Source organism: Streptomyces sp. NPDC036822 (assembly GCF_055609145.1).
This window is the reverse complement of the sequence record NZ_JBVJPY010000004.1, coordinates 224,838-280,886: the sequence shown is the minus strand read 5'-3', so window position 1 is coordinate 280,886 and position 56,049 is coordinate 224,838. Positions and strand designations below refer to the sequence as shown.

Here is a 56,049-nt window from a genome sequence, read left to right as displayed (position 1 = left end):
ATCGGCTGGTGGGGTGAACGGGGGCGTGGAAGCGGCGGCGGTAGTCGGCCGGGGCCGTACCGAGCGCCTTGACGAAGGCGCGGCGCATGGCCTCGGAGGTGCCGTAGCCGGCTGCCCGGGCCACCTCCTGGACGCCGTGGGTGGACTCCTCCAGGAGCCTGCGCGCGTGCTCGAGCCGTACCCGGTCGACGTACCGGCCGGGAGTCGTGCCGGTCTCCGCCTGGAAGGCGCGGGCGAAGTGGCGGGGGGACAGCCGCGCGCGGGCCGCGAGCGCCTCCACCGAGAGGTCCGCGCCGGGGTGCTCGGTGATCCAGTGCTGGAGGTCGCGCAGCGGTTCGCGGCGGGCGGTCTGGGCCGCGAGCTGGGCGCTGAACTGGGCCTGGTTGCCCGGCCTGCGCAGGAAGACGACCAGGTGGCGGGCGACGGTGAGCGCCGCGTCGCGGCCGAGGTCCTCCTCCACCAGGGCCAGCGCGAGATCGATGCCCGCGGTGACTCCGGCCGAGGTGGAGAGCCGGCCGTCCCGGACGAAGATGGGGTCCGGGTCCACGTCGACCTCGGGGTAGCGGCGGGCGAGGTGGTCGCAGGCCACCCAGTGGGTGGTGGCCCGGTGCCCGTCGAGCTGGCCGGCGGCGGCGAGCAGCAGCGCGCCCGTGCAGACGGAGACGAGACGTTCGGCGTGCGGGGCGTTCGCCCGCAGCCAGTCGACCAGCCGCGGGTCGGGCGTCCGCGTGCCCTCGCCGCCGGGGACGAGCAGGGTGTGCGGCGGTCCCGCCTCGACGGCTTCGGCGAGCGTGGAGTCCGGAAGCATCCGCAGCCCGCTCTGGGTGCGGACGGGGCCGCCGTCGAGCGAGGCCGTCCGGATCGGGTAGGAACCGTCGGCCCCGCCGACGCGGCCGGCGCCGGCGAACACCTCCACCGGTCCGGTGACATCCAGGCTCTGCACGTCGTCGAAGAGGACGACGAGCACGGATCGCTTCGTCATGCCTCCATCCTTCGGCGGCCGCCCGATGGCCGCAATGACGAAGAACCCACCTTTCCTGCCATGGCGGCGGTCTTCCGGGCCCGACGGTTCCCGTCGTACCGACCAGTCGGTAACGTTCGGGCCATGACGACCTCACTGCCGCCCCGCGCGGGCCGCCGCTGCCACAACGCGCTCAACCCGCTGCACTCCACGCTGTACTTCTCGCCGGACCTCGACGTCGAGTTCACGGCCCTCGGCTTCGACGACCCGAGCGCCATGCGACTCGCCGCGCGCAGCGCCGCCCTGGGGGCCGTGGGCCCGGGAACGGTCGCCGCGACCTTCTACAACTACAACCACGCGCTGCTCGCCCGGCACCTGCCCGCCGTCTGGGATATCGCCGCCCCCGCCGCCGTCCTCGACGCGCGGCTGCGCGCGGCCGACGCCACCCTGCGCCGGCTGCTCGGGGAGGAGACGGTCGCCTCGCCCGAGATGGCGGAGGCGGCCGAGCTCGCGCTGCGCGCCACCGAGGCCTGCACCCGGCACGCCCGGCCGCTGTACGCGGCCAACGCCGACCTGCCCGTCCCCGAGGAGCCGCACCTGCGCTACTGGCACGCCGCCACGCTGCTGCGCGAGCACCGGGGCGACGGCCACCTGGCGGCGCTGCTCTCCCTCGGGCTCGACCCGCTGGAGGCGCTGGTCAGCCACACCGCGACCGGCAGGGGCATGGCACCGCGCTGGGTCCTCGGCTCGCGCGGCTGGCGGCGCGCCGACTGGGACGCGGCGGTGGAGCGGCTGCGGGACCGGGGCCTGATCGACGCCGAGGGCGAGCTCACCGACGCCGGCACGGCCCTGCGCGCCGAGCTGGAGGAGCACACCGACCGCCTGGACACCGCCCCGTACGAGCACCTGGGGGCCGCCGGCGTGGAGCGGCTGACGGAGCTCGGCCGAGGCTTCCTCTTCGCCGCGGCCGCGGCGGGCGCGTTCCCGGACGACCTGACCGGCAAGGCCTGACGCGACCAGGGAAGCCGGCCGGCCGACCCGGCGAGGCCGCGGCACCCGGCGACGGACGCGGTCACCGGGGTCGGCCTGCCGTGACCCGTCCGGCCCGACGGCCGGGTGGAGAGGTGCGGACCCCGGGGAGCAACGCGGTCGCAGAGGCGTGACCCGTGGCCCCTGGCGGCCGGGCGGAAAGGTGCGGACACCGGAGACGGACACGGTCGCAGAGGCCATCCGGGGGGAGGGGAACGCGGTCGCCGGGGTCGACGGGGCAGAGAGGAACGCGGTCGCCGGGGTCGGCCGGGCGGGAGCCGAAGGGCGCGGGCGGGCGGGGCTGCCGCCGCGCGCGGGCGGGGCGCGTGCGGCGTCGAGGCGGCCGACCCGGCACAATGCACTCGCAAGCTTGAGGCACGAGAAGGCGAGTCGGGACACTGTGACGACGTCCATCGAAGGCAGGATCGCCGAGGAACTCGGCGTACGCGAGCGACAGGTGAGGGCGGCCGTCGAGCTGCTCGACGGCGGCTCGACCGTGCCGTTCATCGCGCGCTACCGCAAGGAAGCGACCGAGATGCTCGACGACGCGCAGCTGCGCACGCTCGAGGAGCGGCTGCGCTATCTGCGGGAGCTGGAGGACCGGCGGGCCGCCGTCCTCGACTCCGTACGCGAGCAGGGCAAGCTGACGCCGGAGGTGGAGGCGCAGCTCAGGGCGGCCGAGACCAAGGCCCGCCTGGAGGACATCTACCTGCCCTTCAAGCCGAAGCGCCGCACCAAGGCGCAGATCGCCCGCGAGGCCGGCCTCGAGCCGCTGGCCGAGGGGCTGCTCGCTGACCCGTCGGTGGAGCCGGCGGCCGCCGCGGCCGCCTTCGTCGACGCGGACAAGGGCGTCGCCGACACGGCCGCCGCCCTGGAGGGCGCGCGGGCCATCCTGACCGAGAAGTTCTCGGAGGACGCCGACCTGATCGGCGAGCTGCGCGAGCGGATGTGGGGCCGGGGCCGGCTGGTCGCGAAGGTCCGGGAGGGCCAGGGGGACGGCAAGGAGGGGCCGGGCGCGAAGTTCGCCGACTACTTCGACTTCGCCGAACCGTTCACGGCGCTGCCCTCGCACCGGATCCTCGCCATGCTGCGCGGCGAGAAGGAGGACGTCCTCACCCTGGAGCTGGAGCCCGAGGAGCCGTCGCAGACCCCCGGCCCCTCCTCGTACGAGGCGACGGTCGCCTCGCGCTTCGGCGTGGCCGACCGGGGACGCCCCGGGGACAAGTGGCTGCTGGACACGGTCCGTTGGGCGTGGCGGACCCGGATCCTGGTGCACCTGGGCATCGACCTGCGGCTGCGGCTGCGGACGGCGGCGGAGGACGAGGCGGTACGGGTCTTCGCCGCGAACCTGCGCGATCTGCTGCTCGCGGCGCCGGCCGGGACCCGGGCGACGCTGGGCCTCGACCCCGGCTTCCGCACGGGGGTCAAGGTCGCCGTCGTCGACGCCACCGGCAAGGTCGTGGCCACCGACACGATCTATCCGCACGTGCCCGCCAACAAGTGGGACGAGTCGCTGGCGAAGCTGGCCCGGCTGGCCAAGGAGCACGCGGTCGAGCTGGTCGCCATCGGCAACGGCACGGCCTCGCGTGAGACGGACAAGCTCGCGGCCGAACTCATCCTCAAGCACCCGGAGTTGAACCTCACCAAGGTGATGGTGTCGGAGGCGGGCGCTTCGGTGTACTCCGCGTCCGCCTTCGCCTCGCAGGAGCTTCCGGGCCTGGACGTATCCCTGCGCGGCGCGGTCTCGATCGCGCGGCGGCTGCAGGACCCGCTGGCCGAGCTGGTGAAGATCGACCCGAAGTCGATCGGCGTCGGGCAGTACCAGCACGACCTGTCCGAGGTGAAGCTCTCGCGCTCGCTGGACGCGGTGGTCGAGGACTGTGTGAACGGCGTCGGGGTCGACGTCAACACGGCGTCCGCGCCGCTGCTTTCGCGGGTCTCCGGCATCGGGGCCGGCCTCGCCGAGAACATCGTGTCGCACCGGGACGCCAACGGACCCTTCCGGTCGCGCCGGGCGCTGAAGGACGTGGCGCGCCTCGGCCCGAAGGCGTACGAGCAGTGCGCGGGCTTCCTGCGCATCCGGGGCGGGGACGACCCGCTGGACGCGTCGTCGGTCCACCCGGAGGCGTACCCGGTGGTACGGCGGATGGTGAAGACCACGGGCGGCGAGGTGGCCTCGCTGATCGGCAACACCGGGGCACTGCGCTCGCTGCGCGCGGACGACTTCGTGGACGACACCTTCGGTCTGCCGACCGTGACCGACATCCTGCGCGAGCTGGAGAAGCCGGGCCGGGACCCACGGCCGGCGTTCAAGACGGCCACCTTCAAGGAGGGCGTCGAGAAGATCGGCGACCTGGTGGCGGGGATGGTCCTGGAGGGTGTGGTCACGAACGTGGCGGCGTTCGGGGCGTTCGTGGACATCGGTGTCCACCAAGACGGTCTGGTGCACGTGTCGGCGATGTCGAAGACCTTCGTGAAGGACCCGCGGGACGTCGTGAAGCCGGGTGACGTCGTCCGGGTGAAGGTCATGGAGGTGGACATCCCGCGCAAGCGGATCTCGCTGACGCTGCGCCTGGACGACGAGGTGACGGCGGACACGGCGGGCGACGGCGCCGCGCCGAAGAAGGAGCGCGGCGGCCGGCCGCCCCAGCAGCGCCGCGGTGGCGCCGGAGGCTCCGGCGGAGGTGGCGGCGGCGGTGGCGACCGGGGCCGCTCCAAGGCCGCCGCCCCGGCCCCGTCGAACAGCGCGATGGCGGACGCTCTGCGCAAGGCGGGCCTGCTGAACGAGGGCGGCGGCGGCAAGCGGCGCGGCCGCTGACGCGCGACGTCGCCGGACGCGACGGGCCCGGCCTCGCGGCCGGGCCCGTCGTCGCGCGGAGGGGCGGACGGTTCCTCGGCCGCCTCAGGCGTTCGGGAGGAAGCGGATGGCCCACTCCGCGCGGTGGGCGACCGTCAGGTCGTCGTCCTGGGTGAGGGGCTCGAGGAGCGCGCGGGAACGGGTCGGGTCGGCCTGCACCAGGTCGACGATCTCCGCCGCCAGGGAGTCCTGGTCGTCGCCCAGATCCACGGCGGAGGCCCGCAGGAGCGCCGGCAGGGCGTCGGGGCCGCCGATGGCGGCGAGGACACCGCCGAGGAGCTCGCGGGCGTAGGCGTTGCGCTCGATGAGGGCCCGGTCCAGTTCGGCCTGGAGGCGGGGCAGCATCGCCGCGTCGCCCGAGGCGGCGATCTCGTCGGCGAGGTCGATGGTCTCGTCGACGTCGGCGTCGAGGTCGTCCAGCATCTCGGTGAGCCGGGTCAGCAGGTCGGTCATGGTGTCTCCTGGAATGCGCCGTCCCTCGGGACGGGGACGGTCTCCGAGGTGTCGGCCTCGGCGGCCACCGCGACGTCCTGCGGGTGGCCGTACTCGTACAGTTCACGCCCGGAAGCGCAGCGGTGCAGCTCCGCCGCCGGGTCCTCCGTCGCCTCCCACGGCGTGGCCGCGGCCCGCGCCTCGGGCGTCAGGTCGTACGGGCCCCGGGCGCGCGGCGCCGACAGGACCGCGCCGGCGCCCGGGAGGCCCTCCGGGGCCGGGCACAGAGAACCGTCGGGCCGGCGTTCACCCGGGCCCCGGCGGAAGCCGACGCCCATCAGAGCTCGGTCACCTTGCCGGCGGCGACCTCGATCCGGCGGGTCGTGCGGACCGCGTCGAGCATCCGCCGGTCGTGGGTGACCAGGAGCAGGGTGCCGGTGTAGGAGTCCAGCGCGGACTCCAGCTGTTCGATGGCCGCCAGGTCCAGGTGGTTCGTCGGCTCGTCCAGGACGAGCAGGTTCACTCCCCGGCCCTGGAGGAGGGCGAGCGCGGCGCGGGTGCGCTCGCCCGGGGAGAGCGTGGTCGCCGGGCGCAGCACGTGCTCGGCCTTGAGGCCGAACTTCGCCAGCAGGGTCCGCACCTCGGCGGGCTCCGTCTCCGGGACGGCCGCGCAGAAGGCGTCGAGCAGGGACTCCGAGCCGTGGAACAGCTTGCGCGCCTGGTCGACCTCGCCGACGACGACGCCCGAGCCGAGGACGGCGTCGCCGGAGTCCAGCGGCAGACGGCCGAGGAGCGCCGCGAGCAGCGTCGACTTCCCGGCCCCGTTGGCGCCGGTGATGGCGACGCGGTCCGCCCAGTCGATCTGGAGGGTGGCCGGCCCGAACCGGAAGTCGCCCCGCCGCACCTCCGCCTCGCGCAGCGTCGCCACGACCGAGCCGGAGCGGGGAGCGGCGGCGATCTCCATCCGCAGCTCCCACTCCTTGCGGGGCTCGTCGACGACGTCGAGGCGCTCGATCATGCGCTGCGTCTGGCGGGCCTTCGCGGCCTGCTTCTCGCTCGCCTCGCTGCGGGCGTTGCGGCCGAGCTTGTCGCCGTCGGTGGCCTTGCGGCGGGCGTTCTTGACACCCTTGTCCATCCAGGACCGCTGCATGTGGCCGCGCGCCTCGAGGGCGGCCTTCCTGCCCGCGTACTCCTCGAAGTCGTCGCGGGCGTGCCGCCGGGCCGTGTCCCGCTCGTCGAGGTAGGCCTCGTAGCCGCCGCCGTACAGCGTGATCTGCTGCTGGGCGAGGTCCAGCTCCAGCACCTTGGTGACCGTGCGGGTGAGGAACTCGCGGTCGTGGCTGATGACGACCGTGCCGGCCCGCAGCCCCTGGACGAAGGACTCGAGCCGCTCCAGGCCGTCGAGGTCGAGGTCGTTGGTCGGCTCGTCGAGCAGGAAGACGTCGTAGCGGGAGAGCAGCAGGGAGGCGAGTCCGGCGCGGGCGGCCTGGCCGCCGGAGAGGGAGGTCATCGGCTGGTCGAGGCCGACGGTGAGGCCGAGCGAACCGGCGACCTCCTCGGCGCGTTCGTCGAGGTCGGCGCCGCCGAGGCCGAGCCAGCGCTCCAGGCTCTCGGCGTACGCGTCGTCGGCTCCGGGCGCCCCGTCGACCAGGCCCTGGGTGGCCTCGTCCATGGCGGCCTGGGCGGCGGCGACGCCGGTGCGCCGGGCCAGGAACTCCCGTACCGTCTCGCCCTCGCGACGCTCCGGCTCCTGCGGGAGGTGGCCGACGGTGGCGGTGGGCGGGGAGAGCCTCAGCTCTCCGTCCTCGGGGGTGTCGAGCCCGGCGAGCAGGCGCAGCAGGGTCGACTTGCCGGCGCCGTTGACACCGACGAGGCCGATGACGTCGCCGGGGGCGACGACGAGGTCGAGGCCGGCGAAGAGGGAGCGTTCGCCGTGGCCGGCGGCGAGGTCCTTGGCGACGAGAGTGGCAGTCATCAGGACACGCATCCTAGGTCAGAGGAGTGCGCGGGGTCGGTACGGGAGCCGGGCGCCCCCGACGGGGGACGCGGTCGGCGCGTCGGGGCACGGTCCGCGCCATGGGCGGCGACGTGATCGTGGTGGGTGACGGGATCATCGGTCCGACCACCGGACTGACGCCGGCGGAGCGCGGGCCGCGGGTACGGGTGGGGTCGCGCGACCCGGCGGCGCGGACGACCTCGGCGGTGGCCGGGGCGCTGTGGCAGCCGTACCGGATCGAGCCGGAGGCGCAGGCCGGGGACTGGGCGCTGGAGTCGCCGCGGGTCCACGAGCGGTGCGCGGCCGATCCGGCGGCGGCGGGCCTGCGGCTGGTCGCCGGTGTCCACACGGACATGGTGCCGGAGGGGCTCGGGCCCTGGGCGCGGCAGGTCCCCGGACCCGCGCCACGAGCGGCGCGGCGGCCGGCCGGAACTCGCCGGGCGTGCGGCGCGGAACCGGCAGGCGTCCCCCTCCCCTGAGGGGCGGGGGGTGCCCGTCACGTCTCCTGCCGAAGACGGTCAGCCGGGCATGACGGTGGGGCACGAAGACCTCCGCGCGGTGAGTTCCCGGACAGCTCCCACCACACCGGAGGTCTTCGCCATGTTCAAGACCTGCCGAATGTCATCAACGCTCGTGACCGATACACCGAGGGCCTGAGCCGCGGGTCGGGGTCAGTTCCAGGGCTTGTGGGCGTTGTCGTCCGCGTCGACGCAGGCGCGGACGCGGCGGTCGAGGGCGTCGGCCTGGGCGCGCGCCTTGCGGGCCTCGGCCGTGGCGCCGAGCCGCTGGAGCTTGGCCGCCTTCGCGCGCAGGGAGTGCGACTGCTGACGCATCTTGTCGACCTCGCAGACGACCTTCTTGCCGCCGGCCGCCGAGGCGTCCGGGGCCGCCGCGGTCTGGCCGAGCAGCAGGCCGCCGGCGAGCAGCGTCGTCATGGTCAGGGCGGTCAGGGTGCGGCGCAGCGGTGTCGCGTGCTTCATGGGGGTTCTCCAACTTCCGGGCCGTGGGGACCCGTTCGGGAAACGTTTACTACCGACCGGTAACCCTAACCGAAACGATCAAGGACGCTCGTCCGGTGTACCCGCCCCCGGCCCGATGCGCAGTTCGAAGTCGCCGTCGTACTGCTCGTGGCCCGCGATCACGGCGGATTCGACGACCTCCACGCCCACCTCGCCCCGGACGATCAGCGGGTCCTCGCGCAGGTCCCTCATGAGTGCCAGGCACATGCCGAGCATCACGAGCACGAACGGGGCCGCCACCAGGATGGTGAGGTTCTGCAGGCCCGCGAGCGCGTCTCCCTGGCCGTCACCGATGAGGAGCATGATCGCGGCGACCGCTCCGGTGACCACACCCCAGAACACGACGACCGGGCGGGTGGGTTCGAAGGCGCCGCGCTGGGACAGCGTGCCCATGACGATCGAGGCCGCGTCCGCGCCGGAGACGAAGAAGATGCCGACGAGGATCATCACGAGAAGACTCGTCGTCCCGGTGAGGGGGAACTCCTGGAGCAGGCCGAAGAGCTGGCCCTCGGGCGTGGTCTCCCCCGCCAGCCGGCCCTCCTCGTCGAGCCTCATCGCCGTACCGCCGAAGATCGCGAACCAGACCAGACTGACGGCGCTCGGCACGAGGATGACGCCGCCGACGAACTGCCGGATCGTCCGGCCCCGGCTGATCCGGGCGATGAACATGCCGACGAACGGCGTCCAGGAGATCCACCAGGCCCAGTAGAAGACCGTCCAGCTGCCGAGCCAGGCGTGGATGTCCTCGCCGCTGGTCGCCTCGGTGCGGCCGGCCAGCTGGGGCAGGTCGCCGAGGTAGGCGGCGATGGAGGTGGGCAACAGGTCGAGGACGATGATGGTGGGGCCCGCGATGAAGACGAAGAGGGCCAGCACCAGCGCGAGCACCATGTTGGTGTTGGAGAGCCACTGGATACCCTTCTCGACCCCGGACACGGCGGAGAGCACGAAGGCCAGGGTGAGCACGGCGATGATGCCGACGAGCAGCCCGGTGCCGGTCTTGGCCATCCAGCCCAGCTCCTCGAACCCGCTGCCGATCTGCAGCGCGCCCAGGCCCAGCGAGGCGGCCGAGCCGAAGAGCGTGGCGAAGATCGCCAGGATGTCGATGACCCGGCCGGGACCGCCGTACGCCCGTCGCTCCCCCATCAGCGGGACGAAGACGGCGCTGATGGTCTGCCGCCGGCGGCGCCGGAAGGTGGAGTACGCGATGGCCAGCCCCACGACGGCGTAGATCGCCCAGGGGTGCAGCGTCCAGTGGAAGAGCGTGGTGGCCATCGCGATCTCCATCCGCTCCGCCGCGTCGGCGGGACGGGTGCCGGGCGGTGGAGTGCCGTAGTGCGCGAGCGGCTCGCTGACGCCGTAGAACATCAGGCCGATGCCCATGCCGGCGCTGAACATCATGGCGATCCAGGAGACGGTCCGGAACTCCGGGCCCTCGCCCTCCTGGCCGAGGGTGATCCGGCCGTAGCGGCTGATCGCCAGCCACAGCGCGAAGACGACGAAGCCGGAGGCCGCCAGCATGAACGCCCAGCCGCCGTTGCGGATCAGCCCGTCCAGAAGGCTGCTGGACGCGCTCTCCAGACTCTCGGTGGCCGTGGAGCCCCAGATGACGAAGGCCAGGGTGAGGACGGCCGTGACACCGAAGACGATCCGGTCGGTGCGAGCGGCGTGGAGCCGTTCGGGGTGGCCGGGGAGGTCGGCCGTCACCGGCAGCCACTCCCGGCCTCCCTTGACGCTCTTGGCCATGCGACCGGCCGGCCCTTCCCCGGCCGCTCCGTCCTTACGGCCCCGGCGGCGGCCCTCCCCGCCGGCCCGGGTGGCCCCGGTCTCCCCGCCCGCTCCGCCGTCCTGGCCGAACGGGCCGCCCCGGCCCCTTCGGCTCTCCTGCCCGTCCCGGCCTTCCCGGTCGGCGTCTCCTCCACGTCCGCCCGGGGGCGGGTCTTCCTGCGACACAGATGACACCTTTCGCACCATGACGGGGCAAACTCACTGTCTCCGTAACGCAGTACCACAGGTCGGACCGAAGTCAGCGGATCAACAGACCTCCACGGGTCGTCCGTCGGTCAACCGGTAGGTCGCGCGGCCGTCGAGGAGCAGGGGGACGAGGGCGCGCTGCGCCTGGCGCAGGGGGACGAACCACCCGTCGCCGCTCCGGCGGACCGTGATCCCGTGCAGGGCGAGCTCGTCGCCGAACTCGGCGTACTGCGCTCCGTCGAGCCGGTAGCCGCAGGGCGGGTCGGCCAGGATCTCGCCGGGCTCCGGAGGGTCGTTGTCCGCGCCGCCCAGCAGGACGGGACCCCGGTCGGCGAAGCCGGCCCGCCGGGCCGCCGCCGTGGCCGCGACGAGAGGTCCGCGCCGCTCGTCGAGGTAGGCGAAGGCCCCCTTCAGCGCGGCGAGTTGCGTGGTCACCCTGCGCCGCTTGTTGCGGGCGTGGTCGTCCTTCTCCGCCGCGTTCAGGGCCTCGACCCGGGTCTCGACGAGCAGGCCGACGGAGTGCTTGACGCCGGCCGTGTTGCGCAGGATGCGCTCCTGTCCGTCGCCCGCCACCTGCTTGATCGGACGCCCGGTCAGCGGGTCGGTCCAGATGCCGTACACCCCGCTGCCGAAACCGGCCGCGCCGGCGGCCGGCCGGACGTAGGACTCCGACAGGGTGTGGGCCTCGTCGTGGACCCGGGCGGCGGTGTTGGGGTTGCGGGGCCAGAGCGCGAGCAGGTCCTTGTCGTAGTACGGGGAGGTGCCGCCGTACTCGTGCAGGTCGTGGATCACCTCCGGGCGCCGGTCACGGATCACGGCGGCGAGCGCGCGCCCCTCGGCGGTCATGAGGGCGATGTGGTCGCGGTTGACGTCGACACCGTCGGCGTTGCCCCGGCTGTCGACCTCCCGGCCGTCGGGGTTGGCCGTCGGGACGACGAGGACGGTGGTGCGGGAGAGGAAGCGGAGGGTCGCGGCGTCGCGCGCGTACGCCAGGTCCCGGACCGTGCTCAGGCACGCCTCGCGGCCCGACGGCTCGTCACCGTGCTGGCTGCAGATGAGCAGCACGGTGACGGCCGCTGGCCGGCCGGTCGCGTCGGCGCGAGCACCGGTGGGGGCGCCGCTGTGGGCGCCCGCGCCGAGCGTGACCAGGCGGATCGGGCGGCCCTGCTTCGTCACGCCGACGGAGCGGACGGAGACGCGGTCGCCGGAGCGGTCGACGGCCGCCAGGAAGGCGCGTTCCTCGGCCTCCGTGGTCCAGCGGGCGCCCCGGCTCGTCTCGAAGCCGGTCCGCGGGGACGACGCCGGCGCCGCGGAACCGGCGGCCTCGGCGGGGACCGTGACGAGCGGGAGCACGAGGGCGGCGACGCCGGCCGCGAGCGCGAGCGTGCGCCGTACGGCACCGCGCGCCCGCCCGTGCGGGGGGCGGACCGCCGGTCCGTGGCCGGTCGAGGGGCCGGGTGTCGGCCCGGCGCCCGTGGAGGGGCCGGGCGTCGCCCCAAGGCCCGTCGAGAGACCGGGTGTCGGCGTGCCGCTCATCGGCGGGCGCGACCCCGACCCGGCGCCCTCCGAAGGGCCGGGCATCGGCCCCACCGCAGGGCCGGGCGTCGGCCCGGCGCCCGGCGAGGGGCCCGTCGGCGTGCCGCTCATCGCAGGCCTCGCGGGATCGGGTGGCCGGAGCGCTGAGGTGCGGTCAGCCCCTTCGGCGTCTGCTCGGCCGGCGCCGGGCGGGCGTCCCATGGTCCGGACGTGGCCCGGACGAAGGCGGGGGCGCCGCCGACCAGCGGCAGCTTCGCCGAGGTGTGCGCGAGGTCGAGCGTGAGGGTCGGTGGGGTCGACGGCGGGTCGAGGAGGTCCCTGTCGGTGCCCCCGACGATCAGGGCGAGCCGGTGACCGGCCGGGACGACATGGTCGGTCGCCGCCAGGTCCAGGGTGATCGTGTACGCCCTGCCCGGGGTCAGCGGACGGCCCTTGCGCGGGTCGGCCCAGGTCCCCAGGTCCGCCCAGCCGCGGCTGACGACCGTGTGGCCGACGTCCGCCGTCCGGGCCCGGGTCTCCTTGTAGCAGGCGCTGTCGCCGCTCGTGCTCGCACCCCAGCAGGTGCGTGCGGTGAGCGTGGTGATGCCTTCGCCGGCCGCCGCGTAGTCGCGGATGGTGTCCGGTCCGATGTCGACGAGTACGGCGGTCAGGTGCGCCGTCCCGGTGGTGGGCGTGGCCGTGACCGTCACCTTCGAGGACCCGGCGATCCGGAGGTCGCGGTCGAGGGGGCGGGTGACGAACCCGGCCTTCGCGGGGGTCGGGCTGTCGATCCGCGCGGCCCAGTCGTCCTCCCCGAGGCTCGGGTCGTCGGTGAAGGTCTCGGTGGCGCCGGGCGCCCCGGGGAGCAGTCCGAGGGTGCCGACCCCGGGCGCGGTGCCCGTGCCCGGGCGCAGGGTGGTGGGCGCGGTGGTGCGCGGCGGCCAGACGCGGTCGGTGGTCCAGCGGTCCGGTGTGCGTTCGATGTCCGCCATCGGCTCGCGGTCGATGCCGTTGTCGTGGCCGAGGAGGTAGTGGTCGAACCAGCGGTGCAGGGTGCGGACCCAGTCGGCGCGGCGGAAGTCGAAGGGGTCGACGTGACCGGTCTGCGAGAGCCAGATCTTGCGCTCGACACCCCGGGCGGCGAGGGCGTCCCACCACCGCCCGAACTGCTGGGCGCGGACGTTCAGGTCCTGCTGCCCGTGCACGACGAAGACACTGGCCTTCACCCGTGCGGCGCTCTGGACGTGGTCGCGCTCGCTCCAGGCCGGGGTCCAGTCCCCGCTGTAGGGGGTGGCCGCCGCGATCCGTTCCTGGACGGCGCCGCAACGTTCCTTCGCCTCGGGGGAGGCGACGTAGTCGGAGAGCCAGCTCGGGTTGGCGTCGTAGAGCGGGGCGCCCTGGGAGTGGAAGTAGTCGTACCAGGACGAGATCGCGCCGATCGGCACGATGGTCTTCAGGCCCTCGACACCGGTGGCGGCGACGCCGTTGGCGATGGTGCCGTCCCAGCTCTTGCCGATCATGCCGACCCGGCCGGTGGACCAGGTGGTGGCCCGGGCGCGGGTGTCACCGGTGCGGGTGGTGTAGCCGGCGGCGCGGCCGTTCAGCCAGTCGACGACGGCCTTGGCGGACAGGACGTCGGACCGGCCTCCGACGTCGTCGCAGCCGTCGGAACGGCTGGTGCCGGCGAGGTCGACGGCGACGAAGGCGTAGCCGCGCGGGACGAAGTAGTTGTCGTAGAAGAGCGGGAAGCCGACGGGGTCGCCGTCGGCGTCGTAGGTCTTCTTCTGGCCTTCGTTGCCCCGGCCGCAGCAGGCGTAGTAGGGGCTGGCGTCCATGATGACCGGGATTCTCCGGCCGGCCGCGGCGGGCTCCCGGGGCCGGACGATGTCGGCCGCGACCCGGTCGGATCGGCCGTCCCCGTCGCCGTCGAGGCCGGTGTCCACCCAGACGGACTCCCGGACGGCGTCGGCATAGGAGTGGACGGGCGCCGACTCCCTTACACCGGGCGCCGCTTGGGCTCCGGTGGGGGTGAGGAGCGCGGTCATCAGGGCGGCCGTGGCGGCCGTCACCAGGGTTCTGCACGACAGACGGGCTCTGCGGGTTGTCCGCACACGTATCGGCATGGGGCGGAACGTACCGTCGTCAACTCCCGAGCGAAAGAGTGCCGTCGGGAGCCGGGCGGTGCGGATGCTTCATGTCGGCCGAATGGCGATCGTGTGACAGGAGGGCCCATGGACATGACGACCGTCGGCGGGCCTGAATAGTGTCGATAAGGACCGACGGCTACCCGCACGTCTTACGTCTCTTACGACTTGGAGCCCTCCTGTGCACCGCAGAATCATCGTTCCGAGCGCTCTCGCGGCCTCTCTCCTGCTGGCGATCCCGGCATCGGCCGCCGACTTCGTTCCGGGCGCCCCGGGCATCGGCGATCCCTACTACCCGGCCAGTGGCAACGGCGGTTACGACGTCTCCCACTACGACCTGCGGCTGACCTACCAGCCCGCCACCGACCTCCTGGAGGGCACGGCGACGATCCTCGCCACCACGACGCAGAACCTGTCCCGCTTCAACCTCGACCTCGGACTGAAGGTCAGCGAGGTGCGGGTGAACGGCAAGAAGGCGCGTTTCACCACCTCGGGCGAGCAGGAGCTGGAGATCACCCCGGCCGCTCCGCTGGAGAAGAACCGTTCCGTCTCGGTCGTGGTGCGCTACGCCGGCAAGCCTTCCGAGGTGAGGATAGGCGGCTGGACGGCCTGGCACCGCACCCCCGACGGAGGCGTCGCGGCCCAGGAGCCGGACTCGGCCGCCTGGTGGTTCCCCTCCAACGACCACCCACTGGACAAGGCCACCTTCGACGTCTCGGTCTCCGTGCCGGACGGCACCCAGGCGATCAGCAACGGCGTGCTGCAGTCGCAGTCGTCACGGCTCGGCTGGACCCGCTACAACTGGCGCTCGAACAAGCCCCAGGCGACCTATCTGGCCACGCTCGCCGTCGGGAAGTTCGACATCACGACCGACAAGACCGCGAAGGGACTGCCCGTCCTCAACGCGTACAGCAGGGACCTCGGCGACAACGCGGGCGCGGCGCGCGCGAGCGTCGAGCGGACGACCGAGGTCGCGGAGTGGCTGGAGGAGGTCTTCGGACCGTACCCCTTCAACGCGCTCGGCGGATACGTCCCGAACGTGACGAGCGGGTACGCCCTGGAGACCCAGACCCGGCCGTTCTACAGCCCGCGCCAGTTCGCCAACGGGGCGAACGTCTCCGTCGTCGTGCACGAGCTGGCGCACCAGTGGTACGGCGACAGCGTCTCGGTCGACCGCTGGAAGGACATCTGGGTCAACGAGGGCTTCGCCCGCTACAGCCAGTGGCTGTGGTCCGAGAAGGAGGGCGAGGGCACCGCCCAGGAGCTGGCCGACTACGTGTACGCCGGCCGCGCGGCCGACGACCCGTTCTGGACGGTGAAGCCGGGTGACCCCGGTCCGGACAACCAGTTCCACATCGCCGTCTACGACCGGGGCGCGCTGGCGCTCCAGGCGCTGCGGAACGAGATCGGCGACGAGGACTTCTTCGCCCTGCTCAAGGGCTGGCCCACGGAGTTCGCGTACGGCAACGCCGAGGTCGGCGACTTCGTACGGTACGCCGAGCGGATCTCGGGCAAGCCGCTGGCCGGGCTCTTCGACACCTGGCTCTACCAGCCGGTGAAGCCGGCCGCGCCGGCGGCCGCGCGCGCCGGAGTCTCGGCGCGGACGGCGGCCACCGCTCCGGCCACGAAGCCGGTGCCGCCGAAGTCCTGGAAGAAGATCGCGGAGACGAACACGATCCACGAGCACGAGACGCACGACGCGCACTGATCACCGCCGCGCGCCCCTGCCCCGTCCCTCCGTGGGCGGGCAGGGGCGCGCCTCCCGCCCCGGCCCCCGTCCGCTTCCCCCCGCCCTCCGGTTAGGGTCACCGGTGGTGCGGACGGCGAGTGGAGGGAACCGGCCATGGGCGTGGAGGGGTACGGCGATCCGGCCGTGCGCGAGGCCGGGTACGGCGATCCGGCGGTGCGCGAGGCCGTCGCGCGGCGGATCGGTGCCGCGTGGGGACTCGAACTGCCCGGTTCCTACTTCCGCTTCCTGGACTTCCTGGCCGCGCTCGGGCCCGTCGAGCGGCGGGCGCTACGGGACCTGGACCTCGCGCCCTGGGGTGTGACGGACCTCTTCGCCGACCCCGGCGCCGTGCCGCGTGACGGTCTCGACCTCCGGACGCACGGCCGCTACTACCGCGATCCGCCGGAGTTCCTGACGTTCCTGCACGGCGGCTCCGACGGACTGCACTTCGGTCTGTGGTCCGACGACGGGCGCACCTGTACGGGCGTCGGCTCGTACCGGAACGACGAAGGCGAGGGCATCGACCTCGGTCACCGCACCCCGCTGGAGGCCGTGCGCGCACGCGTCGAGGCGGCGCAGCGCGACCTGGCGGAGTACGCGGCCGACGGCGACGAGGAGGAGACGGCCCGGCTCGCCGGCCTCGGGGCGCTGCGCGGCCTGCTCCTGGAGTTCGAGACGGCGGAGCGCCCGGAGACGGGGGCGGCCTACGCGCAGGCGTACGACGGCCACAGGCCGGACGCGGACCCCCGCCGGATCACGACCCTGGACGGTGCGGGCGCCCTGGTCTCCGGGAAGACCGCGCTGGACCGCCCGCCGCACAACACCGCCGACACCTACCGCTTCGGCACGTTCGTGGAGCAGCTGTTCGACGACACCGTGGCGCTCCGGAACGCCCGGGAGGAGGCCCTGCGGCGCGCCGCCGCGGGGGACCCCGCCGAGGCGCTGGTACTCGGCCGGGATCTGCACCAGGCGTCGTACGGCGACCGCGAGCGGGAGGACTACGCGGGCGAGCTGCTGGCCCTCGCCTACCGGGCACTGGACCGCCCCGCACTCGCGGGGATCGCCGAGGCCCACCACCGCCACCGGTCGCTGCCGACCGTGGACGTGCTGCGGCGCGACTGAGGGGCGCCCTGCCGAAGAGGCAGGGGACCGGCGGGACGGAACGCGCCGCGGCCGGCCCTCGGGCGGGCACGCGAGCGGGCCCGTCGGGCGAGCGGCAGGTGAGAGCGCTTTCACCGGCCCGCCCCCGCGCGCCGACCACCCGTTACCCTCGTCCCTGTCAGCACCGTCGCACAGCGTCGTACACCGACGTCCCCCGTGGTCACGCCCGTGAGGAGCCACCCTTGAGCGAACCGACGTCCGGGCTTCGCCCCACCCTGGAAGCCGTCGCCGAACGCGCCGGAGTGTCCCGGGCGACGGTGTCCCGTGTCGTCAACGGCGGGGTCGGGGTCCGCGAGGTGCTGGTGGAGAAGGTGCGCAAGGCTGTCGAGGAGCTGGGCTACATCCCCAACCACGCGGCCAGGACCCTCGTGACCCGGCGAAACGGGGCGGTCGCCGTGATCATCGCCGAGCCCGAGTTCCGGATCTTCTCGGATCCGTTCTTCGAACAGCAGATACGGGGCATCAGCCGCGAGCTGACCGCGCACGACGCCCAGCTGGTCCTGCTCTGGGTGGAGGGGCCCGGCGACCACGAACGGATCGCGCGGTACCTCGGCGGCGGCCATGTCGACGGCGCGCTCGCCTTCTCGCTGCACAACGACGACGAACTGCCCGCGATCGTGCGGCGCGTTCAGGTTCCGACGGTGTTCGGCGGGCGCCCGGGCTGGACGGGGCCCGCGGGCGAGCCGGCGGTCCCCTACGTCGACTGCGACAACCGGGGCGGTGCCCGGGCCGCCGTCCGCCATCTGCGCCGCACCCTCGGACGCCGGACCATCGCGCACATCACGGGGCCCGGCGACCAGACGTCCGCGCTCGACCGTCTCGACGGGTACCGGGACGAGCTGCCCGACGCCGATCCCGCCCTGGTGGAGGAGGGAGCGTTCACCGAGGAGAGCGGGGCGCGGGCGATGGCCGCGCTGCTGCGGCGGCGGCCCGATCTGGACGCCGTGTTCGTGGCCAACGATCTGATGGCGTCGGGGGCGCTGCGCGCGCTGCGCGAGCGGGGCCGCCGCGTGCCCGAGGACGTCGCGCTCGTCGGCTTCGACGACATGCTCCAGGTGGCGGAGGCGACCGATCCGCCGTTGTCGACGGTCCATCAGGACGTCGAGGGAATGGGGCGGTTGATGGTGCGCCTGCTGATGAGGACTCTGGACGGCGAGGGCGCCGAGCCGGTGATCACTCCGACCGAGCTGGTCCTGCGCGCCTCCGCCTGAGCCTGCCGGGGGCCGCCGGGCGGGCCGCCCGTCGGGGTGCTCCCCCACGGTGACCGGCCGCTCGTCCCCAACTGTTTCGCGTTCGACTCTTGACGGGAAGCGCGCCGGAGAGGCACGCTCCTGACGCATTCCTGAGAGCGCTCTCAAAACGTGGACCAGAACGTTTCCGAGCGTTTCTCGACGGACCCCGAAGCCAAGGGAGGCTTCCATGCCCACTGCCCGAGCCGCCAGGAGAACCGCCGTCCGACTCGGCGCGGTCGCCCTCGCCGGGGCTCTCCTCGCCGCCTGTGGATCCGGTGGATCCGACGGCACCTCCGACAGCGCGGGCGGAAAGGTCACGATCACCGTCGACCTCTTCGGCTCGTTCGGCTACAAGGAGGCCGGGCTGTACGCCGCGTACGAGAAGCTCCACCCGAACGTCACGATCAAGCAGACCGACACCGAGGACGAGCAGGACTACTGGAAGTCGCTGCAGACCCGGCTGGCCGGCGGCGGCGGGCTCGCCGACGTCCAGGGCATCGAGGTCGGCCGGATCGCCTCCGTCACCCAGCAGCAGGCGGACAAGTTCGAGGACCTGACGAAGTACGGCGCCGACAAGCTCGCCGGCGAGTTCGCCCCCGCCACCTGGTCCGCCGCCACCACGAAGGACGGCAAGGTCCTCGGCCTCGGCACCGACGTCGGCCCCGAGGCCCTGTGCTACCGCACCGACCTCTTCAAGCAGGCCGGACTGCCGACGGACCGCGCCGAGCTGGCACAGAAGTGGTCCACCTGGGAGGGCTACCTGGCGCTCGGCAAGCAGTACCAGGCCAAGGCCCCCGGCAAGAGCGCCTGGATGGACAGCGTCGGCAGCCTCTACACCGTCATGGTCGGACAGGAGAAGGAGCGCTACTACGACGCCTCGGGCAAGCTGATCTACGCCGAGAACCCGGCCGTGCAGCACGCCTGGAAGACCTCGACGGAGGCGGCCGAGGCCGGCCTGAGCGCCAAGCTCGACCAGTGGTCGCCGCAGTGGAACCAGGCGTTCTCCGCCGGCTCCTTCGCCACCCTTCCCTGCCCCGCCTGGATGCTCGGCTACATCAAGGGCCAGGCCGGTGACGCGGGCAAGGGCAAGTGGGACATCGCCAAGCTGCCCGGCGGCGCCGGGAACTGGGGCGGGTCCTACCTCACCGTCCCCCGCGCGGCGAAGCACAAGAAGGAGGCGTACGAGCTGATCCAGTGGCTGACCGCCCCGGCCCAGCAGGCGACCCTCTTCCGGAAGCAGGGCAACTTCCCCTCCTCGACCGGTGCGATCGCCCAGGTCGCCACGGCGACGGACGCGTACTTCTCCGGCGCGCCGATCGGGCAGATCTTCGGCGACGCGGCGAAGGCGGCGCCCGTCCAGGTCCTCGGCGTCCACGACAAGAACGTCGCCGACCAGATCACCAACGCGCTGAGCGAGGTGGAGCGCAAGGGGACGTCCCCGGACAAGGCGTGGTCGAACGCGCGGAAGGGCGTGGAGAACGCCCCGCCCGCGCCCCCGGGCCCCCGCCCTCGCCGCCGGCCCCCGCTCTCCGCCTCCCTCCGCACCTCCCCCGACCGACCGAAGGGCCGCACCGTGACCCTCACCGCCTCCGGGCCGACGACGGCACCCGTCCCGCCGTCGCCGGCCCGGTCCACCGGCGGCACCCGCCGCAGCCGGTGGGCCGCCTTCGTCCCGTACGCCTATCTCGCCCCGTTCTTCACCCTGTTCGCGGCCTTCGGGCTCTTCCCGCTCCTCTACACCGCCTTCGTGTCGCTCTACCGGGTCGAGCTCCAGACCCCCGGCGACATGCAGTGGCGGGGCCTCGGCAACTACACGGCGCTGCTGACCGACGAGTTCTTCTGGACCGCGCTGCGCAACACGTTCACCATCGGGGTCCTGTCCACCGTCCCCCAGCTGGCCATGGCGCTCGGACTGGCGCACCTGCTCAACTACAAGCTGCGGGGCCGGACCTTCTTCCGCACCGCCATGCTCCTGCCCTACGCGACCTCGGTCGCCGCCGCCACGCTGGTCTTCGCCCAGCTGTTCGGCCGTGACTTCGGGCTGGTCAACTACGTCCTCTCCCTGGTGGGGTTCGGTCCGGTCGACTGGCAGAACAGCACCCTCGCCTCCCAGATCGCCGTCTCGTCGATCGTCGTCTGGCGCTGGACCGGCTACAACGCGCTGATCTACCTCGCGGGCATGCAGTCGATCCCCACCGAGCTCTACGAGGCGGCGGAGATGGACGGCGCCTCACGGTGGCGGCAGTTCCTCCATGTCACCCTGCCCGGCCTGCGCCCCACGATCGTCTTCACCACCGTCGTCTCCACGATCGGCGCAACCCAGCTCTTCGGTGAGCCGCTGCTCTTCGAGGGCTCGGTCTCGGGCGGCATCTCGCACCAGTACCAGACCCTCGGGCTGTACCTGTACGAACAGGGCTGGGGCTTCTTCCACCTGGGCCGGGCGGCCGCGATCGCCTGGCTGATGTTCCTGCTCATCCTCCTCCTGGTCGGGGTCAACGCCCTCATCGCGCAGCGCCGTTCACGTCGAGAGGAGGGCCGGGCATGACCGTGCGCCCCGCCCGTACGGGTCACGGCGGCAGGATCACCTACGCGATCCTCATCCTCGCCGTGCTCGTCTCCGCGTTCCCGTTCTACTGGACCATCGTGGCCGCCAGCCGGTCCAACGCCGATCTGGCCCAGGTCCCGCCGACCCTGCTGCCGGGGTCGAACCTGTTCCACAACTTCGAGGCGGTGATGGAGGAGGCCGACATCGGCACGGCGCTCCTCAACTCGCTGATCGTCTCCGGCTCGATCACCGTCGGCACCGTGCTGTGCTGCACGCTGGCCGGCTTCGCCTTCGCCAAGCTGCGCTTCCGCGGCCGGGGGGCGCTGCTGGCGGTCACGGTCGGCACGATGATGATCCCGCCGCAGCTGGGGGTGATCCCGCTCTTCATGGTCATCGCCGAGCTGGGCTGGGTGAACCAGCTCCAGTCGGTGATCCTGCCCGGGCTCGTCTCGGCCTTCGGGGTCTTCTTCATGCGCCAGTTCCTGGTGCAGTCGCTGCCGGACGAACTCATCGAGGCGGCCCGCGTCGACGGCGCCTCCTCCGCCCGCATCTTCTGGTCGATCGTGGTGCCGATCGCCCGGCCGGGCATGGCCGTGCTCGGGCTGCTCACCTTCATGGCCGCCTGGAACGACTTCTTCTGGCCGATCGTGGCCCTGTCCTCGCAGAACCCGACCGTGCAGGTCGCGCTGCGCCAGCTGGGCGGCGGATACGTCCACGACCAGTCGGTGATCATGGCGGGGACGCTGCTCGGCACCCTGCCCGTGCTGCTCGTCTTCGGCCTGCTGGGCCGGCAGATCGTCGGCGGCATCATGCAGGGCGCGGTCAAGGGCTGACCCCCTCCTCTCCTTCCCTCTTCCTCGTCACGGGAGTTCCCCACCCATGAACGCTCTCTTCCCTGCCGGCTTCCGCTGGGGTTCGGCCACCGCCGCCTACCAGATCGAGGGTGCGGCGGCCGAGGACGGCCGCACGCCGTCCATCTGGGACACCTTCAGCCGGACGCCGGGCAAGGTGCGCAACGGCGACACCGGTGACATCGCCGCGGACCACTACCACCGGGTGCGCGAGGACGTCGCCCTGATGAAGGAGGTGGGGATCACCGACTACCGGTTCTCCCTCTCCTGGCCGCGGATCCGGCCGACCGGGTCCGGGCCGGCCGCCCAGAAGGGCCTGGACTTCTACCGCTCGCTGGTCGACGAGCTCCTCGACGCGGGAATCCGGCCCGTGGCCACCCTGTACCACTGGGACCTGCCGCAGGAGCTGGAGGACGCCGGGGGCTGGCCGGAGCGCGCGACCGCCGAACGGTTCGCCGAGTACGCCTCGCTCGCCGCCGAGGCGCTGGGCGACCGGGTCCCCACCTGGACGACGCTCAACGAACCCTGGTGCGCGGCGTTCCTGGGGTACGGCTCCGGCGTCCACGCACCCGGCCGGACCGACGAGGCGGCGTCCCTGCGCGCCGCCCACCACCTCAACCTGGCGCACGGTCTGGCCGTCCAGGCCCTGCGCGAGGCGCTTCCGGGCTCGTCCGAGGTGTCGCTGACGCTCAACCTCCATGTGATCAGGGCGCTGTCCGACGCGCCGGAGGACCGTGACGCGGCCCGCCGGATCGACGCGGTCGGCAACCGCGTCTTCCTCGACCCGGTCTTCCACGGCCGGCTCCCGGAGGACCTGGTGGCCGACACGGCGCACCTCACGGACTGGTCCTTCGTCCGGGACGGCGATCTGAAGACGATCTCCACGCCGATCGACTCGCTCGGCGTCAACTACTACTCCCCCTCCGTCGTCGCCGCGGGCACCTCGGAGACCCCCTCGCCGTGGCCCGGCGCCGCGGAGCGGGTGCGGTTCCTGCCGGCGCCGGGACCGCGGACGGCGATGGACTGGCCGGTGGACGCGGACGGGCTGTACGAGCTGCTGGTGCGGCTGCGGGACGAGCTGCCGGGGGTGCCCCTGCTGATCACCGAGAACGGGGCGGCGTACGACGACTACGCCGACCCGGAGGGCGAGGTCCACGACCCGGAGCGGGTGGCCTACCTGGACGCGCATCTCGCGGCCACCCACCGGGCGATCGCCGACGGGGCGGACGTGCGCGGCTACTTCCTCTGGTCGCTGCTCGACAACTTCGAGTGGGCGTACGGCTACGGCAAGCGGTTCGGGATCGTGTACGTGGACTTCGCGAGCCAGCGCCGTACGCCGAAGGACAGCGCCCGCTGGTACGCGCAGGTCATCGCGCGCGGTGGGCTGCTGCGCTGATCCGGGCCCGGCGCCGGGCCTCCCGTGCCATGGGGAGGTAGCGCAGCCGCTCGGGAAGGAGCGGCACCGCGGTGCGGACGGCCAGGGAGAAGCGGCGCAGCCGCTTCTCCTGCCGGTCGCTCCAGGCCAGGCCTATGGCCTCGCGGGCGTCCGGTGGCATGAGGCCGACCGTGACGAAACGGCGGAAGCGGGCGAGGCGGGGCAGGAGCAGCGGCCACAGCAGCCGGAGCAGCCACCGCAGCGGCAGCGGGCCCCGGTCGGGCGGCGGCACCGGCTGTCCGGGGTCGACCAGCTCGCGGACGACGACGGTGGCTTCGAGTTCGTCGCGGAGCACGGCGCGGTAGTACGGCCAGAACTCCTCGATCGTCGGGGGCATGTCCCGGTCGTGGATGCCGAGTATCCGGCCGACCTGGAGCCACTCGGCGTAGAGCTGCCGTTCCTGGGCCGCGGTGAGCGGGCGGGCGAGGTAGCGCAGACCCTGGCGGTAGACGGGGAAGCCGGTGGCGTGGACCCAGGCGTAGTGGGCGGGGGTGAGCGCGTGATAGCGGCGGCCCCGGGCGTCGGTGCCCTGGATGGTCCGGTGGAGCCGCCGCAGCCGTCGGCCCTCCTCGGCCGCGGCCTCGCCGCCGTAGACCCACAGCTGTACCGAGCGCAGCGAGCGTTCGCCGCGGCCCCAGGGGTCGGTGCGGAAGACGGAGTGTTCGTCGACTCCGGCGCCGACGGCGGGGTGGGCGACCTGCAGGGTGAGCGCGGCGGGCAGCATCAGCAGCGCACGGACGTCCCCGGCCACGCTCCAGAGCACGCCCCCGACGGGCGGCGGTGCGGGCTCGGTCCTGGGCGGCGGTGCGGGGTCGGCCGCCGTCCCGGGCGCCGGGGACCCAGGAGCCGCCGCCGGTGCGACGAGGCCGTCCGCCGCTTCCCTCGGGGCGCCGTGCTCGGCCGCTCCCGTCGCGCCCGGCCGCGGCGATGGCGCGGTGTCCGGCGCCGGGGCGGCGGAGTGCGCGGGGTCCTTCGGTGCGGTCACGCCGTTGCCCTCCTCACACTCTCAGCCTGCCCTTTCCGGCCCTCGCAGGCAAAGGGGCATACGGATCGGGGCCGCGTCCCGGGCGTGAGCCCGGGACGCGGCCCCGTACGACGTGGTGCGGGTCAGGCGCGGTCGGCGCCGACCGGCTCGCCGACGATGCGGCCGGCCAGCGCGCGGGCCCAGGCGTCGACGTCGTCGGTGAGCTCGCGCTCGGCGGCGGCGCGCTCGGCGGCGATGCGCTCGGCACCGGCGGCGAGGATCGCGTCGCGCTCGGCGATGCCCTCGGCACGGGCGGCGGCGATGGCGGCCGCGCCCTCCTCGGTGGCACGGGAGCGGATGCGGGCGGCCTCGTGACGCGCCTCGGCGAGCTCCGCCTCGTACTGCTCACGGATCCCGGCGGCCTCGGCGCGCAGGTCGTCGGCGCGCTCGGTGCCGCCGCCGATCGCGTCCTCGCGCTCGGCGAGGGTGCGGTTGATCTTCGGCAGGATGCCCTTCGCCAGGATGAGGAAGGTGAGGGCGAACAGCACGACGCCGAGGATGAGCTCCGCCGTGACGGGGTTGAGCGGACCGAGGTCCATGTTGAAGATCGTCGAATTCTGCGCGAGGGTCATGCGCGCATCCTACCTGGTCGCAAAAACGACTTTTCGTGCGAACAGGTGCGGGTGCCGGAGAGTTGGCGTGCTGGTGCGGCCCGCGCAAGATTCCCGGCACCGCATGGCTACCGAAAGGTAACTATGGCTGCTTTGATGTGCGGCGCCGGTCCAACCCCCCACGACTCCACGGGAGTTCCAGTGCCGCTTGCCCCGCTCCAGCGCCGCACCCTCGGCATCGCCCTGTCCGGCGCGCTCGCCGCCGCCACCCTGGCGACGACCGCCCCCGCCGCCTCGGCCGCCGAGACCCCGCGCCTGAAGGTGCTCTCCTACAACGCGTTCCTCTTCTCCAAGACGCTCTACCCGAACTGGGGGCAGGACCACCGGGCCAAGGCCATACCCGCGGCCTCCTTCTTCCAGGGCAACGACGTGGTCGTGGTCCAGGAGGCCTTCGACAACTCCTCCTCCGACGCGCTCAAGGCGAACGCGGCCGGGCAGTACCCGCACCAGACCCCCGTCATGGGACGCGGCAAGAGCGGCTGGGACGCCACGAGCGGCGCGTACTCCGCCACCACCCCGGAGGACGGCGGGGTGACGATCCTCAGCAAGTGGCCGATCGTCCGCAAGGAGCAGTACGTCTACAAGGACGCCTGCGGCTCCGACTGGTACTCGAACAAGGGCTTCGTCTACACCGTCCTCGACGTGAACGGCGCCAGGGTCCACGTCGTCGGCACGCACGCCCAGTCCGCCGACCCGGGCTGTTCCGCCGGGGAGGCGGCGCAGACGCGCAGCCGCCAGTTCAAGGCGATGGACGCCTTCCTCGACGCCAAGAACATCCCGGCGGGCGAGCAGGTCGTCGTGGCGGGCGACCTCAACGTCGACTCGCACACGCCGGAGTACGGCACGATGCTCGCCGACCTGGGCGTCACGGGCGCGGACGCCCGGACCGGGCACCCGTACTCCTTCGACACCGAGCTGAACTCGATCGCCTCCGAGCGCTACCCGGATGACCCGCGCGAGGACCTCGACTACGTCCTGCACCGCGCGGGCCACGCCCGGCCCGCGGGCTGGACCAATCACGTCGTCCTGGAGCAGAGCGCCCCGTGGACCGTGTCGAGCTGGGGCACGCGGTACACGTACACGAACCTCTCCGACCACTACCCGGTCACGGGGTACGCGGCGGGCTGACCACGGCTCGACGGGGCCGATCCCGACTTCGCCGGCCGCGGGTCCTTCCGGGCGGCGGTCCGACGGGGCCCGCCTTCGCGGGGCCGCGGGTCCTTCCGGACGGCGGTCCCGCGAGGGGCGGGAAGACGGGGCGGGGGGGCCATGGCGTGGCCGGTGATCACTTCGCGACGGGAGCACCGGCCCGTCGGCCACGTCCCTCCGGCCGGCCCGCGTAATCTCCCTCCCGGGAGGCCGCCATGACCACCGAACCGTCCACTCCTCCGGCGCCGCCCCTCGGCGACAAGGGCCTGCGGGGCGACTCGGTGGGGCTGCTCGCCACCGTCTCGCTGGGGCTCGCCTCCGTCGCCCCGGCCTACAGCATCGCGGTGACGCTCGGCCTGGTGACCCTCGCGGTCGGCGACCTCGCCCCGGCCGCCCTGCTCCTCGGCTTCGTGCCGATCCTGCTCACCGCGTTCGCCTTCCGGGAGCTGAACCGCCGGATGCCGGACTGCGGCACGACCTTCGTGTGGACGACCCGCGTCTTCGGCCCGGCGGCCGGCTGGCTCGCGGGGGGCTGGACGGTCCTGATCGCCACCGTGCTCGTGATGACGACGCTGGCCCAGGTCGGGGCGACCGCCCTGCTCGCGCTCCTCGGACTCGACGCGGCGGCCGGCTACACCCTCGCGGTGACCGCGCTCGCCGTCGTGCTGCTCGCGCTGACCACGGCCGTCGCCTACCGGGGCATCCAGCTCGCCGCCCATGTGCAGTACGCGATGATCGGGCTCCAGCTCCTCGCCCTGCTCGTCTTCGGCGTGGCCGCCTTCGCCCGGGACGGCGCGACCACCCCGTCGGCGGCCTGGCTCGACCCCTTCGCCTTCGGCGGCTGGGGGCCCTTCGCCGAGGCGGTGCTGCTGAGTCTGTTCATCTACTGGGGCTGGGACGCGCTGATCACCTTCAACGAGGAGACGGTCGACAGCGGGCGCACCCCCGGCAGGGCCGCCGTGGCCTCGACCCTGATCCTCCTCGTCACCTACCTCTTCACCGCCTGCGCGGCGCTCTCCTTCGCAGGGACCGGCGACTCGGGCCTCGGACTCGGCAACGAAGAGACGGCGGCCGACGCCCTCACCGGGCTCGCTCCGGCGGTCCTGGGCGAGGCTCTGGGGAGGCTCGTCACGCTCGCCATCGCCGTCTCGGCGGTGGGAGCGCTGCTGACCGGCGTCGGCGCCATGCCCCGGATCACGCTGTCGATGGCGGCGCACGGGGCCTTGCCGGCCGCGTTCGGCCGTATCCATCCCCGCTTCCGCACCCCCGCCTACGGCACGGTGTTCTTCGGTTCCGTGACCTCCGCCGTCCTCGTCCTGCTCACGCTCGTCTCCGCCGATTTCCTGGGGGACGCGGTCCTGTCGATCGGCCTGCTGATCGCGTTCTACTACGGCGTCACGGGCTTCGCGTGCGCGTGGTACTTCCGCGCGGAGCTGCGGGGCTCCGCGCGGAAGCTGCTGGTCAGGGTGGTCATGCCGCTGGCCGGCGGGCTGATGATGCTGGCGGCCTTCGGGCGCGGGGCGTACGACATGCTGGACCCGGACTACGGCTCGACCTCCGTCGGTGGTGTCGGCGGTGTCCTGCTGCTCGGGATCGGCTCGATCGTGCTCGGCGCCCTGGTTATGCTGCCGGTCCGCGCCCGGCACCGGCGCTTCTTCCGCGAGGGCCGCGCCTCCGTGGCCGGGCGGCCTCCCGTGAAGGAGTGATCACCTTCACCCCGCCCGGGAGGCGGGGGCCGGTACGGCTGCGGTGGACGGACCGGCCCGGGCGCGTCCGGCGAGCCGTGCGGCCGTCAGAAGCCGCGGCCGCCGAAGACGCTGTACGCCCAGAAGCCCACCACACCGACCAGGCACACCAGCACCATCCAGGAGCCCAGGCCCGTGTGGCGCGCCGGACGCTCCCTGCGCTCCCGGGCGGGCTTCGCGGACCGGGGCGCTCGCGCGGCACGCGCCGGGCGTCCGGGTCCCGCGGCGACCGGCCGGGTCTCGGCGGCCGTGACGTCGGCGAGCAGCCGGCGGCATATCGCGGCCAGCTCGGTCGTCCCGACGGAGAGGTCGACGACGATCTCCGACCGGGCCGGCGCCGTGGTGCCCCCGTCGAGCAGGCGCCCGGCACGCAGCCGCGCCTGGTCCTTCCCCCCGGTCGGGGCCAGGCTGATCCACCGTCCTACGTGCTCTCCCCGGATGACCACCCCGCCGCCCCGCTCGCGGTACACGGTGTGCTCCCGCCACAGGACTCCGGCCAACTCGGTGGCCGTGTCTCTGAGTTCCGCGTACATGCCCCTCCCCTGCTCACACCTCTGTTCGAACAAGCACGTGACTCTAGCGGCATGTACACGCCCTGCCGCGCGGCGGGGCGCCCCGCGAGCACGGCCGGTGTTCCCTATCCCTCGTGGTCGTAGACCGTGACCGCCGTTCCCCGCCCCACGAGCCGCTCCGTGATCAGCGGCTCGATCCGGGACCACTTCCCGCCCGCCAGCCCGCAGCCGATGCGCGGCATGTGCACCGACGCGCCCAGCTCCGGCGCCCGGTCGGCGACCCGGGCGAGCGCCGCGTCGATCGCTTCGTACCGCACCGGCACGCCCGTGCTGCGGGCGGTGCGTATCCCCCGCTGGCCCACCATGTTGGCCACCCACAGGTACGGCCCGACCTGGACGAACTGGACGGCGCCGAGCCCGAAGTCGTTGCCCGCGCGTTCGCGGTGCCAGCGGCGGTAGGCCGCCTCCGGTTCGGGCCACCGGCGCGACACCGCGCGCACGAACCCCTTGCCCCAGCCGCCCAGGTCGTTGCAGACATGGGCGATGATCTTGACGCCCTTGCCCTGCGGCGCGGTGGCGTCCCCCTGGACGTACGTGATCCCCGTCATGACATCACCGTACGAGCCGCCACCGACAACGCCCCAGCTCTTTTACAACGCCGGTGAGACAGCAATACTGTTGCACTGATGGGGACGGCACGGTACGGGACGGGAAGCGAGGCGCCTCAGATGGCCACCGAGAGCGAGGCGCCGGGGGGATCCGAGGGACCGCGGCCGCCGACGTTCACCGTCGACGAGCTGGCCGCGCGGGCGGGCGTCACCGTGCGGACGGTGCGCTTCTACGGCACCAAGGGGCTGTTGCCGCCTCCGGTGATCGGTCCCCGGCGGGTGGGGCACTACGGCCCCGAGCACCTCTCCCGGCTGGCACTGATCGAGGAGCTCCAGCGCCAGGGCATGACGCTGGCGGCCATCGAGCGGTATCTGGAGCAGCTGCCGCCCGAGCTGAGCGCGCAGGACCTGGCGATCCACCGCGCCCTGGTGGCCTCCTGGGCACCGGAGTCGGCCGAGGAGATCACCCGGCGCGAGCTGGAGCGGCGAGCCGGTCGGCCGCTGACCGACCAGGACGTCGCGCGGCTCGCGGCGATGGGCGTCCTCGACCAGGGGCCCGACCCGGAGGTGTTCCGCCTCGACGGCACCCTGCTGCGGCTCGGCGTCGAACTGCTGGACGTCCCCATCGCCCACGAGACGATCCTGGCCTCCCGCACCGTCCTGCTGGAGCACGCGCGGGCGGCGGCCCAGGAGTTGTCGCGGCTCTTCCAGGACGAGGTGTGGAACCCCTACCGGGAGCGGGCCTCGGACCCGGACCACCTGACGGCGATGAAGTCGCTCTCGGCGCACATGCAGCCCATGGTGGTCCAGGCCCTCGTCACCGCCTTCCAGCGCTCGCTGCGGGAGGAGTTGCGGGCCGCGTTCGGTCAGGCGAAGCAGGACTGAACACGGCCCGCGCGCCGTCACGCGTCGGTGAAGACCTCGCCCCGCTCCGCCTTCTCCACCAGCAGGGCCGGCGGCAGGAAGCGGTCGCCGTAGCGCTCGGCCAGTTCACGCGCGCGCTCCACGAAGCCGGCGAGGCCGCCTTCGTAACCGTTGATGTACTGCAGCACGCCACCGGTCCAGGCCGGGAAGCCGATGCCCATGATGGAGCCGATGTTGGCGTCGGCGACCGAGGTGAGGACGTTCTCCTCCAGGCAGCGCACCGAGTCCAGCGCCTCGGAGAAGAGCATCCGCTCCTTCATGTCCTCGAACGGGACCGTCACGTCGGAGCGCGTGAAGTGCTCCCGCAGCCCCGGCCACAGCCCGGCCCGCCTGCCCTCCGCGTCGTACTCGTAGAACCCCGCGCCGCCGCTGCGGCCGGTCCGCCCGAACTCGTCGACCATCCGGTCGATCACCGCGTCCGAGGGGTGCCCGGCCCATGTGCCGCCGGCCTCCTCGATCGCGCGCCGGGTCTCGTTGCGGATCTTGCGGGGCAGGGTGAGGGTCAGCTCGTCCATGAGGGAGAGGACTTTCGCCGGGTAGCCGGCCTGGGCGGCCGCCTGCTCGACGGAGACCGGGTCGGCGCCCTCCCCGACCATCGCGACGCCCTCGTTGATGAACTGGCCGATCACCCGCGAGGTGAAGAAGCCGCGCGAGTCGTTGACGACGATCGGCGTCTTGTTGATCTGCCGTACCAGGTCGAAGGCCCGGGCCAGCGCCTCGTCGCCGGTGCGCTCGCCCTTGATGATCTCGACCAGCGGCATCTTGTCGACGGGCGAGAAGAAGTGCAGACCGATGAAGTCCTCCGGGCGGGTGACCCCTTCGGCGAGCACGGTGATCGGCAGCGTCGAGGTGTTGGAGCACAGCAGCGCGTCCGGCTCGACGACGTCCTGGATCTCCTCGAAGACCTTGTGCTTGAGGGCCGTGTCCTCGAAGACGGCCTCGATCACGGCGTCGCAGCCGCGCAGGTCGGCCGGGTCGGCGGTCGGGGTGATCCGGGCCAGCAGCTCGTCCGCCTTCGCCTGGGTCGTACGGCCCCGGGAGACGGCCTTGGCACAGAGCTTCTCGGAGTACGCCCGCCCCTTGGCCGCCGCCTCCGCCGTGACGTCCTTGAGGACGACCTCGATGCCCGCGCGGGCACAGGAGTACGCGATGCCGGCGCCCATCATGCCGGCGCCGAGGACGGCGACCTTGCGGACGGGGCGCGGCTCGATGCCCTGGGGGCGGTTGGCTCCGGAGTTGACCGCCTGCAGGTCGAAGAAGAACGCCTGGATCATGTTCTTCGCGGTCTGGCCGGTGACCAGCTCGGTGAAGTACCGGGCCTCGATGGTCAGGGCGGTCTCGAAGTCGACCTGGGAGCCCTCGACGGCGCAGGCGAGGATGTTGCGCGGAGCCGGGTAGGGGGCGCCGTTCAGCTGCTTCTTCAGGTTGGCGGGGAAGGCCGGCAGGTTGGCGGCGAAGCGCGGGTTCGACGGCGTCCCGCCGGGGATCTTGTAGCCCTTGACGTCCCACGGCTGCTGCGACTCGGGGTGCGCGTCGATGAAGGCGCGGGCCTGGGCCAGCATCTCCTCGGGAGTGGCGGCCACCGCGTGGATCAGGCCGTTCTCCAGGGCGCGCCGCGGCGAGTACTGGGTGCCCTGGAGGAGGACCTTCAGGAGGGCGTCGGCGATGCCCATGAGCCGTACGGTGCGGGTGACGCCGCCGCCGGCCGGGAGGAGGCCGAGGGTGACCTCGGGCAGGCCGATCTTGGACCCGGGGGCGTCGAGGGCGATGCGGTGGTGGGCGGCGAGGGCGATCTCGTAGCCGCCGCCGAGGGCCGCGCCGTTGATGGCGGCGACGACCGGCTTGCCGATGGTCTCGATCCGCCGCAGGGAGCGCTTGATGGCCGTGCCGGTGTCGAAGGCCTGCTGGGCCTGCGCGGGCCCGACCTTCATCATGTCCTTGAGGTCGCCGCCAGCGAAGAAGGTCTTCTTGGCGGAGGTGTAGATGATGCCCCGGATGGACTCGCGCTCGGCCTCGACGCGGTCGGCGATCGCCGCGATGGAGTCCTTGAACGCCTGGTTCATGGTGTTCGCGGACTGGTTCGGGTCGTCGAGGACGAGGGTGACGACGCCGGTCTCGTCCTGCTCCCAGCGGATGGTGGTGCTCTCGTTCATTGGAGTGTCTCCGAAGGTGGGAAGGGAACGGACGGTCAGACGCGCTCGACGATCGTGGCGATGCCCATGCCGCCGCCCACACACAGGGTGGCCAGGCCGTAGCGCTTGTCCTGGCGCTCCAGCTCGTCGACGAGGGTGCCGAGGATCATCGCGCCGGTGGCGCCCAGCGGGTGGCCGAGCGCGATCGCGCCGCCGTTGACGTTGACCTTGTCCAGGCTGATGCCCATGTCCTTGACGAAGCGGAGCACGACGCCGGCGAAGGCCTCGTTGATCTCGACCAGGTCGATGTCGTCCATCGTCAGGCCGGCCTTGGCGAGGGCCTTGCGGGTGGCGGGCGCGGGCCCGGTGAGCATGATGGTGGGCTCGGAGCCGGAGACGGCCGCGGCGACGATCCGGGCGCGCGGGGTCAGTCCGTACCGCTCGCCTACCTCCCGGGAGCCGATCGCGACGAGCGAGGCGCCGTCGACGATGCCGGAGGAGTTGCCGGCGTGGTGGACGTGGTCGATCTTCTCGACCCAGTGGTACTTCTGCAGCGCGACGGCGTCGAAGCCGCCCATGTCGCCGATGGCGGCGAACGACGGCTTGAGGGAGGCGAGCGAGTCGGCGGTGGTGCCGGGGCGCATGTGCTCGTCGTGGTCGAGGACGACCAGGCCGTTGCGGTCCGTGACCGGGACCACGGAGCGGTCGAAGCGGCCGTCCTTCCAGGCGGCCGCGGCACGCTCCTGGGACAGGGCCGCGTACTCGTCGACGTCGCGGCGCGAGAAGCCCTCGATGGTGGCGATGAGGTCGGCGCCGATGCCCTGCGGGACGAAGCCGGTCTCGTAGTTGGTCATCGGGTCGGCGAACCAGGCTCCGCCGTCGGAGGCCATCGGGACGCGCGACATGGACTCCACGCCACCGGCGAGGACGAGGTCCTCCCAGCCGGAGCGGACCTTCATCGCGGCCATGTTGACGGCTTCGAGCCCGGAGGCGCAGAAGCGGTTCTCCTGGACCCCGGCGACGGTGTCGGGCAGCCCGGCGGCGATGGCCGCGACGCGGGCGATGTCCGAGCCCTGGTCGCCGACCGGGCCGACGACGCCGAGGACGATGTCGTCGATCGCGGCCGGGTCGAGGCCCGGGAAGCGCCCGCGGAGCTCGTGGATCAGGCCGACCACCAGGTCGATGGGCTTGGTGCCGTGCAGGGCTCCGTTGGCCTTGCCGCGGCCGCGCGGGGTGCGGATCGCGTCGTACACGTACGCTTCGGTGCTCACGAGAAGCCTTTCAGGAGGGTGGACAGCGGAGGGGATCCCGGCCGGGTCCCCGGCGTGGGGGCGTCGGGAGGATCAGCCGAGCAGGGAACGGCCGATGATCTCCTTCATGATCTCGGTCGTGCCGCCGTAGATGGTCTGGATACGGCCGTCGGTGAACGCCCGGGCCACCGGGAATTCGGCCATGTAGCCGTACCCTCCGTGCAGTTGCAGACAGCGGTCGGCGACCCGCTTCTGCAGCTCGGTGGCCCACCACTTGGCCATGGAGGCGTGGACGGCGTCGAGTTCCCCGTTCGAGTGATCGACGATGCACCGGTCGAGGAACGTACGGGTGACGGCGCACTCGGTGGCCATCTCCGCGATCTCGAAGCGGATGTGCTGGAGCCTGGCCAGCGGGCGCCCGAAGGCCTCGCGCTCCTTGACGTACCGCGTGGTGATCTCCAGGAGGTGTTCGGCGGCGGCGATGCCGGCGACGGCGATGGCCATGCGCTCCTGGGCGAGGTTGGTCATGAGGTGGACGAAGGCGCCGTTGAGCTCCCCGAGGAGGTTGTCCTTGGGGACGCGGACGTCGTGGAAGAACAGCTCCGCCGTGTCCTGGGACTTCTGGCCGATCTTGTCGAGGTTCCGGCCGCGCTCGAAGCCCTCCGCGCCGCGCTCGACCACGAGGAGCGACAGCCCGTGGGCACCGCCCTCGGGCGTCGTCCGCGCGACGACGATCACCAGGTCGGCGAGGATGCCGTTGGAGATGAAGGTCTTGGATCCGTTGAGCACCCAGTGGTCGCCCCGGTCCTCGGCCGTGGTCCGGATGCCCTGGAGGTCCGAGCCCGCGCCCGGTTCGGTCATCGCGATGGCGGTGATCAGCTCGCCGGAGCAGAAGCCGGGGAGCCAGCGCCGCTTCTGCTCCTCGGTGGCGAGCGAGGTGAGGTACGGGCCGATGATGTCGTTGTGCAGGCCGAGGGCGATGCCGGGGGCGCCGGCGCGGGTGAACTCCTCGGCGAGGACGGCGCTGTAACGGAAGTCGGGGTTCCCGCCGCCGCCGTACTCCTCGTCGACGGCGAGGCCGAGCAGCCCCTGGCGCCCCGCGGCGCGCCAGGCGTCGCGCGAGACGATGCCGTCCTTCTCCCACTGCTCGTAGTGCGGCAGGACCTCCTTGGCGAGGAAGGTGCGGACGGTCTCGCGGAAGGCCTCGTGGTCGGCGGTGTAGAGCTGGCGCTTCATGCCTGCGGCTCCTTGGGGGTGAGGGAGGGGACGTCCCAGTCGCGGGCGACCTCGTCGGTGTCGGCGCCGGGCAGGACGGGGCCGGAACGGACGGCGCCGGGGGTGCGGGAGAACCGGGGCGCGGGGGCCGGATGAGTGAGGCCCTCGTGCTCGACGAAGGTGGAGCGGGCGGCGAGGTGCGGGTGGGCGGGGGCCTCGCGCAAGGAGAGGACCGGCGCCACGCAGGCGTCGGTCCCCGCGAACACCGCGGCCCACTCGTCTCTCGTACGGGTACGGAAGCGGTCGGCGACGGCGGTGCGCAGTTCGTCCCAGCGTCCGAGGTCCTGACGGGCGGGAGCGACGTCCTCGATGCCGAGCAGGGTGACGAACTCGTCGTAGAACCGCTGCTCCAGGGCGCCGACGGCCATGTGGCCGCCGTCGGAGGTCTCGTAGGTGCCGTAGAAGGGGCAGCCGCCGTCGAGCAGGTTGACTCCCCGGCGGTCCTGCCAGCCGCCGGCCGCCAGCATGCCGTGGATCATGGTCGCCAGGTGGGCCGCGCCGTCGACGATCGCCGCGTCGACGACCTGGCCCCCGCCGTGCGCGCGGGCGTGCTGGAGGGCGGCGAGGACGCCGACGACGAGGTAGAGCGAGCCGCCCGCGTAGTCGCCGACGAGGTTGGCGGGCACGGTGGGCGGGCCGTCCGGGTCGGGTCCGATCATGTGGAGCGTGCCGGTGAGGGCGATGTAGGCGATGTCGTGGCCCGCGGTCGCGGCGAGCGGTCCGTCCTGGCCCCAGCCGGTCATCCGGCCGTAGACCAGTCGGGGGTTGCGGGCGAGGCAGGCGTCGGGGCCGACGCCGAGGCGCTCGGCGACACCGGGCCGGTACCCCTCGATGAGGATGTCGGCCCTCTCGACCAGGTCGAGGACGGCCGTGGGCCCGTGCGGTGACTTGAGGTCGACGAGGACGGAGCGCTTGTTGCGGTTGGTGAGGTCGTACGCGGGGTCGATGCCGAGTCCGGCGCCGCCGGGGCGGTCCACCCGGACGACGTCGGCGCCGAGGTCGGCCAGGAGCATGGCCGCGAAGGGGCCGGGACCGATGCCGGCCAGCTCGACCACGCGCACCCCGGAGAGCGGGCCCGTCCGGGCGTTCCGCGTCCCTGTCATCAAGCCCCCAGCTATGTGTGACACCAATGATGTAACACCGGAGATGCTAGGAACGTGTTCCACTTCGCACAAGACCCCGGGCCGAGCAAGCGCTTGGAAATTGCGCGGGGGCGGAGTTCCGCTAGGCTCCGCCGACGACACGCGCCGGGACGACGGCGCGGGCGACGGCGGAGGGGCTGGATGGAGACAGGGGCCGGCACGGGGCGGGACGCGGCGGCACGGCCGTACGACCTGGTCCTCTTCGGGGCGACCGGGTTCGTGGGCGAGCTCACCGCGGAGTATCTGGCGGAGCACGCGCCGGCCGGGTGCCGGTGGGCGTTGGCCGGTCGCGGCCGCTCCCGGCTGGAGGCCCTGCGGGAACGCCTGGCGGCCCGCTGGCCGCGGTGCGCGGAGCTGCCGCTGGTCGTGGCGGACTCCACCGATTCGGAGGCGATGCGCGAACTCGCCGAGTCCGCCCGGGTGGTGGCGACCACCGTCGGCCCCTACGTCTGGTACGGCGAGGCCCTGGTGGCCGCGTGCGCGGAGGCCGGCACGGACTGCGTGGACCTCACCGGCGAGGCGGAGTTCGTCGACCTGATGTACGTCCGGCACGACGCGCGGGCCCGGGAGACCGGGGCGCGGATCGTGCACGCCTGCGGCTTCGACTCCGTACCGCACGACCTCGGCGTCTACTTCACCGTCCAGCGGCTCCCCCGGGACGTACCGCTGCGGGTCGACGGCTTCGTGCGGGCGGGCGCCGTCTTCTCGGGCGGCACCTTCGCCTCGGCGCTCACGGCGATGGGGCGCGGCCGGGAGATCCTGCGGGCGGCGCACGAACGGCGGCTGCACGAGCCGAGGCTGGTGGGCCGGCGGGCCCGGGCACCGCTGGGCGGTCCGCGGTTCAGCCGGGAGACCGGCACCTGGGCGCTGCCGCTGCCGACGCTCGACCCCCAGGTGGTGGCCCGGTCGGCGGCGGCGCTGGCACGGTACGGCCCGGACTTCCGGTACCGCCACTACGCCTCCGTCAGGACCCTCCCCATGGCGATCGGTGGCGCGGCCGCGGTCGGCACGGGCGTGGCGGCGGCCCAGCTGGCGCCGGTACGGCGCTGGCTGATGGAGCGTTACGAGCCGGGGCAGGGCCCGAGCGAGGAGCGGCGCGCCCGGAGCTGGTTCTCCGTGCGGTTCGTCGGCGAGGGAGGCGGGCGACGGGCCTTCACGGAGGTGTCCGGCGGCGACCCGGGCTACGACGAGACGGCGAAGATGCTGGCCGAGTCGGCGCTCTGCCTGGCCTTCGACGACCTGCCGAAGACGTCCGGCCAGGTCACGACGGCGGTCGCGATGGGCGACGCGCTGATCGACCGGCTGCGGGCGGCGGGCATCCGTTTCCGGGTGGCGTACGAGGGCTGACACCGGGACGCCGGGCGGGGCGCCCCCCTGGCAGGACTTTCGGGCACGGCCGAGGGCCCGGGGTGCAGATCAGGGCGACTGGCCTCAGTGGCGGACGAGGCAGAAGGGGTGGCCGGCCGGGTCCGCGTAGACGCGCCAGCTCCGGTCCGGCTCGCCCTCGTCGAGCCGCCGGGCGCCGAGGGCGAGGACCGCGTGGTGCGCGGCCTCCAGGTCGTCGACCTCGACGTCGAGGTGGAACTGCTGTTCGGGCGCGCCCCAGACCGGCGGCCGGTGGTCGGCGACCCCCTGGAAGGCGAGGACGGGGGCGCCGGCGGCGTCGTGGAGGGTGGCCCAGGTGTCGCCGCAGGCCCAGCGGGGGTCGGGCCGGTCCACCTCGCCGCCGAGCAGCCGCTGGTAGAAGCGGGCCAGCTCCAGGACGTCGGTGCAGTCGAGGACGACGCACTGCAGCCTGCCGATCACGCCGACACCCAGGCGGCGACGGTGTAGATCATGGCGCAGACCCACACGAGGGCGACGAGGCCGGCGACGGCCAGGAGCCGGGCGGGGAACGCGGAGGGGTGCGGGGAAGGCGAAGTCATGAGCCCACTCTGCCGCCCATGATCGAAGACCCGCATCCGTACGGGTACTCAGATCGCCCGCGGGTCAGGGGTCCGTACGGGTACTCAGCCCTCGCCCGCACACGGCTCCCGCAGGGAAAGGCGCCTGCCGGCTCCGGGGCCGGCGCGGTGCCGCCCCAGGACACCGGTGGCCTCACACCGCCGTCCCGAGGGCCGCCTTCAGGGCGCGGCGGCAGAGCGAGTCGGCGTGGCGGGTGGTCTCGGGGATGCGGTAGCGCGGGGCGAGGTGGAGCGTGTGCGCGCAGGCGGTGTCCAGGGAGACGCGGTGCCCGGCGGACACGAAGACCGGTTTGACGTCCGCCTGGGTGCGCAGGGCGCGGCCGACCTCCTCGTCGTCGGCGAGGAGGGCGCTGACGTCGCCGCGGGCGGGGCCCGGCTGGTCGTACGTGAAGGTGAAGGGGTTCTTGGCGACCCCGATCGACGGCAGCCCGGTCAGCACGCCGAGGTGGCTGGCAAGGCCGAAGCGGCGCGGGTGGGCGAGGCCGTAGCCGTCGCAGACGAGGAGACCGGGGGCAGCGGTGAGGGAGTCCAGCGCGGCCAGGACGGTGGGGATCTCCCGGAAGGCGAGCAGCCCCGGCACGTAGGGGAACGAGACCCTTCCGACCGCCGTGGCCTCCTCCACCACGTCGAGGGTCCGGGCGTCGAGGACGACGGCGGCCGCGGCGACGAGGTCGCGTTCGTCGTCGTACGCCACGTCGAGCCCCGTGACGTGGCCCGTACCGGCCTCCGGCCCCGGCTCGTCGAGCACGAGCCGCCCCCGCAGCTCACGCTGGACGGCCCGGGCGGTGGTCTCGTCGGCGGGCCACCCCGCGGGAATCTCGATGATCGTCATGATGACGCCACCCTACGGGGCCTCTCCGCCCGCTGGACGAACGTTTTTCCACCGCCTTCCCGGGCCCGGGTAGCCTGCGGGCATGTTCGTTCTGGAATTGACCTACACCGCTCCCGTCGAGCGCGTCGACGCCCTGCTCGCGGCGCACATCGAGTGGCTCGACGCGCAGTACGCGGCCGGGGTGTTCATCGCCTCCGGCCGCAAGAACCCCCGCGACGGCGGGGTCATCCTCGCCGTGGGGGACGACCGCGCGCGGATCGAGAAGATCGCCGAGGCCGACCCCTTCGCCGTCGAGGGCGTGTGCGCGTACCGGATCACGGAGTTCTACGCGACCAAGACGGCCGCCGCTCTCGCCCCGTACCGCGAGCAACTGCCCTCCTGAGCGGGCGCCGTTGGGGCCGTGCATGACGCCCGCCTCGCGGCCCCGCGCGCCTTTGGGGGCCGGGCTGCGGTCCCGTCCAGGTCCAGGTCCCGGTCCGGGACCGGGTCCGGGCCCGGGTCCGGTGCGGGCCCCGGCCCGGGTCCGGTGCGGGCCCGTGGCCCGGCAAGGCGCCCCGGCCGTCCCTCACCCCCTCCCGAGACGCGCGATCCGGCCCTTCTCGCCCGACGCCCAGCACGCGCCGTCCCGCGTGCAGTCGACCGTGTCGAACGAGCCGGTGTCGACCGTCCGCCAGGTGCGCCCGCCGTCCGTCGTCAGATCGGTGCCGGTGGGGCCGACGGCGAGCGCGGCCGACCTGCTGTGCGGCAGCCAGGTGACGCCCGAGCGGTAGGCGGGCGGAGGCGTGGCGGCCTGCCGCCAGGTGCGGCCGGCGTCGCCGGTCACCGCCGCCGCCCGGGGGGACGGCTGGTCCTTGCGGTAGTCCCCGCCGACGGCGAGCCCGTGGGTGCGGTCGCGGAACGCGAGCCCGAAGACGCCCCGGGCCGGATCGCCCGCCGGGATCGTCGACTCGGCGACGGTCCAGGTCAGACCGCGGTCGGCGGAGTGCAGCACCCGGGCCGTGGCCCCGCCTCCCGTCGCCAGCCACACGTCCCTCGGCCCGGACGAGACCAGGCACTGGCCGCTCGCCGCGAACCCCGCCTCGCCCGGCAGCGCCGCCGGCATGCCGGTGTCCGGGAGCACCGCCCAGGAGCGGCCGCCGTCGCGCGTCGACAGGATGCGGTACTTCCCGTCGACCGGGTCGCTCATCGCCAGACCGTGACGGCGGTCGAAGAACGTCATGCAGTCGTAGAAGGCCCGCGGGTCGGTGTTGCGGAAGGATTCCGTCCAGCTCGCGCCGCCGTCCTCGGTACGGAGGACACGTGACGCCTCCCCCTCGCCGATGGCCAAGGCCACGGCCCGCCGGGCGTCGAACGCCTCCACGTCCCGGAACTCCAGCTCCGCCGCTCCCACCGGCGACACGTCGCTCCAGGTGCGGCCGCCGTCCGTGGTCCGCAGCACCGTCCCCTTCGAGCCCGCGGCCCACGCCACGGTGCGGTCCACCGCCGCGAGCCCCCGGAATCGGGCGTCCGTGCCGGTCGGTGTGAGCTGCCAGCCGGCCCCCGGGCCCGTGATCCCGGCGGCCTCGGTGCCCGCCGCCGGCTGTGGGGCCGGCTCGGCCGCGGGGGTCGCCCCGGCCCGCGCAGGGGCCGCCAGCGCCAGGGCGAGCGCCATTCCGGTCAGCCCCACCGACATCGTTCGTCTCGTCTTCCCCATGGACGTCATGGCGCCGGAAGCTAGCCCACGCCGATGGCCCCGTCCAGGGTGCCTCCGGGACGGCAAGGCGCACCCCTGTACGCGGCGGTGACACAGCTCACGTCGTCCGACAGTGCACGTTTCGGCCAGATCGTTCGTCTTCTCTGGTGTCAGCCAGACGTCAATATCCGAAGTCGCGAGACAGGAGCCGGCCGTTGTCCACCGTCATCGAACAGGCCTTCCAGGCCCGTCTGGTCGCCTCCGCACCCCGCATGGAGACCGTCCCGGCCACGCTCCGCTACGACCGCGAGGACCCGTACGCGGTGAGCATGGCGTTCCCCCCGCCCGCGACGCTCGAGGGCGTCGAGGTCTCGTGGGCGTTCGCGCGGGAGCTGCTGGCCGAAGGCGTGGACGGGCCCGCCGGCATCGGGGACGTCCGCGTGCGCCCGTACGGCTACGACCGCACCGTCGTCGAGTTCCACGCCCCGGAGGGCGTGGCCGTCGTCCACATCCGCACCTCGGAGCTGCGCCTCTTCCTGGAGCGCGCGCAGCGCCTGGTCCCGGCCGGCCGTGAGCACCAGTACCTGGACTGGGAAGGCTTCTAAATCGTTTGCCCCGGCCGGTCGGCCGCCGTACCGTCCTGACCTGACCCTGTTGTCGCCCGATCGGAGAAGGCCGTTGCTCGTCTGAGGTTTCGAGACACCGTGCCGCGCGCGCCTCACTGTGCCGCGTGTGCCGTCTTCGACCTCGGCGTACGAGCTTCCCGCCTGCCCGCGCCCCCGGTGTCTCACCCGTTGCCCCAGCCCACGCTCTCGCAACCGGGAGGCCCCCATGGCGACCCATCCCACCTTCATCACCTGCTCTTCCCTCTCCTTCTCCTGGCCTGACGGCACCGGAGTCCTCGACGACTTCCGGCTCGCGGTCGGCCCCGGCAGAACCGGCCTGATCGGTCTGAACGGTTCGGGGAAGTCCACCCTCCTGAAGCTGATCGCCGGTGAGCTGGCCCCGACGGAGGGCACCATCCGGACGGTCGGCGAGGTCGGATACCTCCCGCAGAACCTCGTCCTCGACACGGCGCTGCGGGTCGACGAGGCCCTCGGCATCGCCCGCGTCCGTGCCGCGCTGCACGCCATCGAGTCCGGGGATCCGGCCGAGGAGCACTTCGCGGCGGTCGGCGACGACTGGGACGTGGAGGAACGGGCGCTCGCCGCGCTCGATCAGCTCGGCCTGGGACACATCGGCCTCGACCGGACCATCGGCGAGGTGTCGGGCGGCGAGTCCGTGCTGCTCCGGCTGGCCGCGCTGCTGCTGGCCCGGCCCGACGTCCTGCTGCTCGACGAACCGACCAACAACCTCGACCTGCCCGCGCGCCGGCGGCTGTACGCGGCGGTGGACGCCTGGTCCGGGGTCCTGGTCGTGGTGAGCCACGACCGGGAACTCCTGGAGCGCGTCGACCAGATCGCCGATCTGCGCGACGGAGAGGTCTCCTGGTACGGCGGCGCCTACTCCGCGTACGAGCGGGCTCTCGCGGCCGAACAGGAGTCGGCGGAGCGGATGGTCCGTGTGGCCGAGGCCGACGTACAGCGGCAGAAGCGCGAACTGTCCGACGCGCACATGAAGTTGGCGCGGCGCAAGCGGTACGCCCAGAAGAGCGCGCAGAACAAGGTCGTGCCGAAGATCGTCGCGAACAACCGCAAGAGCGAGGCCCAGGTGTCGGCCGGCAAGCACCGCGCCCTGCACTCCGAGCGGCTCGACGCGGCGAGGGAACGGCTCGACGCGGCGGTCGAGGCGGTGCGTGACGACGACGAGATCCGGATCGAACTGCCGCGCACCACGGTCCCTCCGGGCCGGGGTGTGCTGACCCTGACCGACCTGGAGCTGCGTCACGGGGCCGGGGCCGGGACGTTCGAGCTGCGCGGCCCGGAACGGATCGCGCTGGTCGGCCGGAACGGATCGGGCAAGACGACGCTGCTGCGCACCATCGCCGGTGAACTCCCGCCGGTCGCGGGCGAGGTGGAGCCTCACGTACCGCTGCGGTTCCTGCCCCAGCGGCTCGACGTGCTGGACGACGAGCTGAGCGTGGTGGACAACGTCGCCCGGTTCGCACCCACGGCGACGGCGAACACGATCAGGGCACGGCTCGCCCGGTTCCTCTTCAAGGGGGCACGGGCGGATCAGCCGGCCGGCACGCTCTCCGGCGGCGAGCGGTTCCGCGCGACGCTGGCGGCGCTGCTGCTCGCCGAACCGGCGCCGCAGCTCCTGATGCTGGACGAGCCGACGAACAGCCTCGACATGGCGAGCGTCAGGAAGCTGACGGCGGCGCTGGAGGCGTACGAGGGCGCGCTGATCGTGGCGAGCCACGACGTGCCGTTCCTGGAGTCGCTGGGCATCACCCGGTGGCTGCTGCTCGACGGTGCGCTGCGGCCGACGACGGCCGAGGCCGTGCGGGACGGACTGCTCCGAGGAGAGCCCGGCCGGGAGGATCAGGAGTAACCCAGGCAGGAGCCGAGGCCCCTCTCACCGGAGCGAGTCCGGAAGGGGGGCCTCCGGCACAGGCGTCCCCTCTCGCCGCGGGGGTCTCGCGGGAGGCAGGCCGCCTGCGCTGCGTAGCCATGATCACGACACGGGAGTGACACCGAACCGGCGTGACCTGGCTCTCTGTCCACCCCTTGGTAGCTGCGCACATAACGGAACGTAACCGGACATCGCCGAGACGGGCTTGGCCGACCGCCTTACGGAGCCTTAACCTACGGTTTCGTAACCTACGAATGCGTAGGTATTTCGTCCCCTTTCCCCGTCCCCCAGGAGTCCCCGTGACGCTCACCTCTCCCCACCTCGGCAGCTCGACGGGGTGGACGGACGCCCGCCTGCTGTACGCGCTGGAAGAGGTCGTCGAGAAGGAGCTCAACCGGCACCTCAAGGTGACCAAGGACTGGATGCCGCACGAGTACGTGCCGTGGTCCGACGCCCGGAACTTCCCCGGCTTCTTCGAGGACGGCGAGGCTTGGGAGCCCGCGCAGTCCAAGGTGACCGAGATCGGCAAGATCGCCCTCGTGGTGAACCTGCTGACCGAGGACAACCTGCCCAGCTACCACCACGAGATCGCCAGCCTCTTCGGCCGCGACGGAGCCTGGGGCACCTGGGTGCACCGCTGGACCGCCGAGGAGGGCCGCCACGGCATCGTGATGCGCGACTACCTGCTGGCCTCCCGCGCCGTCGACCCGGACAAGCTGGAGCAGTTCCGGATGGCGCACATGAGCGAGGGCTTCGAGTCGGACAACCGCCACTCGATGCTGCACTCGGTCGCGTACGTCGCCTTCCAGGAGCTCGCCACCCGGATCTCGCACCGCAACACCGGCCATCAGTCCGGGGACCCGGTCTGCGACCGGATGCTGGCCCGGATCGCCACCGACGAGAACCTGCACATGGTCTTCTACCGCAACCTCCTGGGCGCGGCCTTCGAGCTCGCCCCCGATCTGACCATGCAGGCCGTGCGGGACGTCGTCGTGAACTTCCGGATGCCCGGACACGGCATGCCGGGCTTCGAGCGCGCGGCCGCGCAGATGGCGATCGGCGAGATCTACAACATGCGCATCCACCACGACGACGTCCTGCAGCCGGTGCTCCGCTTCCTCAAGGTGCTCGACATCGACGGCCTCGGGCCGGAGGGTCTGAAGGCCCAGGAGGAGCTGGGGCTCTACATGAGCGGCCTGGACAGCGAGGCGAGCAAGTTCGACGAGAAGCTCGCCGCCCGCAAGGCCCGCATGGCGGCCCGCGCGGCCGGCTGAGCGCCGCCCCGGACGCCGTGCCGTCGGCCACCGCGCCCTGGAGGCACGGTGGCCGCGTGCGCACCGCGTCGCGGCGGCCGGGTCACCAGTCCGCCACGGCGTAGTCCTTGAGGAACACCCCCGAGACCGGCTGCCCCGCCTCGCCGCGCACGATCGGGTCGTAGATCCGCGCCGCGCCGTCCACGACGTCCAGCGGCGTACGCGTGCCCACGGCGGCGATCCGTGCCTTGCGGGGCGCCGGGTTCTCGTCCGTGATCCAGCCCGTGTCGACACTGCACATGTGCACGCCCCGCTCGGCGAGTTCGGCGGCGCTGGTCCGGGTCAGCATGTTGAGGGCGGCCTTCGCCATGTTGGTGTGGGGGTGGCCGCCCGTCTTGTTGCGTACGGCGAACCGCCCCTCGACGGCCGACACGTTCACGATGTACCGGCGCGGCCTGGGCGAGGTGAGAAGCAGGGGCAGCAGCCGGTCGCAGAGCAGCGTCGGGGCGACGGCGTTGACGAGCTGCGTCTCCAGCAGCTCGGCGGCGTCGAGGTCGCCGAGCCGTACGGACCAGGAGTTCGTGGCGGAGAGGTCCGGCAGGAGCCCGGCCTCGTCCGGCTCCAGACCGGCCAGGACCGGTACGCGGTCGGCCGTCTCGTACCCCGGCGCGGGGATGACGCCGGGCGGCAGCGCCTCCCGCTCCCCCGCGGCGAGCAGGGCGTACGACTCCGGGGGCCGGCGTATCGTCTGCGCGGCGTTGTTGACGAGTATGTCCAGGGGGCGTCCGTCGGCCAGCAGCCGCTCGCAGAGGCCCAGGACCTGGCGCGGGTCGCGCAGGTCGATCGCGACGACGGTGAGCCGGTCCATCCACCCCTCGCTTCCCTCGGCGGTCCGGAAGCGGCGCAGGGTGTCGTGCGGGAAACGGCTGGTGACGAGCAGTTCGGCGCCGTCGCGCAGCATCATGAGCGCCAGCTGGAAACCTATCTTCACCCGGCCTCCGGTGAGCAGCGCGCGCCGCCCGGTCAGGTCGGCGGACAGGGCGCGGCGTGCGGTGTTGTCGGCGGCGCAGGGCGGGCAGAGCCGGTGGTAGAAGGGATCGGCCTGCCGGTAGGGCGTCTTGCAGACGTAGCAGTGCCGGGCCCTGAGGAACTCGCCCGGCGAGGCGCCCTCCGCCGTCGCGAGGGGTGCGTCCTCGCGCCGGTCGAGCGCGCCGGTCGCGGTGCGCGCGGTCAGCCTGGCGTCGGCGGCGGCCTGCTCGGCCCTGCGGGCCTTGCGGCGCTTGTTGCGGCTCTCGCGGGCGAAGGTGGCGGCGATCTCCTCGCCGCGCATCCGGGCGGGATCTCCGAGGGGCAGCGTCCGCAGCCTGCCGATCGTCCGGCCGAAGGCGGCCAGTTCCTCGTCCGTGACACGCGTGTGATGGGGCTCCATGGCTGGGTGATCGTAGTCCGGATCATGGTCTTGCGGCATCCGGATATCGCCCCGCCCACCGGCGGTGGGCGGCGGCCCGCCCCGCGTCAGGCCGGGCCGCGCTTCAGCCGGAAGCGCTCCTTCTCCGAGAGCCCGCCCCACACGCCGAACCGTTCGTCGTGCGCCAGGGCGTACTCCAGGCACGCCACCCGGCCCTCGCACGCCCCGCAGAGCTGCTTCGCCTCGCGCGTCGAGGAGCCGGGGGCCGGGAAGAAGAACTCGGGTCCGGCCTGGGCGCACAGGGCGTTCTCCTGCCAGGACATGTCGGGGGCCGGGGCGGTCAGTACGGTGGTGTCGGTCTGCATGGCCGACACGCTGCCCGGTGGCCGTAAACGGCCCATCAACGTTCGATCAATGCGGCGCGCCGGGCCGGGGTACCCGGGTGTGAACCGGCCGAAGCCGGAGCGGCGGACCCGGCCGGATCCGGAGGGGAGCGAACCAGCCGGACCCGGCCCGCTGCCGGACGTCGGACGTCGGGCAGGGACGCCCGTCTCCGGCGGCGGGCCGCCGCCGTCGGCGTGCGGGGTCAGGGGCCCGCCAGGACGGTAAGGAGCCGGGCGACCTCGGCCGCGACCGCGTCCCTCGCCGGGCCGAGGTACGTGCGGGGGTCGGCGACCGAGGGGGACGCCCGCAGGCGCTCGCGCGCGGTGCGGGTGAATATCCTGTTGAGGTGCGTGGAGATGTTGATCTTCGTCATCCCCGCCGCGACGGCCTTGGCGAGGCCGGCGTCGTCGACACCCGAGGAGCCGTGCAACACCAGAGGCACCTCCAGCGAGCCGCGCAGCCGGGCGACGAGGCCGAGGTCGAGGACGGCGTCCCGGGTGAGCATGGCGTGCGAGCTGCCGACGGCGACGGCCAGGGCATCGACGGCCGTGGCCGCGGCGAACGCACGCGCCTCGTCCGGATCGGTGCGGACGCCGGGTGCGTGCGCGCCGTCCTTGCCGCCGACCTCGCCCAGCTCGGCCTCGACCCACACGTCCGCCCGATGGCACCGCTCGGTGACGGCCCGTGTCGCGGCGACGTTGTCGTCGTAAGGGAGCCTGGACGCGTCGAACATGACGGAGGTGAAGCCGAGTTCGACGGCCTCGGCGACCAGCTCCGCCGACTCGGCGTGGTCGAGGTGGACGGCCACCGGCACGGCGGCCGACCGGGCCAGGGCGAGGGAGGCGAGCCCGATGGGGGTGAGCGAGCCGTGGTAGCGGGCGGTGTTCTCGCTGATCTGGAGGATGACGGGCAGCGCCGCCCGCTCCGCCCCGGCGACGATGGCCTCGGCGTGTTCGATCTGGATGACGTTGAACGCGCCGACTCCGCGGCGGGTGGCGTGTGCGGGCCGGACGATGTCGCCGGTGGACGTCAAGGGCATGCGGGTTCTCCCCAAAACGGTGGTGGTGCGCCGGCTTCCGCCGCCGGCGCCGGCCTCGCGGCCCGAGGGGCGCGGGTCACGCGGTTCCGGTGCCGAGGATCACGGAGCGGGTGAGGTTGCGGGGGCGGTCGGGGTCGTAGCCGCGCGCTTCGGCGAGGCGTACGGCCAGACGCTGGGCGACGATCAGGTCGGCGAGCGGGTCGAGGGCGTCGGCCGCCTCCCCGGAGTGGGAGACGAGGAGCCCGCCGACCCGCGCGATGTCGTCGGCGAGGCCGGCCGGTGCGGGGCCGAACAGCCAGGCGACACGTCCGGGGCCGGTGATGCTGATCGGGCCGTGGCGGTACTCCATGGCCGGGTACGCCTCGGTCCAGGCCCCGGCGGCCTCGCGCATCTTGAGGCCGGCTTCCAGGGCGAGGCCGTAGGTCCACCCCGTGCCGAGGAACGTGAACTGCTCGGCACCGGTCACCTCGTCGCCCAACGGCAGGTCGAGGGCGCGCCGCGCGTCCTCGACGGCCCGCGTGAGCGGCCGTACGCCGGCCGGCAGCGCCTGTTCGGCCTCCAGGTGCGCGCGGAGCAGGACCAGCGTGGTGGTCGCGAACCGGGTCTGCACGACCGACTCCTCGTCGGCGAAGTCGAGGACGGCGACGGCGTCGGCGGCCGTCATGACGGGCGTCGCCGGGTCCGCGGTGAGGGCGGAGGTCGCGACGGTGCCGCCGGCCTTCGCCAGCAGGTCCAGGACCTCGGTGGTGGTGCCGGACCGGGTGAGGGCCAGGATCCGGTCGTAGCGGCGGCCGGCCGGGAACTCGGAGGCCGCGAAGGCGTCGGTCTCCCCGTGTCCGCCGCTCTCGCGCAGCCGTGCGTAGGCGTGGGCGATGAACCAGGAGGTGCCGCAGCCGACGACGGCGACGCGCTCCCCGCGCCGGGGCAGGACGTCGGCGAACGAGGCGGCGGACCGGGCCGCTCGCCTCCAGGTCTCGGGCTGCGAAGCGATCTCGACGGAGGTGCGGGACGTTTCGTGAGCGGTCACGCGGGGTCCTTGCGCTCGGAGGGCCGGTGCGGGGCGGGAATACCTCAGCATGCTGCGCCAGAGACATCATGGGTGTCAATTGTTGCGCGAAAGTCGGCCCTATCAAGCATGTACGAGCATACAAGCGGGACGGAAGAGAGGGTTGGGGGGTGCGCGGGAAGCCCTGCGCGGTCGGCCGCGCACCGCCCGCCTCCGTCCCTCGACAGGCCGGCCCGACCGGGCCGGGGCAGCCGGTCGATGCGCCGAGCCCGGCGTTACGATCATCTCCGCGCAGGTCTCCCGAGGGGCGGGCCCACCGGCCGGAAGGCGGTCCCCCCCTCGCCGCGCGGCACTCGGGTACCAGGCGGAGGGGAAGCGCGCATGTCCAAGCAGGAGCGGTGGAGCAGGCTGCTGGAGTTGCTCGCGGTCGACGGGAAGCTGGAGGTCGAGGGCGCGGCCGCCACCCTTGCCGTGTCCCCCGCGACCATCCGGCGCGACCTCGACGAACTCGCCGAGCAGCGGCTGCTCGTGCGCACGCGGGGTGGGGCCCTCGCGCACGGCGTCTCGTACGAACTCCCCCTGCGGTACAAGTCCGCGCGCCAGGTCTCCGAGAAGCAGCGCATCGCGGGCGCCGTGGCGGATCTGCTCACTCCGGGGGACGTCGTGGGGCTCAACGGCGGCACCACCACCACGGAGGTGGCGCGGGCCCTGACCCTCCGGGCGGGCGGCGGAGCGGCGGAGCGCGGGGACGGCCCGTCCGGGCCGGTGTACACCGTCGTCACGAACGCGCTGAACATCGCGAGCGAGCTGGCGGTCCGTCCGCAGTTCAAGATCGTGGTGACCGGCGGCGTGGCACGACCCCAGACCTACGAACTGGTGGGCCCGCTGGCCCGGGGGGTGCTGGACCAGGTGGTGCTCGACGTCGCCGTCCTCGGCGTCGACGGGGTCGACCCGCGGCTCGGCGTGATGACGCACCACGAGGACGAGGCCGGCGTCAGCAGGCTCCTGGCCGAGCGCGCCCGCAAGGTGATCCTGGCGACGGACTCGTCCAAGATGGGCAAGCGCGCCTTCGCCAGAATCTGCGGCCTCGACACCATCGACGTGCTCGTCACCGACTCGGGGATCGCCCCCGACACGGCGGCGCGGCTCACCGACGCGGGCATCGAGGTCGTCAGCGTCTGAGGGCCGTCACCCCCTGATGCTCCGGGGGCGACCCTTCCGGGACGCGTCTCAGTCGGCGGCCTTCCTGGCCCGGCTCGGCTGCACCCGCTTCGGCTCGCCCGGCATCTTGGGGTACTCCGGCGGGTACGGAAGGTCGCCCAGGCCGTGGTCGGCCTCGTCGCGGCGGGCGAGGTCGAGGAGGGACTCCAGACCGAACCGGTGGTCGTCCATGTCGGCGTGGACGTCGCCGACGTCGGCGTAGCGGGCCGGCATCGACCGGATGTCGAAGTCCTCCGGTACCGCGTCGTCGACCTCGTCCCAGCGCAGCGGCGCGGAGACCGGGGCGTGCGGACGGGGCCGTACCGAGTAGGCGGAGGCGATGGTGCGGTCGCGGGCGGTCTGGTTGTAGTCGACGAAGATCTTCTCGCCGCGCTCCTCCTTCCACCACTTGGTCGTCACGCGCTCCGGCATCCGGCGCTCCAGCTCCCGGCCGCAGGCGATCGCGGCCCGGCGGACCTGGGTGAAGGTCCACCGGGGTTCGATCGGCACGAAGACGTGGAGGCCGCGGCCGCCGGAGGTCTTGGGCCAGCCGCGCAGCCCGGCCTCGTCGAGGACGGTGCGCAGCTCGTGGGCGGCGCGGACGGCGTCGGCGTAGTCCGTGCCGGGCTGCGGGTCGAGGTCGATGCGCAGCTCGTCGGGGTGCTCGGTGTCGTCGCGCCGGACCGGCCAGGGGTGGAAGGTGACGGCGCCGAGGTTGGCGGCCCAGATGACGGCGGCGGGTTCGGTCGGGCACATCTCGTCGGCGGAGCGGCCGCTGGGGAAGGTGATGTGCGCCGTCGGGATCCAGTCGGGCAGGTACTTCGGGGCCCGCTTCTGGAAGAACGACTCGCCCGTCACCCCGTCGGGGTAGCGCTCGAGGGTCGTGGGACGGTTCCGCAGGGCGCGGGTGATGCCCTCGCCGACGGCCAGGTAGTAGGTGACCATGTCGAGCTTGGTGTAGCCGGGCTCGGGGAAGTACACCTTGTCCGGATTGGACACGCGTACCGTCCGCTCGCCGACTTCCAGTTCCACCGCTGCCGCCTTGCCTGCCATGCGTGTCAGCGTAGAGCTCGCCGACAATACCCGCATACCGGACAATCGACCCATGGATCTGCCGGTGATGCCGCCCGTGAAACCGATGCTGGCCAAATCGGTGAAGAAGATTCCGCCGGGGATGCAGTACGAGGCCAAGTGGGACGGCTTCCGTGCCATCGTGCACCGCGACGGCCCCGAGCTGGTCATCGGCAGCCGTACGGGCAAGCCGCTGACTCGCTACTTCCCCGAGCTGGCCGCGGCGCTGACGGCCCGGCTGCCCCGGCGGTGCGTGGTCGACGGCGAGATCGTCATCGAGCACGACGGGCGGCTCGACTTCGACCGGCTCAGCGAGCGGATCCACCCCGCGGACTCGCGCGTGCGGATGCTGGCCGAGAAGACCCCTTCGCGTTTCATCGCCTTCGACCTGCTCGCCCTCGGGGACGCATCCCTGCTCGACACGCCGCTGACGGAGCGGCGGGCCGCCTTGGAGGAGGTCCTGCGCGGGGTGGACGCGCCGGTCCACCTCGCGCCGGCGACGACCGATCCGGAGGTGGCGGCGCGCTGGTTCGAGCAGTACGAGGGCGCGGGCCTGGACGGGGTGATCGCCAAGCCGCTCGATCTGCCGTACCGGCCGGACGCCCGCCTGATGTACAAGATCAAGCACGAGCGGACCGCCGACGTCGTGGTGGCGGGCTACCGCTTCCACAAGAGCGGCCCGGTCGTCGGCTCGCTGCTGCTCGGTCTGTACGACGACCTGGGCGCCCTCCAGCACGTGGGTGTCTGCGCGGCCTTCACCGCCACGCGCCGGGCGGAGCTGGTCGAGGAGCTGGAACCGCTGCGGATGGAGCCGCCCGACGGCCACCCGTGGGCGATGTGGACCGAGGAGTCCGCCCACGAGGGGGCCCGGCTGCCGGGAGCGCCCAGCCGCTGGTCGGGCAAGAAGGACCTGTCCTGGGTGGCGCTGCGTCCCGAGCGGGTCTGCGAGGTCGGCTACGACCACATGGAGGGCGACCGGTTCCGGCACACGGCGCAGTTCAAGCGGTGGCGCCCTGATCGGACACCGGAGTCCTGCGGGTACGCGCAGCTGGAGGAGCCGGTCTCGTACGACCTCTCCCAGGTCCTTTCGGGGTGACGGCAGGACGTGGCTCCCGGGGTTTCCCGCCGCGCTCGGGCCCGGGCGCGGTGCGGCGGTGTCCTCCGACCGGTCAGCGGTAGAGCGCCTCGATCTCGGACGCGTACGCCGCCGCCACCGCGTGCCGCCTGACCTTCAGGGACGGGGTGAGCATGCCGTTCTCCTCGGTGAACTCGCCCGGCAGCAGGCGGAACCTGCGGATCGACTCCGCCGTGGAGACGGCCTGGTTGGCGTAGTCGACGGCCTTCCCCACGTCGGCGATCAGCTCGGGGTCCTCGCACAACGCCGTGAGAGGGGTGTCCGCGGGGCGTCCGCGAACGGCGAGCCAGTGCCGTACCGCCTCGGGTTCGAGGGTGACGAGCGCGGCGACGTACCGGCGGTTGTCGCCGACGACCACGCACTGGCCGACGGGCGGCCGGCTGCGCAGCCGGTCCTCCAGGACGGACGGCGAGACGTTCTTGCCGCCGGAGGTGACGATGACGTCCTTCTTGCGGCCGGTGATGACGAGGAACCCGTCGTCGTCCAGCGCCCCGAGGTCGCCCGTGGCGAACCAGCCGTCGCGCAGCACCTCGTCGGTGGCGGCGGGGTCGTCGCGGTAGGCGGTGAAGACGATGGGGCCCTTGACGAGGACCTCGCCGTCGTCGGCGATCCGCACGGCCGTCCCCGGTACGGGCCGGCCGACGGTGCCGGGCCGGGGCCGCAGGGGCGGGGTGACCGTGGCGGCGGCGGTGGTCTCGGTGAGGCCGTAGCCCTCGTAGACGAGGACACCCGCGGCGTAGAAGAAGAGGCTGAGACGCCGGTCGAGCGGTGAGCCGCCGCTGATGGCGTACCGCAGCCGTCCGCCCAGCTCCTTGCGGATACGGCGGTAGACGAGCAGGTCGTACAGGGCGTGGGCGGCGGTGAGGCCGGGGCCGGGGCGGGGCCCCTGGCCGAGCACATGGCCGAGCGCCGCCTCGCCGAAGCGGACGGCGACGGAGTCCGCGCGGGCGAAGGAGGAGCCGCGGCCGAGCTTCTCGGCGGTGGCCCGGCCGGTGTCGTGGATCTTCTCGAAGAGATACGGCACGCCGACGACGAACGTGGGCCGGAAGCGGCGCAGTTCCGGCCGGAGTGCCGCGGGGTCGATGACGGGGAAATGCCCGAGTTCGATGCCCGCCATGAGGCAGGCGATCTGGATGGTCCGCCCGAGGATGTGGGCGAGCGGCAGGAAGAGGAGTGTCGAGGCCTTCCGACCGGTCACCTCCTCGAAGACCGGATGGAGCAGTTCGACGGTGGCGGTCGCCTCGGCGTGGAGGTTGCCGTGGGTGAGCACGCAGCCCTTGGGGCGGCCGGTGGTCCCGGAGGTGTAGCAGAGGGTGGCGACGGTGCCGGGGGTGAGGGCGGAGCGGCGCCGGGTCACCTCCTCGTCCGGTATCCCGCGACCGAGGGCGGCGAGTTCGGCCAGGCCGCCGGAGCCGGTCTCCCAGACCCGGGGCGACGCGGCCGGGGAGCCGGAGGTCCGGGGCTCGTGAGGCGGTTCGGATTTCTGGGACGCCTCGTGCGCCTGAGGCGGTCCCGCCGGAGAGTGGGGCGGCTCGCCCGGGGAGCCGGGCGGCTCCGTCGGGGAGCGGGGCGGCTCGGCCGGGGAGCGGGGCGGCTCGGCCGGGGAGCCGGGCGGCTCCGTCGGGGAGCGGGGCGGCTCGGCCGGGAGCCCGGTCGGCTCCGTCAAAGAGCCGGTCGGCTCGGCCGGGAGCCCGGTCGGCTCCGTCAAAGAGCCGGTCGGCTCGGCCGGGGACGAAGTGGCTTCGTGCACCGCCGCGGTGTGCTCGGCGCTCTCGGTGACGACATGGCGGGCGCCGGAGTCCTGGAGGATCCAGGCGATCTGCGCCGGCGAGGAGGTGGGGTAGACCGGGACGGTCTGCCCGCCGGCCGCCCAGACCGCGAAGTCGATGACGGCCCATTCGTAGCTGGTACGCGCCATGAGAGCGACCCGCCCACCCGGTTCGAGGCCGGCGGCGACGAGCCCCTTGGCCGCGGCCATGACGTCGGCGGCGAACTCCGCGGCCGTCACCGGCCGCCACCGCCCCTCCCGGCGACGGCGCATGACCACGGCGTCGGCGTCGGCCTCGGCCCGGCGGAAGGGGATGTCCGCCGGGGTTCCGGCCGGGGGCGGCGTGGCCGGGAGGGCCGTACGCGCCTCGCGGACGACCCCGCGCGCGTCACGGATCACCTCCACCGGGAACCGGTCGACGAGTTCGCCGCGCCTCCTGGCCCGCTTCAGATCCTTGCGTACGCCCATCGGGGTCTCCTGTTCGCGGTGCGCGGCGGGGAGGTGTCCGGGTCCCTGAACTGACTCCGCAGTCAACTTACTCGCTGGTACGACGAATTCAACCGTCCGGGCACGAGCGCCCGGGACTCCTGTCGACCCGTCAAGCGGGGGGGCATGGAGGTGAGATGCTTCACATCCCTCCTTGATCGAATCGCGCCCGAACGCGGAATCCCGGCCCCCTGTTCGGTGCACATCCGAGCGACCGGAAGCGCCGGTCCGGCCCGAAGATCGCCCCACGCGTCACGCACCTGCGAGAACGCCCCGCGCCGCTCCTCCGCACGTCCGGCGTGCGCGCCGAGCCCCGGCCCGCACGCCCCGCCGAACGGCCCGAGGTCCGTTGCCCCGCGGAGACATCCCCGTCGACGAACCCGCATCCTCATCCGGTAGGTATGAGGAGATACCCCGCCTCGACACCGGACCCACAAGGACTGACCCGTGATCACCTCGCCCTCGCGCCTCGTTCCCGTCCCGATTCCCGACCGTGTGGCCGCGATGATCGGTTCCTGCCTGCCGCTCCACGTCCTCCAGGCGGAGGTCGACGCCGACAGCGCGGCGCGTGAGGTGTACCGGTTCCGGGGCCCGCTGTGCGCGGAGGACCGGGCGGACCGCGAGCACGCCCTGGCGACGCTGGCCCGCGCCAACAAGATCCTCGCCAAGCACCACCCGTTGCTCCCCGTGCGCCCGGCCTGACGACGGCGCGCCGACCGGTCGCGGCCAGGGCGCGCCGCACGGGCGCCGGCCCGGGCCGGGTCCCCGTGTCGAGGCGCGCGGCCGCGCCGACCGCATCGGGCCGCTCGGGGTGACCGCGTCCGGCCGCACGGCCGGCCCGGCCGGCGGGTGAGCGCGACCGCACCGGTTCGGCCGTCCCCCGCATGCGTGCCCCCGCGCCCGGTGTGAGGCTGCCAGGGTGACCACCCTCAGCGAAGCCGCGCCCGCGCCCCCGGCCGCCGAGCCCCCCATGCTCGACGGCCGCCGCCGCAACATCGTCTTCGGCACGATCATGCTCGGCGTGCTCCTGGCGGCCCTGGACCAGACGATCGTCGGCACCGCCCTGCCCACCATCGTCTCGGACCTGGGCGGCGCCGCCCACATGTCCTGGGTGGTCACCGCCTATCTGCTGGCCGAGACGGTGGCCACCGTCCTGGTCGGCAAGTTCGGCGACCTCTTCGGCCGCAAGGTGATCTTCCAGATCTCCGCGATCATCTTCATCACCGGTTCGTTCCTCTGCGGCCTGGCCACCAACATGACGCTGCTGATCGTCTGGCGCGGCCTGCAGGGGATCGGCGCCGGCGGTCTGATGGTCACGTCGATGGCCCTGATCGCCGACGTGATCCCGCTGCGCGAACGCGGCAAGTACCAGGGCGCCATCGGCGCGGTCTTCGGCGTGTCCACCGTCATCGGCCCCCTGCTCGGCGGCCTCTTCACCGACCATCTGACCTGGCGCTGGGCGTTCTACGTCAACGTGCCGATCGCGGTCCTGGTCGTCATCGCCGCCGCCCGCACCATTCCCTCCGTACGCTCCGCGAGCCGGCCGGTCATCGACTACGCCGGCATCGCGCTGGTCGCCGCCGGTTCCAGCGCCCTGATCCTGGCGACGAGCTGGGGCGGCAACGAGTACGCCTGGGGCTCCGCCGTCATCATCGGGCTCTTCGCCGGCGGTCTGATCGCGCTCGCGCTGTTCTGCTGGGTGGAGACCCGGGCCGCCGAACCGATGCTGCCCATGCGGCTCTTCGCCAACCCGGTCTTCACCGTCTGTTCCGTGCTGAGCTTCGTCGTCGGCTTCGCCATGCTCGGCGCCATGACCTTCCTGCCGACGTATCTCCAGTACGTCGACGGGGACTCGGCCACCGTCTCCGGCATCCGCACGCTCCCCATGGTCGTCGGCCTGCTCATCGCCTCGATCTTCAGCGGGAACGTGGTGAGCAAGACAGGTCACTACCGGATCTTCCCCGTCGCCGGCTGCGCGGTGATGGGGCTCGGCCTGTATCTGCTCTCCCTGATGGACACCGGCACCGGCGCCTGGCTGGAGTCGCTGTACATGTTCGTGCTGGGCGTCGGCATCGGCCTGTGCATGCAGGTGCTGACGATCGCCGTGCAGAACACCGTGGAGTACGCCGACCTCGGCACCGCCACCTCGGGCGTCACCTTCTTCCGTACGCTCGGCAGCGCCTTCGGCACGGCCGTGTTCGGGACGATCTACGCCAACGCGCTGCGGCCCAACCTCGCGGAGGGGATCGGCTCCGCGGCCGCGGTCTCGGGCACCCAGGACCCGTCGGTCATCGCCCGGGCCGCCGAGAGCCCGTCCGGGCTGCACGGGCTGCCGGACGAGGTGGCGGCGCCGATCGTGCAGGCGTACGCGGACACCCTGCACACCGTCTTCCTCTGGACGGTCCCGGTCGCCGGCGTCGGCTTCGTCGTGGCGCTGTTCCTGAAGCAGGTGACGCTGCGGGACACGGCCCGCGCGTCGGCGCCCGACATGGGCGAGGGCTTCGCCTCCCCCACCACCTCGGGCGACTCGGCGAAGCTGCTCGAACTCTCCGTCGGCAGGATCATGCGCAGGACCGACGTGGACACCGCCCGGCGGGTCGTCGTCGGTTCCGACACCCGGCTCGACCCGGCGGGCGCCTGGGCGGTGATGCAGGTCGAGCTCTTCACCCGGCTGGTCGGGCACGCGAGCCTCGGCCTGATCGCGACGGGGCGCCGGGTCCCTCCGGAGGTACTGCTCCCGGTCTTCGACCGGATGGTGGACGAGGGGTTCCTCACCCGGCACGGCACTCTGCTCTCGCACACCCCGGCGGGCAAGCGCGAGGCGGACGTGATCACGCACGCCTGGTCGGACTGGCTGAGCGCGCGGATCGAGCAGGAGCAGGGCCGCCCGAGCGGGCCGGAGCTGCGGGCCGCGACGGACGCGATCGCGAAGAAGCTGATCGCGGAGGACCTGGCGAACGGCTTCCCGAGGGGCGAGCGCGCGCCGGTGGGCGTCACCTCTGGCTGAGGCGGCGGGGCCCGGCACGCGCCCGCCCCGGGTCGGCCGGGCCGCGCCGGTCGGGCGGGCC

General features: G+C 73.1%; 47 protein-coding genes and 1 pseudogene (1 of these 48 cut by a window edge). 22 read left to right on the top strand and 26 right to left on the bottom strand.

What is annotated here, in order from left to right; all coding sequences use genetic code 11:
• Positions 1–982 carry the 5' portion of a GlxA family transcriptional regulator gene (locus tag ACZ68P_RS11880; RefSeq protein ID WP_471005242.1) on the bottom strand. 2 nt of this gene lie to the left of the window's left edge, so only the first 982 of its 984 coding nucleotides appear in the window; the start codon lies at positions 980–982; the stop codon is cut by the window's left edge — 1 of its three bases falls inside, at position 1.
• Between the two features lie 123 nt (positions 983–1,105).
• Between ACZ68P_RS11880 and ACZ68P_RS11875 the strand changes: the two genes are divergently transcribed.
• Positions 1,106–1,972, top strand: coding sequence for an SCO6745 family protein (locus ACZ68P_RS11875; RefSeq protein WP_471005241.1), 867 nt, complete (start codon positions 1,106–1,108; stop codon positions 1,970–1,972).
• Positions 1,973–2,390: 418 nt separating this feature from the next.
• Complete coding sequence (locus tag ACZ68P_RS11870) at positions 2,391–4,808, top strand: Tex family protein (RefSeq protein ID WP_471005240.1); 2,418 nt, start codon at positions 2,391–2,393, stop codon at positions 4,806–4,808.
• 84 nt (positions 4,809–4,892) lie between these two features.
• Here the strand turns inward: ACZ68P_RS11870 and ACZ68P_RS11865 are convergent, their stop codons facing one another.
• From ACZ68P_RS11865 to ACZ68P_RS11855, 3 genes are read right to left on the bottom strand one after another with little or no spacing between them, the layout of a single operon-like run.
• Complete coding sequence (locus ACZ68P_RS11865; RefSeq protein WP_471005239.1) at positions 4,893–5,300, bottom strand: hypothetical protein; 408 nt, start codon at positions 5,298–5,300, stop codon at positions 4,893–4,895.
• On the bottom strand, positions 5,297–5,617 hold the full coding sequence (locus ACZ68P_RS11860; RefSeq protein WP_471005238.1) for a 2-phosphosulfolactate phosphatase: 321 nt from the start codon (positions 5,615–5,617) through the stop codon (positions 5,297–5,299). The genes ACZ68P_RS11865 and ACZ68P_RS11860 overlap by 4 nt, the downstream gene beginning before the upstream one ends.
• On the bottom strand, positions 5,617–7,254 hold the full coding sequence (locus tag ACZ68P_RS11855) for an ABC-F family ATP-binding cassette domain-containing protein (RefSeq protein ID WP_471005237.1): 1,638 nt from the start codon (positions 7,252–7,254) through the stop codon (positions 5,617–5,619). The genes ACZ68P_RS11860 and ACZ68P_RS11855 overlap by 1 nt, the downstream gene beginning before the upstream one ends.
• Positions 7,255–7,355: 101 nt before the next feature.
• On the opposite strand from ACZ68P_RS11855, the gene ACZ68P_RS11850 reads away from it, so the two are divergent.
• The gene (locus ACZ68P_RS11850; protein ID WP_471005236.1) at positions 7,356–7,754 is read left to right on the top strand and encodes an FAD-dependent oxidoreductase; all 399 of its coding nucleotides are present in this window, start codon (positions 7,356–7,358) and stop codon (positions 7,752–7,754) included.
• 192 nt (positions 7,755–7,946) lie between these two features.
• On the opposite strand, the gene ACZ68P_RS11845 is transcribed toward ACZ68P_RS11850, so the two are convergent.
• From ACZ68P_RS11845 to ACZ68P_RS11830, 4 genes are all read right to left on the bottom strand, one after another.
• Complete coding sequence (locus ACZ68P_RS11845) at positions 7,947–8,255, bottom strand: hypothetical protein (protein WP_471005235.1); 309 nt, start codon at positions 8,253–8,255, stop codon at positions 7,947–7,949.
• 78 nt (positions 8,256–8,333) lie between these two features.
• A complete protein-coding gene (locus tag ACZ68P_RS11840; protein ID WP_471005234.1) occupies positions 8,334–10,037 on the bottom strand; it encodes a BCCT family transporter in 1,704 nt (567 codons plus the stop codon).
• Between the two features lie 288 nt (positions 10,038–10,325).
• Positions 10,326–11,801, bottom strand: a complete 1,476-nt coding sequence (locus tag ACZ68P_RS11835; protein ID WP_471005233.1) for a M14 family metallopeptidase — start codon at positions 11,799–11,801, stop codon at positions 10,326–10,328.
• Positions 11,802–11,908: 107 nt separating this feature from the next.
• Positions 11,909–13,903 (bottom strand): Xaa-Pro dipeptidyl-peptidase, encoded by a 1,995-nt coding sequence (locus ACZ68P_RS11830; protein WP_471005232.1) that lies wholly within the window; start codon positions 13,901–13,903, stop codon positions 11,909–11,911.
• A gap of 202 nt (positions 13,904–14,105) precedes the next feature.
• On the opposite strand from ACZ68P_RS11830, the gene ACZ68P_RS11825 reads away from it, so the two are divergent.
• From ACZ68P_RS11825 to ACZ68P_RS11795, 7 genes and pseudogenes are all read left to right on the top strand, one after another.
• Positions 14,106–15,632 (top strand): M1 family metallopeptidase, encoded by a 1,527-nt coding sequence (locus ACZ68P_RS11825; RefSeq protein ID WP_471005231.1) that lies wholly within the window; start codon positions 14,106–14,108, stop codon positions 15,630–15,632.
• Between the two features lie 135 nt (positions 15,633–15,767).
• A complete protein-coding gene (locus ACZ68P_RS11820) occupies positions 15,768–16,775 on the top strand; it encodes a hypothetical protein (RefSeq protein ID WP_471005230.1) in 1,008 nt (335 codons plus the stop codon).
• Between the two features lie 221 nt (positions 16,776–16,996).
• Positions 16,997–18,025: a LacI family DNA-binding transcriptional regulator gene (locus ACZ68P_RS11815; RefSeq protein ID WP_471005229.1), complete on the top strand. Its 1,029-nt coding sequence runs from the start codon at positions 16,997–16,999 to the stop codon at positions 18,023–18,025.
• Positions 18,026–18,233: 208 nt separating this feature from the next.
• Positions 18,234–19,526 (top strand): annotated as a pseudogene (locus tag ACZ68P_RS11810) (ABC transporter substrate-binding protein); the annotation flags it as partial.
• 222 nt (positions 19,527–19,748) lie between these two features.
• On the top strand, positions 19,749–20,591 hold the full coding sequence (locus ACZ68P_RS11805; RefSeq protein WP_471005604.1) for a carbohydrate ABC transporter permease: 843 nt from the start codon (positions 19,749–19,751) through the stop codon (positions 20,589–20,591).
• Positions 20,588–21,424 carry a carbohydrate ABC transporter permease gene (locus tag ACZ68P_RS11800; RefSeq protein WP_365714585.1) on the top strand — a complete coding sequence of 279 codons (837 nt, stop codon included), beginning with the start codon at positions 20,588–20,590 and terminating at the stop codon, positions 21,422–21,424. The genes ACZ68P_RS11805 and ACZ68P_RS11800 overlap by 4 nt, the downstream gene beginning before the upstream one ends.
• Positions 21,425–21,470: 46 nt before the next feature.
• Positions 21,471–22,838, top strand: a complete 1,368-nt coding sequence (locus ACZ68P_RS11795) for a GH1 family beta-glucosidase (RefSeq protein ID WP_471005228.1) — start codon at positions 21,471–21,473, stop codon at positions 22,836–22,838.
• Here the strand turns inward: ACZ68P_RS11795 and ACZ68P_RS11790 are convergent.
• A complete protein-coding gene (locus ACZ68P_RS11790) occupies positions 22,810–23,640 on the bottom strand; it encodes an oxygenase MpaB family protein (protein ID WP_471005602.1) in 831 nt (276 codons plus the stop codon). The genes ACZ68P_RS11795 and ACZ68P_RS11790 overlap by 29 nt on opposite strands.
• Positions 23,641–23,984: 344 nt before the next feature.
• Entirely contained in the window at positions 23,985–24,473 is a 489-nt protein-coding gene (locus ACZ68P_RS11785) for a F0F1 ATP synthase subunit B family protein (protein WP_471005227.1), read from the bottom strand.
• A gap of 135 nt (positions 24,474–24,608) precedes the next feature.
• Between ACZ68P_RS11785 and sph the strand changes: the two genes are divergently transcribed.
• Together sph and ACZ68P_RS11775 are read left to right on the top strand one after the other, a co-directional pair.
• The gene (sph, locus tag ACZ68P_RS11780) at positions 24,609–25,640 is read left to right on the top strand and encodes a sphingomyelin phosphodiesterase (protein ID WP_471005600.1); all 1,032 of its coding nucleotides are present in this window, start codon (positions 24,609–24,611) and stop codon (positions 25,638–25,640) included.
• Between the two features lie 236 nt (positions 25,641–25,876).
• Positions 25,877–27,367, top strand: coding sequence for an APC family permease (locus tag ACZ68P_RS11775; RefSeq protein ID WP_471005226.1), 1,491 nt, complete (start codon positions 25,877–25,879; stop codon positions 27,365–27,367).
• Between the two features lie 86 nt (positions 27,368–27,453).
• Here ACZ68P_RS11775 and ACZ68P_RS11770 read toward each other — a convergent pair whose 3' ends face one another.
• Both ACZ68P_RS11770 and ACZ68P_RS11765 read right to left on the bottom strand, forming a co-directional pair.
• Positions 27,454–27,939: a hypothetical protein gene (locus ACZ68P_RS11770; RefSeq protein ID WP_471005225.1), complete on the bottom strand. Its 486-nt coding sequence runs from the start codon at positions 27,937–27,939 to the stop codon at positions 27,454–27,456.
• A gap of 104 nt (positions 27,940–28,043) precedes the next feature.
• Positions 28,044–28,526 (bottom strand): macro domain-containing protein, encoded by a 483-nt coding sequence (locus ACZ68P_RS11765; RefSeq protein WP_471005224.1) that lies wholly within the window; start codon positions 28,524–28,526, stop codon positions 28,044–28,046.
• A 120-nt stretch (positions 28,527–28,646) separates the two neighbouring features.
• Here ACZ68P_RS11765 and ACZ68P_RS11760 point away from each other — a divergent pair, with 120 nt between their 5' ends.
• Positions 28,647–29,411, top strand: a complete 765-nt coding sequence (locus tag ACZ68P_RS11760; protein ID WP_471005223.1) for a MerR family transcriptional regulator — start codon at positions 28,647–28,649, stop codon at positions 29,409–29,411.
• A gap of 17 nt (positions 29,412–29,428) precedes the next feature.
• On the opposite strand, the gene ACZ68P_RS11755 is transcribed toward ACZ68P_RS11760, so the two are convergent.
• The 4 genes from ACZ68P_RS11755 to ACZ68P_RS11740 form a co-directional block, all read right to left on the bottom strand.
• The gene (locus ACZ68P_RS11755) at positions 29,429–31,603 is read right to left on the bottom strand and encodes a 3-hydroxyacyl-CoA dehydrogenase NAD-binding domain-containing protein (RefSeq protein ID WP_471005222.1); all 2,175 of its coding nucleotides are present in this window, start codon (positions 31,601–31,603) and stop codon (positions 29,429–29,431) included.
• A 35-nt stretch (positions 31,604–31,638) separates the two neighbouring features.
• Positions 31,639–32,853, bottom strand: a complete 1,215-nt coding sequence (locus ACZ68P_RS11750; RefSeq protein WP_471005221.1) for an acetyl-CoA C-acetyltransferase — start codon at positions 32,851–32,853, stop codon at positions 31,639–31,641.
• A 72-nt stretch (positions 32,854–32,925) separates the two neighbouring features.
• Positions 32,926–34,068, bottom strand: coding sequence for an acyl-CoA dehydrogenase family protein (locus tag ACZ68P_RS11745; RefSeq protein WP_471005220.1), 1,143 nt, complete (start codon positions 34,066–34,068; stop codon positions 32,926–32,928).
• Positions 34,065–35,210 (bottom strand): CaiB/BaiF CoA transferase family protein, encoded by a 1,146-nt coding sequence (locus ACZ68P_RS11740; RefSeq protein ID WP_471005219.1) that lies wholly within the window; start codon positions 35,208–35,210, stop codon positions 34,065–34,067. Before ACZ68P_RS11740 ends, ACZ68P_RS11745 begins: the two co-directional genes overlap by 4 nt.
• Before the next feature lie 180 nt (positions 35,211–35,390).
• Here ACZ68P_RS11740 and ACZ68P_RS11735 point away from each other — a divergent pair, with 180 nt between their 5' ends.
• Positions 35,391–36,596 carry a saccharopine dehydrogenase family protein gene (locus ACZ68P_RS11735; RefSeq protein WP_471005218.1) on the top strand — a complete coding sequence of 402 codons (1,206 nt, stop codon included), beginning with the start codon at positions 35,391–35,393 and terminating at the stop codon, positions 36,594–36,596.
• Between the two features lie 84 nt (positions 36,597–36,680).
• On the opposite strand, the gene ACZ68P_RS11730 is transcribed toward ACZ68P_RS11735, so the two are convergent.
• From ACZ68P_RS11730 to ACZ68P_RS11720, 3 genes are all read right to left on the bottom strand, one after another.
• Positions 36,681–37,055, bottom strand: coding sequence for a VOC family protein (locus ACZ68P_RS11730; RefSeq protein ID WP_365714597.1), 375 nt, complete (start codon positions 37,053–37,055; stop codon positions 36,681–36,683).
• Complete coding sequence (locus tag ACZ68P_RS11725; RefSeq protein ID WP_471005217.1) at positions 37,052–37,174, bottom strand: hypothetical protein; 123 nt, start codon at positions 37,172–37,174, stop codon at positions 37,052–37,054. Before ACZ68P_RS11725 ends, ACZ68P_RS11730 begins: the two co-directional genes overlap by 4 nt.
• A 172-nt stretch (positions 37,175–37,346) precedes the next feature.
• The gene (locus ACZ68P_RS11720; RefSeq protein WP_471005216.1) at positions 37,347–38,045 is read right to left on the bottom strand and encodes an endonuclease V; all 699 of its coding nucleotides are present in this window, start codon (positions 38,043–38,045) and stop codon (positions 37,347–37,349) included.
• Positions 38,046–38,127: 82 nt separating this feature from the next.
• On the opposite strand from ACZ68P_RS11720, the gene ACZ68P_RS11715 reads away from it, so the two are divergent.
• Entirely contained in the window at positions 38,128–38,427 is a 300-nt protein-coding gene (locus ACZ68P_RS11715; RefSeq protein ID WP_471005215.1) for a YciI family protein, read from the top strand.
• A 183-nt stretch (positions 38,428–38,610) separates the two neighbouring features.
• Here ACZ68P_RS11715 and ACZ68P_RS11710 read toward each other — a convergent pair whose 3' ends face one another.
• Entirely contained in the window at positions 38,611–39,717 is a 1,107-nt protein-coding gene (locus ACZ68P_RS11710) for a WD40/YVTN/BNR-like repeat-containing protein (protein WP_471005599.1), read from the bottom strand.
• Between the two features lie 215 nt (positions 39,718–39,932).
• Here ACZ68P_RS11710 and ssgD point away from each other — a divergent pair, with 215 nt between their 5' ends.
• The 3 genes from ssgD (at position 39,933) to ACZ68P_RS11695 (ending at position 43,505) form a co-directional block, all read left to right on the top strand.
• The gene (gene ssgD, locus ACZ68P_RS11705; RefSeq protein WP_471005214.1) at positions 39,933–40,322 is read left to right on the top strand and encodes a spore wall synthesis regulator SsgD; all 390 of its coding nucleotides are present in this window, start codon (positions 39,933–39,935) and stop codon (positions 40,320–40,322) included.
• A 226-nt stretch (positions 40,323–40,548) separates the two neighbouring features.
• Positions 40,549–42,210: an ABC-F family ATP-binding cassette domain-containing protein gene (locus ACZ68P_RS11700; RefSeq protein ID WP_471005213.1), complete on the top strand. Its 1,662-nt coding sequence runs from the start codon at positions 40,549–40,551 to the stop codon at positions 42,208–42,210.
• 320 nt (positions 42,211–42,530) lie between these two features.
• The gene (locus ACZ68P_RS11695; RefSeq protein WP_471005212.1) at positions 42,531–43,505 is read left to right on the top strand and encodes an acyl-ACP desaturase; all 975 of its coding nucleotides are present in this window, start codon (positions 42,531–42,533) and stop codon (positions 43,503–43,505) included.
• A gap of 82 nt (positions 43,506–43,587) precedes the next feature.
• On the opposite strand, the gene ACZ68P_RS11690 is transcribed toward ACZ68P_RS11695, so the two are convergent.
• The 4 genes from ACZ68P_RS11690 to ACZ68P_RS11675 form a co-directional block, all read right to left on the bottom strand.
• The gene (locus ACZ68P_RS11690; RefSeq protein ID WP_471005211.1) at positions 43,588–44,913 is read right to left on the bottom strand and encodes an SDR family NAD(P)-dependent oxidoreductase; all 1,326 of its coding nucleotides are present in this window, start codon (positions 44,911–44,913) and stop codon (positions 43,588–43,590) included.
• 86 nt (positions 44,914–44,999) lie between these two features.
• Positions 45,000–45,257 (bottom strand): WhiB family transcriptional regulator, encoded by a 258-nt coding sequence (locus ACZ68P_RS11685; protein ID WP_365714605.1) that lies wholly within the window; start codon positions 45,255–45,257, stop codon positions 45,000–45,002.
• Between the two features lie 221 nt (positions 45,258–45,478).
• Positions 45,479–46,315, bottom strand: coding sequence for a class II fructose-bisphosphate aldolase (locus ACZ68P_RS11680; protein ID WP_471005210.1), 837 nt, complete (start codon positions 46,313–46,315; stop codon positions 45,479–45,481).
• Between the two features lie 76 nt (positions 46,316–46,391).
• The gene (locus ACZ68P_RS11675) at positions 46,392–47,342 is read right to left on the bottom strand and encodes an SIS domain-containing protein (RefSeq protein ID WP_471005209.1); all 951 of its coding nucleotides are present in this window, start codon (positions 47,340–47,342) and stop codon (positions 46,392–46,394) included.
• Between the two features lie 360 nt (positions 47,343–47,702).
• Here ACZ68P_RS11675 and ACZ68P_RS11670 point away from each other — a divergent pair, with 360 nt between their 5' ends.
• Positions 47,703–48,503: a DeoR/GlpR family DNA-binding transcription regulator gene (locus tag ACZ68P_RS11670; RefSeq protein WP_471005208.1), complete on the top strand. Its 801-nt coding sequence runs from the start codon at positions 47,703–47,705 to the stop codon at positions 48,501–48,503.
• Between the two features lie 48 nt (positions 48,504–48,551).
• On the opposite strand, the gene ligD is transcribed toward ACZ68P_RS11670, so the two are convergent.
• Entirely contained in the window at positions 48,552–49,574 is a 1,023-nt protein-coding gene (gene ligD, locus ACZ68P_RS11665; RefSeq protein ID WP_471005207.1) for a non-homologous end-joining DNA ligase, read from the bottom strand.
• A gap of 52 nt (positions 49,575–49,626) precedes the next feature.
• Between ligD and ACZ68P_RS11660 the strand changes: the two genes are divergently transcribed.
• Positions 49,627–50,688 (top strand): ATP-dependent DNA ligase, encoded by a 1,062-nt coding sequence (locus tag ACZ68P_RS11660; RefSeq protein WP_471005206.1) that lies wholly within the window; start codon positions 49,627–49,629, stop codon positions 50,686–50,688.
• 73 nt (positions 50,689–50,761) lie between these two features.
• On the opposite strand, the gene ACZ68P_RS11655 is transcribed toward ACZ68P_RS11660, so the two are convergent.
• On the bottom strand, positions 50,762–52,963 hold the full coding sequence (locus tag ACZ68P_RS11655) for an AMP-binding protein (RefSeq protein WP_471005205.1): 2,202 nt from the start codon (positions 52,961–52,963) through the stop codon (positions 50,762–50,764).
• A gap of 522 nt (positions 52,964–53,485) precedes the next feature.
• Between ACZ68P_RS11655 and ACZ68P_RS11650 the strand changes: the two genes are divergently transcribed.
• Together ACZ68P_RS11650 and ACZ68P_RS11645 are read left to right on the top strand one after the other, a co-directional pair.
• On the top strand, positions 53,486–53,683 hold the full coding sequence (locus ACZ68P_RS11650; protein ID WP_471005597.1) for a hypothetical protein: 198 nt from the start codon (positions 53,486–53,488) through the stop codon (positions 53,681–53,683).
• Positions 53,684–53,951: 268 nt separating this feature from the next.
• Positions 53,952–55,988, top strand: a complete 2,037-nt coding sequence (locus ACZ68P_RS11645) for an MDR family MFS transporter (protein ID WP_471005595.1) — start codon at positions 53,952–53,954, stop codon at positions 55,986–55,988.
• Positions 55,989–56,049 lie beyond the last annotated feature (61 nt).

Coding starts and splice junctions, on each gene's coding strand:
- ACZ68P_RS11670 (WP_471005208.1), top strand. CDS start 47,703: ATGTCCAAGCAGGAGCGGTGGAGCAGGCTGCTGGAGTTGCTCGCGGTC.
- ligD (WP_471005207.1), bottom strand. CDS start 49,574: ATGGCAGGCAAGGCGGCAGCGGTGGAACTGGAAGTCGGCGAGCGGACG.
- ACZ68P_RS11775 (WP_471005226.1), top strand. CDS start 25,877: ATGACCACCGAACCGTCCACTCCTCCGGCGCCGCCCCTCGGCGACAAG.
- ACZ68P_RS11835 (WP_471005233.1), bottom strand. CDS start 11,801: ATGAGCGGCACGCCGACACCCGGTCTCTCGACGGGCCTTGGGGCGACG.
- ACZ68P_RS11860 (WP_471005238.1), bottom strand. CDS start 5,617: ATGGGCGTCGGCTTCCGCCGGGGCCCGGGTGAACGCCGGCCCGACGGT.
- sph (WP_471005600.1), top strand. CDS start 24,609: ATGTGCGGCGCCGGTCCAACCCCCCACGACTCCACGGGAGTTCCAGTG.
- ACZ68P_RS11840 (WP_471005234.1), bottom strand. CDS start 10,037: ATGGCCAAGAGCGTCAAGGGAGGCCGGGAGTGGCTGCCGGTGACGGCC.
- ACZ68P_RS11855 (WP_471005237.1), bottom strand. CDS start 7,254: ATGACTGCCACTCTCGTCGCCAAGGACCTCGCCGCCGGCCACGGCGAA.
- ACZ68P_RS11800 (WP_365714585.1), top strand. CDS start 20,588: ATGACCGTGCGCCCCGCCCGTACGGGTCACGGCGGCAGGATCACCTAC.
- ACZ68P_RS11760 (WP_471005223.1), top strand. CDS start 28,647: ATGGCCACCGAGAGCGAGGCGCCGGGGGGATCCGAGGGACCGCGGCCG.
- ACZ68P_RS11680 (WP_471005210.1), bottom strand. CDS start 46,315: ATGCCCTTGACGTCCACCGGCGACATCGTCCGGCCCGCACACGCCACC.
- ACZ68P_RS11770 (WP_471005225.1), bottom strand. CDS start 27,939: ATGTACGCGGAACTCAGAGACACGGCCACCGAGTTGGCCGGAGTCCTG.
- ACZ68P_RS11725 (WP_471005217.1), bottom strand. CDS start 37,174: ATGACTTCGCCTTCCCCGCACCCCTCCGCGTTCCCCGCCCGGCTCCTG.
- ACZ68P_RS11740 (WP_471005219.1), bottom strand. CDS start 35,210: ATGACAGGGACGCGGAACGCCCGGACGGGCCCGCTCTCCGGGGTGCGC.
- ACZ68P_RS11785 (WP_471005227.1), bottom strand. CDS start 24,473: ATGACCCTCGCGCAGAATTCGACGATCTTCAACATGGACCTCGGTCCG.
- ACZ68P_RS11700 (WP_471005213.1), top strand. CDS start 40,549: ATGGCGACCCATCCCACCTTCATCACCTGCTCTTCCCTCTCCTTCTCC.
- ACZ68P_RS11830 (WP_471005232.1), bottom strand. CDS start 13,903: ATGCCGATACGTGTGCGGACAACCCGCAGAGCCCGTCTGTCGTGCAGA.
- ACZ68P_RS11720 (WP_471005216.1), bottom strand. CDS start 38,045: ATGACGATCATCGAGATTCCCGCGGGGTGGCCCGCCGACGAGACCACC.
- ACZ68P_RS11795 (WP_471005228.1), top strand. CDS start 21,471: ATGAACGCTCTCTTCCCTGCCGGCTTCCGCTGGGGTTCGGCCACCGCC.
- ACZ68P_RS11655 (WP_471005205.1), bottom strand. CDS start 52,963: ATGGGCGTACGCAAGGATCTGAAGCGGGCCAGGAGGCGCGGCGAACTC.
- ACZ68P_RS11690 (WP_471005211.1), bottom strand. CDS start 44,913: ATGGAGCCCCATCACACGCGTGTCACGGACGAGGAACTGGCCGCCTTC.
- ACZ68P_RS11875 (WP_471005241.1), top strand. CDS start 1,106: ATGACGACCTCACTGCCGCCCCGCGCGGGCCGCCGCTGCCACAACGCG.
- ACZ68P_RS11650 (WP_471005597.1), top strand. CDS start 53,486: ATGATCGGTTCCTGCCTGCCGCTCCACGTCCTCCAGGCGGAGGTCGAC.
- ACZ68P_RS11710 (WP_471005599.1), bottom strand. CDS start 39,717: ATGTCGGTGGGGCTGACCGGAATGGCGCTCGCCCTGGCGCTGGCGGCC.
- ACZ68P_RS11845 (WP_471005235.1), bottom strand. CDS start 8,255: ATGAAGCACGCGACACCGCTGCGCCGCACCCTGACCGCCCTGACCATG.
- ACZ68P_RS11765 (WP_471005224.1), bottom strand. CDS start 28,526: ATGACGGGGATCACGTACGTCCAGGGGGACGCCACCGCGCCGCAGGGC.
- ACZ68P_RS11685 (WP_365714605.1), bottom strand. CDS start 45,257: ATGCAGACCGACACCACCGTACTGACCGCCCCGGCCCCCGACATGTCC.
- ACZ68P_RS11735 (WP_471005218.1), top strand. CDS start 35,391: ATGGAGACAGGGGCCGGCACGGGGCGGGACGCGGCGGCACGGCCGTAC.
- ACZ68P_RS11820 (WP_471005230.1), top strand. CDS start 15,768: ATGGGCGTGGAGGGGTACGGCGATCCGGCCGTGCGCGAGGCCGGGTAC.
- ACZ68P_RS11755 (WP_471005222.1), bottom strand. CDS start 31,603: ATGAACGAGAGCACCACCATCCGCTGGGAGCAGGACGAGACCGGCGTC.
- ACZ68P_RS11745 (WP_471005220.1), bottom strand. CDS start 34,068: ATGAAGCGCCAGCTCTACACCGCCGACCACGAGGCCTTCCGCGAGACC.
- ACZ68P_RS11715 (WP_471005215.1), top strand. CDS start 38,128: ATGTTCGTTCTGGAATTGACCTACACCGCTCCCGTCGAGCGCGTCGAC.
- ACZ68P_RS11865 (WP_471005239.1), bottom strand. CDS start 5,300: ATGACCGACCTGCTGACCCGGCTCACCGAGATGCTGGACGACCTCGAC.
- ACZ68P_RS11645 (WP_471005595.1), top strand. CDS start 53,952: ATGCTCGACGGCCGCCGCCGCAACATCGTCTTCGGCACGATCATGCTC.
- ACZ68P_RS11660 (WP_471005206.1), top strand. CDS start 49,627: ATGGATCTGCCGGTGATGCCGCCCGTGAAACCGATGCTGGCCAAATCG.
- ACZ68P_RS11850 (WP_471005236.1), top strand. CDS start 7,356: ATGGGCGGCGACGTGATCGTGGTGGGTGACGGGATCATCGGTCCGACC.